The following is a 55,590-nucleotide window of genomic DNA, read 5'->3' on the forward strand; positions in this document are numbered from 1 at the left end:
GCCAGCTCCCGAATGGATCGGAGCGGATGGTTCGCCGGGACGAAGTCGGCAAGCTTGGCGACCGTGAACAACGACTCCTGAGTGACGTCTGCACCGCGCATCCCACGCCCTCCACTATGGCTGAGGTCGATATCGCAAACAGAGGGCTTGAAAGCAAGCTCTGGCGCGGGAGAATTTCAACAAGCTGCTAGGTCGGCCCGGTTCCAATTGGCCTGTTGATTTGCCAGGACCTGTGGGGTCTGGAGCCGATGGCCGAGACCACCGCGGCGGGTGCGCGCCTGGTGCTCGTGCCGAACGCCTCGCCTTTCGAACGCCACAAGCATGCCGAGCGCGATGCGCTCCTTGCCGAGCGTGCGCGGGACAACGGGACTGCCATCGCCTACGTCAATGTCGTGGGCGGGCAGGACTCTACGGTTTTTTGTCGGGGGCGGTCGTATTCTGCATGCCGTGCGCGACGGCGCAAAGGCATACCGGCCGCCCGCCGCGCGTCAGCCGCTGCGCAGCGAACGCCCGCGCCCGATGCCGTAATAGGCCAGCCCGGCCGCCTCGACCTGCGCGGGGTCGTAGATGTTGCGGCCGTCGAAGATCACAGGCTCACGCAGGCGCTCGCGCAGCGCGACGAAGTCCGGACTCCAGAACGCCTTCCACTCGGTCACCACCGCCAGCGCATCGGCGCCATCGACGGCAGCCTGCGCGCTGTCGCACAGTGCCAGATCGGCACGCGCGCCGAAGATCCGGCGCGCCTCGTCCATCGCCTCGGGATCGTAGACGCGCACCTTCGCGCCGGCCTCCCACAGCCGCTGCAGCAGCGCGCGACTGGGAGCCTCGCGCATGTCGTCGGTGTTGGGCTTGAAAGCCAACCCCCACACCGCAATGGTGCGGCCGGACAGCCGGCCGCCGAAATGGTGGGCGATCAGCTCGAACAGCTTGTCCTTCTGGCGCCGGTTGACCGCCTCGACCGCATCGAGGATGCGCGGCTCGTAACCGTGCTCGCGTGCCGTACGCCCGAGTGCCTGCACGTCCTTGGGGAAACACGAGCCACCATAGCCGACGCCGGGATAGATGAAGTGATGGCCGATCCGCGGATCCGAGCCAATGCCCCGGCGCACCATCTCGATGTCGGCGCCGACCCGCTCGGCGATGTTCGCCATTTCGTTCATGAAGGAGATCTTGGTGGCGAGCATCGCATTGGCAGCGTACTTGGTCAGTTCGGCCGAACGCGGGTCCATCGTCACGATGCGCTCGTGGTTTCGATTGAACGGCGCGTACAACCGCTTGAGCAGCTCGACCGCGCCGGCGCTGTCGGCGCCGATCACGATGCGATCCGGCCGCATGCAGTCCTTGACCGCATCGCCTTCCTTCAGGAACTCGGGGTTGGAAACCACATCGAAATCGATCGTGACATCGCGCGCGGCCAGTTCGGCCGCGATGGTCTCGCGCACCAGGGCCGTCGTGCCCACCGGCACGGTCGACTTGTTGACCACCAGTGCCGGATCCGTCAGATGACGGCCAATGGTGCGCGCCACGGCCAGCACGTGGCTCAGATCGGCGCTGCCGTCCTCGTCGGGGGGCGTGCCGACCGCGATCATCAGTATCTCGCCGTGCGCGACGCCGACCCGTCCGTCGGTGGTGAAGTTCAACCGGCCCGCGGCACGGTTGGCGCGGACCATGTCCTCCAGGCCCGGCTCGTGGATCGGGATTTCGCCGCGGTTCAGGCGCGCGATCTTGGCGGCATCGATATCGACACAGCACACCTGATTGCCCACTTCCGCCAGACAGGCGCCGGTGACCAGGCCCACATAGCCCGTGCCGAACAGGGTGACGCGCATGACCGCTCCAGATCGGGAAAGTGCGAATGATGCCGCGTGGATTGTTACAGAAAGGTCGGAAACGTCGGGGCTCGGCCTGCCATCGGGGCAGGAGGCGAAGGCAGGTCGCCGCTCCCTTCCCATACGCGCCGGCATGCGGGTCCGCGCCGGGCGGTTCGAGGGATCGAGATCACCACGGCCGGGGCCGTAGCGCTCGAAGCCGGCGGCCGGCAGCACCGCCGCTGCGTCGCGTGGGGTTGTTGCGCCAGCACCGGCGCGGCTTCGCGCCACGCTGCCACGCCACGGCCGGTCGCCCTGCCGCAGTTGCACCCGGTTTCGCTCGCCTGACCGGCTCACGGGAGAGCCCGCGCCTGCAGGCGTGCACCGTCCGCGCCGGCCGCCCCAAACGCGAACGGCCGCCCGAGGGCGGCCGTCCGAGAGCGCTGCCTTGTCGGCTTATTCGGCCGAGGCGCTGTAGTTGAGGTCTTCCTTGATGCGTGCCTTCTTGCCTTCCAGGCCGCGCAGGTAGTACAGCTTGCCGGCACGGACCTTGCCCCGGCGCTTGACCTGCACCGAATCGATCATCGGGCTGAACGCCTGGAACACGCGCTCCACGCCAAAGCCGTGGGAGATCTTGCGGACGGTGAAAGCCGAGTTCAGGCCGGCGTTCTTCTTGGCGATGACCACGCCCTCGTAGGCCTGGACGCGCTCGCGGTTGCCTTCCTTCACCTTGACGTTGACGACGACGGTGTCGCCTGGGCCGAACTCCGGCAGCTTGCGCTGCATCTGCTCGGCTTCGAACTGCTGGATCAGATTCATGATTGCACCGACCGTGAATGTTGTTCTGGGTTACGCGTGCGCGTCGGAAAGTCGCGCATTATAGCGGGAAAACTTCTACCGATGCTAGGGCTTGGACGGTTTTTCGCCCAGCTTGGCCAGCCAGTCCCGCCTGAAGGCCTCCAGCAGGGCCTGGTCGGCCTTGGACAGGCTGATTCGGGCGAGCAGGTCCGGGCGTCGCAGCCAGGTCCGGCCCAGCGCCTGCTGGCGCCGCCAGCGGGCGATCGCGGCGTGGTCGCCCGAACGCAGCACTTCGGGCACCGTGCCCAATTCATGCTCGACCGGGCGGGTGTAATGGGGGCAGTCCAGCAGGCCGTCCTCGAAACTGTCCTGGGTCGCCGACTCGGCATGATGGAGTGCCCCCTCCTGCAGCCGGCCGACCGCATCGATGACGATGGCCGCCCCCAGCTCGCCCCCGGACAGCACGTAGTCGCCCACCGACAGCTCCTCATCCACCTCGGACGCGACCAGGCGTTCGTCGATGCCCTCGTAGCGGCCGCACAACAGGATCAGCCGCGGCAGGGCGGCCAGTTGCCGCACCTTGCGCTGGGTCAGCCGCTCGCCCTGCGGGCTGAGGTAGATCACCGGCGCCGGCTCGGGCGCCGCTTGGCGTGCTGCGGCCAGACAGGCGCGCAGCGGGTCGATCAGCATCAGCATGCCCGGCCCGCCACCGAACGGCCGGTCGTCGACCCGGCGGTAATTGTCGGTGGCGTAGTCGCGGGGGTTCCAGCACGCGACCTGCATCAACCCGCGCTCGCCGGCGCGGCCGACCACGCCCAGCTCGGCGGACTGGCGGATGAAGTCGGGAAACAGGGTGACGACGTCGATGCGCATCAGCCGGACTCGCAGGGAGAGCTTCGCCCCATGGCTTCGGAAACAAACAGGCGACGCAGCTCGCGTGCTCGATCGGACAGCCGCCCTCCGAGCGAGATCACAGGCCGCACTCGCCGCGGCCGTCGCGGCGGGCCAGCATGCAGCCGCCCAATCCCGAACGCCCGGGATCGGTCACGCAAGCGCTTTGCCCGAAGCACTCCGACGCTTCTCCGGTTTCCGAATTTCCCGTGCCCGGACGGCCAACCCGAACCCGCCCGTTCAGAACTCCGGATCCCAGTCGACCACGATCCGGCCGGCCTCGAGATCCACCGACTTCACATAGTCGCCGATCACGAAGGGAACCATACGCTCGCGCTCGCCCCGCACCACCATCACGTCGTTGGCGCCGGTGGCGAACAGGTGCGAGACGGTACCGAGCTCGACGCCCTCGACCGTGGACACGGCCAAGCCCTCGAGATCGACCCAGTAATACTCGCCCGGCCCGGGTGGTGGCAATGCCGAGCGCGACACCCAGATCTCGGCCCCGATCAGGGCCTGGGCCCGGTCGCGGTCTGCTATGCCGGGGAAGCGGGCGATGACGTTGCGGCCATTGTCGCGTCCGGTGACGCCGGCCGCCGGATGCTCGCCAGCCCCGGACCGCAGGGTCCAGGGCTGGTAGCGGAAGATGGCGTCGCGCGGGTCGGTGTACGACTCGAGCTTGAGCTCGCCGCGCACGCCGAACAAGCCCACGACCCTGCCCAGCAGGATGCGGCGCTCAGTGGCGTCCATCGACATCAGGCTTGCGCGGGGCGCAGGCCCGGGAAGGCTCAGGCCGCGGCCTGGCGCGAGGCTTCCCTGTAGAGCTCGCGGACCTTGTCGGTCAGCTGCGCGCCCTGGCCTACCCAGTGCTTGACGCGCTCGGTGTCCAGCTCGACGCGCTTCTCGTTGCCCGACGCGATCGGGTTGTAGTACCCCAGGCGCTCGATCGAGCGACCGTCGCGCTTGTTGCGCTGGTCGGTGACCACGATGTGGTAGAAGGGGCGCTTCTTGGCGCCGCCGCGGGTCAGACGGATCTTGACCATGTCGGTTTGCTCTGTAGTTCTCGGTAAGGCCAACCGCCCCAAGGGCGGGGCGCAGTGAATGGGGAATTCTAACCCCTTGTCCTGGAAATTGAAATCCCCGTGCGGCAGGCGCCGCTCCGCGGAGAGACCGGTCAGCGGAAGGGGAAGCGGCCCGGCCCGCGCCCGCCCATCATGCCCTTCATGCCCCGCATCAGACCCTTGAGACCGCCGCCGGACAGCTTGGACATCATCTTTTCCATCTGCTGGAACTGCTTGAGCAGGCGGTTGACGTCGGCCGGGGTGGTGCCGGAGCCGCGGGCAATGCGGGCGCGGCGGGAGCCGTTGAGCACCGCCGGATGGCGGCGCTCCTTCTTCGTCATCGAGTTGATGATGGCGATCATCCGCGGCACTTCCTTGCCGGTGATCTGGTTCTTGAGGTGCTCGGGCACCTGGCCGATACCCGGCAGCTTGTCCATCAGGCCGGCGAGGCCGCCCAGATTCTGCATCTGCTCGAGTTGGTCGCGCATGTCGTTGAGGTCGAACTTCCTGCCCTTGGCGACCTTCTCGGCCAGCTTGGCGGCCTTCTCCTTGTCGACGTCGCGCTCGACCTGCTCGACCAGCGAGAGCACGTCGCCCATGTCGAGGATGCGGCTGGCGATGCGGTCGGGATGGAACACGTCCAGCCCGTCCGGCTTCTCGCCCACGCCGATGAACTTGATCGGCCGGCCAGTGATGTAGCGCACCGAGAGCGCTGCGCCGCCACGGGCGTCGCCATCGGTCTTGGTCAGCACCACGCCGGTCAACGGCAGCGCCTCGGCGAAGGCCTTGGCGGTGTTGGCCGCGTCCTGGCCGGTCATGGCGTCGACCACGAACAGCGTCTCGACCGGGTCGATGGCGGCGTGCAGCGCTTGGATCTCGGCCATCATCGCTTCGTCGATGGCAAGGCGGCCGGCGGTATCGACCAGCAGCACGTCGACGAACTGCTTGCGCGCGGCCTCGATGGCGGCGCGGGCGATGGCTTCCGGCCGCTGGCCCGGCTCGGACGGGTGGAACAGCACGCCGACCTGCTCGGCCAGTGTCTGCAACTGGGCGATGGCGGCCGGGCGGTACACATCGCAGCTGACCACCATCACCTTCTTCTTGCGGCGCTCCTTGAGGTGCTTGGCCAGCTTGCCGACCGTGGTGGTCTTGCCCGCGCCCTGCAAGCCGGCCATCAGCACGACGGCGGGGGCGGGCACATTCAGGTTCAGATCGGACGCTTGCGCGCCCATCACCGCGGTCAGCTCGTCGCGGACGACCTTGATCAGTGCCTGGCCCGGGGTGAGGCTCTTGAGCACCTCCTGGCCGACCGCGCGCACCTTGATGCGCTCGATCAGCGCCTGCACCACCGGCAGGGCCACATCCGCCTCGAGCAGGGCGATGCGCACCTCGCGCAGGGATTCGCGGATGTTCTCCTCGGTCAGGCGGCCGCGGCCGCGCAGGCGCTGGATGGTGCCGGACAGGCGCTGGGTGAGCGATTCGAACATGGGGAAAAGCACGGCAGGAAAGCAGGATCGCGCAGTATATCGCGCCCGACTCTTCCCACCTTTCTGGTGGCGGTTCCGAGCTCGTCGCCGGCCGGGCCCGATTGGCCGTTAAACGCGGTCATGCCAAACTCGGCGCGATGATGACCGCCTTCGCCGCCATCGCGGCCTACCTGATCGCCACCCTGCGCCTGATCCGGCATGTCTACCGGCCCGGCGAGACCGGGCACGCCGGCCTGTTCGTGGGCGGCATCGGCACCCTGCTCCATTTCGCCGTCCATGGCGACGCCTGGCGCGTGGCCGGCGCTCCGGACCTGCACTTTTTTGCCGCGCTGTCGCTGGTCGGCCTGGGCATGGCGGCGCTGACCCTGCTGGCACCGTTCTCGCGCCGGCTGGATGCGCTGGGCGTGGTGGTCTTCCCGATCGCCGCGACCACATTGCTGCTTTACGCCCTGTTCGGCCGCTCCGGCGTCGTGGCGATGGATTGGCGGATCCAGCTGCACGCGTTCCTGGCCCTGCTGGCCTATGCCGCGCTCGCCCTCGCCGCCCTGCTGGCGATCCTGCTCTGGCTGCAGGAGCACGCCCTGCGCCAGCGCCGCTTCACCGGCCTGTTGCGCGCCCTGCCGCCCCTGACCCAACTGGAGACGCTGCTGTTCCGGACCATCGGCGCCGGTTTCGGCCTGCTCACGCTGGCACTGGTCAGCGGCGTGCTGTTCGTCGAGGACCTGCTCGCGCAGCACCTGGCGCACAAGACCGTGTTGTCGGCCCTGGCCTGGCTGGTGTTCGGCGGCCTGCTGCTCGGCCGCTGGCGTTATGGCTGGCGCGGGCGTCGTGCAGTGCGGCTGACCCTGCTGGCGATGTGCCTGCTCGGGCTGGCCTTCTTCGGTTCCAAATTCGTGCTGGAGATCCTGCTGCGCCGCGGCTGAGTCCGGCGCCTTCCCATGGACGACATCCCGCTCAGTCTGCTGTTCGGCGCCCTCGGCGTCCTGCTGCTCTTCTCGGCGTTCTTCTCCGGCTCGGAGACGGCGCTGATGTCGGTCAACCGCTACCGCCTGCTGCACCTCGCCGACGAGGGGCACCGCGGCGCCCGCCTCGCCAAGGCGCTGCTGGAGCAGCCCGACCGGCTCATCGGCCTGATCCTGCTCGGGAACAACTTCGTCAACATCCTGGCCTCGGCGGTCACCACCATCGCCTTCATCCGCATCGCCGGCGAGGCCGGCGTGCTGATCGGCACGGTGTTTCTGACCGTCGTGGTGCTGATCTTCGCCGAGGTGGCGCCCAAGACGCTGGCCGCGTTCCGCCCCGAGCGCATCGCGCTCACCGCGCCCTACGTGCTCTGGCCGCTGCTGAAGGGGAGCTACCCGATCGTCCGCGTCATCAACCTGATGGCCAACGGCGTGCTGCGCCTGTTCGGCCACCGCGGCGGCGAGCGCAGCGACGCGCACCTGTCGCAGGACGAGCTGCGTGTGCTGCTCGAACACGGCGGCAGCCTGATCCCCGAGGGCCACCGCCGGATGTTCCTCAACATCCTGGCGCTGGAAGATGTGCGGGTGGAGGACATCATGGTGCCGCGCAACGAACTGCGCGGGATCGACCTGGACAGCGACCCCGAGGCGCTGCGCGAGGAACTGGCGCGCTTCCCCTACAGCCGCGCCATCGTCTACCGCGGCGCCATCGACCAGGTGGTCGGCATCCTCAACCTGCGCTCCATGCTCGACCTGCGCGGCGACACGCCGCTCACCCCGGCGCTGATCGAGTCGCGCCTGCGCAAACCCTACTTCATCCCGGAGAGCACGCGCCTGCCGCAGCAACTGGTCGAGTTCCAGCGCCAGCGCCGGCGACTGGCGCTAGTGGTCGACGAGTACGGCGACCTGGTCGGCCTGATCACCCTGGCCGACATCCTGGAAGAGATCGTCGGCGAGTTCACCACCGAGCCCAAGGCCAACACCCGCCGCATCGAGCACCAGCCCGACGGCAGCGTGCTGGTCGACGGCCGTATCGCCGTGCACAGCCTCAACCGGCGGCTGGGCTGGGAGCTGCCGACCGAGGACGCCAACACCCTGAGCGGCCTGATCGTCAGCCGGCTGGAAGCCCTGCCCCAGCCCGGCGACGAGCTTGAGATCGAGGGCCTGCACATGCGGCTGGAGCTGGTGCGCGACAACGTGATCCGGCTGGTGCGCATCCGGCCGCAGCACGGCAGCACGACGGAAAACCAGTGATCGCGCTGGTTCACTCGGCCGCCTCCAGCGCCTGCGCCAAACGCTCGACCGCGATCACCTCCATGCCCTTGAACGCGCCCTGCTTCGGCGCGTTGGCGCGCGGCACGATGGCGCGCCTGAAACCGTGCGTGGCGGCTTCCTTCAGCCGTTCCTCGCCATTGGGCACCGGGCGGATCTCACCGGACAGACCGACCTCGCCGAAGGCGACGGTCTTCTCCGCCAGCGGTCGGTCGCGCAGCGAGGACAGCACCGCCAGCAGCACCGGCAGGTCGGCGGCGGTCTCCTGCAGGCGGATGCCGCCGACCACGTTGACGAACACGTCCTGATCGAACACACCGACACCGCCGTGCCGATGCAGCACCGCCAGCAGCATCGCCAGCCGGTTCTGCTCCAGGCCGAGCGCGACGCGACGCGGATTGGCCAGCGGGCTCTGGTCGACCAGCGCCTGCACCTCCACCAGCAGCGGCCGGGTGCCTTCGCGGGTCACCATCACCGCGCTGCCGGGCTGCGCCGTGCGGCTGCCGGAGAGGAAGATCGCCGACGGATTGGGCACCTCGCGCAGTCCCTTGTCGCCCATCGCGAACACGCCCAGCTCGTTGACCGCACCGAAGCGGTTCTTGAACGCACGCAGCACGCGGAAGCGGCTGCCCGACTCGCCCTCGAAGTACAGCACCGCATCGACCATGTGCTCGAGCACGCGCGGGCCGGCGATGCCGCCCTCCTTGGTGACATGGCCGACCAGGAACACACTGGTGCCGGTCTCCTTGGCGAAGCGCACCAGCCGCGCCGCGCTTTCGCGCACCTGGCTCACCGAACCGGGCGCGGCGGTGAGCAGTTCGCTCCACAGTGTCTGGATCGAATCGGCCACCAGCAGGCGCGGCGCCGGGGTCGCCCTGGCCGCGTTGGCGAGGATCTTCTCCACGCAGGTTTCGGCCAGCGCATGCAGCTTGTCCAGCGGCAGGCCGAGCCGCTGCGCGCGGCCGGCGACCTGCGCCAGGCTTTCCTCGCCGGTGACGTACAGCGCCGGCACCCGTGCCGCCATCAACGCCAGCGCCTGCAGCAGCAAGGTCGACTTGCCGATGCCCGGATCGCCGCCAACCAGCACCACCGAGCCCTCGACCAGACCGCCGCCGAGCACCCGGTCCAGCTCGCCGATGCCGGTCGACAGGCGCTGCTCGACCGCCTGACCGACGTCCCACAGCGGGGTGATCGCCTCGCCGTCGACGCGTCCCGCCCAGGAACCGTGGCGCACGGCCGGCCTGCCGGCGGCCGCAGCGGGCTCGACCACGAATTCCGACAGCGTGTTCCAGGCCCCGCACTCGCCGCACTGGCCCTGCCACTTGTTGAAGGAGGCTCCGCACTCGGAGCAGACATAGGCGGTCTTGGCCTTGGCCATCGCACGCGACTCGTCCGTGAAGGGAAGGACGGCTAGGTTAACCGCGCGCCGTCGCAGCCGGCGAGACGCGGATGGACGCGAAAAAGCAAGGTAATTCCTAGCCTTTCCGGACCAAAGTTGGCTTGAGTTGCTGGATCGAAGTACCCCTCACAAGCCTTGAAAGCAGGGGTTTGAGGTCTTCGTCCCGATGGTTGTAACGGTAGCAAACTTCCCCCAGGTACAGATGGAAGTACTGCCAGGGCACGCCGCGGTACGGATACAGCCAATTCTTGGCGTAGCTCCAGAAACCTTCGATGCCGTTGATGTGGTCGCGCCCGACCGGTCGGCCCTTCTCCTTGCGGATCATCACGTGCTCGCCGCGCAGCTTCAGGGTGGCGTAGGCCTGCCATTCGTCGGTGTAGTACAACGCGCCCTCGCGGGTGTGGACGTCGATCTTCTCCATGATCGATCGGCGGTCGTGCGCCGGGATCGGCATGGCCTTGACCCGGCCATTGCGCTTGATGATCCCGAACACGATCACCTTGCCGGCCGCGCCCCAGCCGCGCTTGCCTTTTCGCGCACCCCGTGGCGGCTGAGGCGCACGAAAGCCACAAGCTGGAAAAGCTGTGCCGCAACATCACGCGCCCGGCGATCAGTGAGCAGCGACTATCAATCTCGCTGCAGGGCCGGGTGCGTTAGGCGCTCAAGACGCCGTGGCGCAACGGCACCACACACGTGGCGTTCGAGCCGGTGGAGTTCATCAGCAAACTGGCGGCGCTGATCCCACCGCCGCGCGCGCACCTGACCCGCTTCCACGGCATCTTTGCCCCGAACGCGAACTTGCGCGCGCAACTCACGCCCGCGCATCGCGGCAAAGGCTGCAATGCGGCGAGTGAAGCCACCAACCCGGATGACCGAACGCCCGACGAGAAACGCCGCGCGATGACCTGGGCGCAACGGCTCAAGCGCGTCTTCGGTATCGACATGGAAACCTGCGTCCACTGCGGCAGCCAGGTGAAGATCGTCGCCAGCGTCGAAGAGCCGCAGGCCATCCGCGCCATCCTCGACCATTTCGAGAAGCACGGCGCGCTGGAGCAGGCGCACTGCCGCCCCCGACCGCGCGGGCCGCCGGCGGCGGCCGTGTAATCGCCAACTCGTCCCAACTCGTTTGATGCGGCGACCAGCACCAGCCGCATGGCTGCGCTCGGCCGGCTGTCGGGAATTGGCGCGAAACGGCCGTGGCTTGCGAAGCAGCGGGTCCGCGTCGCGCCGGAATCCCCCCTTGCGAGCGTCCGGTCCGCGCCCGAACCGGCGCTTGCGCGCCCCCGCCTACCCGACAGACTGCCCGAAAAGAGCGTTTGAACTACCTGTACTCATACTTCGCGCCCGTAGCTCACCCGGATGGAGTAGTGGCTTCCGAAGCCATTGATCGGGGGTTCGAATCCCTCCGGGCGCGCCAATCCCAGGGTGTCAAACGCAGAACGGGTGCCCTCGCGAGCGCCCGTTCTTCATGCCCGGATCATGGCCGGGCTTACCACTGGGCGCGCAGGAAGCCATGGGGCAGCAGGTTTGGGCAGGCTTGCGTTTCGCCGATGAGGCGTTTTTGCTTCCGGTTAGACTGGGCCAGCCGGCCCTCCGGCAGACCGTGAGGACATGTGGATGAGGCGAGTGCAAGGGAGAGGGATGGGAGGCGCGGGTCGTCTTCTTGTCGCGTTCCTGCTCTTGCTGCTCGCCGCCATGCCGCTGGCTTTCGCTGGCCTGCCATCCACGCCGGCCCTTTCCGCTTCCGCTGGCTTCGAGCGGGTGGGCGACCCGGTCAGCGTGCCGGATGGTGTGGTCACCTCGCTGGCCGAGGATCACAACGGCCTGCTCTGGATCGGCACCATGGATGGCCTGGTGCGCTTCGATGGGGTGGATTTCCAGCGCTTCCGCCGCGGTGAACCGGGTGTCGAAGGCCTGAGCGGCAATCTGGTGCGTGCCCTCCTGGTGGATTCCCGCAACCGACTCTGGGTAGGGACCGAGGCCGATGGTGTCTCCGTGCTCGACCCCGACACCGGCCGCTTCACCGCGATGCATACCGGTTTGCAGCCTGGCACGGCCTCAGCCGTGCGGGCCTTGGCTGAGGATGCGGAGGGCCGGATCTGGCTGGGAACGACCGGCGAGGGCCTGCTGTCGGTGCGTCCCGATGGGGTGGTTCAGCGGCTGATGGCCGATGACGATGCCGGCGATGGGCTGCGCGACGATCGCATCGCGGCACTGGCAGCCGCGCCGGATGGCAGCCTGTGGATCGGCACCTGGCAGGGGCTGGCGCGTTTGCGCCCTGGTCAGGAGCGGCCCGAGTCAGTGCCGCTGGTGGATGCCGCCGGACGCGCGGTGAAAGCCGACCGCATCCGTGGCCTGTCCGTGGCTCCGGACGGCAGCGTCTGGGTGGGTGCACAACGCACCGGCACGGTGCGCCTGGCTCCGGATGGCCGTGGTGGCTGGCAGGCCGAGCGTCTCACGGAAGCGGTGCTGCTCTCGGCGCTGGCGCCCAGCGATGGCACGTTTTGGCTGGCCCATGTCGGCGGCATCGAAGTGTTCGATCTCGCCACCCGGAAACTGCTGGCCAGCCACCGCCACCGTCCGGAAGACCCGCGCAGCCTGGCCAATGCGGAGATCCGGGCCCTGCAGCAGGATCGAGCGGGCTGGGTGTGGGTGGGGACTTTCGGCGGCGGGCTGCAGCGCAGCAACCCGCTGAACCGCGCCCTGCTGTCCCGGCGCATCGATCTTGCCGCAGATGCGCCGCTACGCAGCCTGAGTGTGGTGGCCCTGGCTGCTGCCAGGGATGGCGGCTTCTGGGCCGGAGTGGCGAATGAAGACGTGGTGCGCTTCGATACCGGCTTGCGCATCGTGGAGCGCCTGGGCCCGGCGCTGGAGCAGGCGAGCCGGCTGCCCTCGGCCCTGCTCGAGGATTCCATGGGCGGCCTGTGGCTGGCCACCGACCGCGGGCTGTTCCATCGCCGGCCCGGGGCCACGCACCTGCGTCCGGTACTGGCCGAGCGTTTTCCCGAAGCCACCACCACCCGGCGCCTGGTGGCCGATGACGCAGGCGGGCTGTGGATTGCCACCGGCGACGGCCTGTTCCACCTCGATGCCGAAGACCGTCTCCGGCGGATGCAACGGGCAGACAGCAGGACTGCCGGGGCTACGGTGAACGCCATCGAGCGGGCCGATGGTCCGGGCGAGTGGTGGGTGGGCACCAGTGTCGGGCTGTTTCGCCTCGAGGCTGGCTCTGGCCTGCTCTGGCCGCTGGAACTGCGCCTGGCGGATGGCCGGGTGCCGCCCTCGCGCAATGTGCTCGGTCTGGGACGCGATGGCCGTGGCGGTTGGTGGATCGATGCCGACGGCCTGCTGCGGGTGGACGTGGTCGAGGGGAACGTCGTGACCGTGGACCCGGTCAGCCAGCGCCTGGGCTTCGGCGAGTCGGCTTTCGGGGCCAACCTGCTTGCCGACGCCCGCGGCCGGATCTGGACCCAGCGTTTCGTCTACGACCCGGCGCGGGATGCGATGCACCGACTGTATCCGTCCGATGGCGTCGACATCGGTACCGGCTGGTTTCGTTCCTATGCCCGGCTGAGCGATGGCCGTTTCGTTTTTGGTGGCAACGAGGGCCTGCTGCTGGCAGACCCCGGCTTGTTCACGCCGGACGCGCGGCCTCCACCGCTCGTCTGGACCCGGCTCTGGGTGGACGGTGAGCCGCGGCCGATCGGTGCCACCCAGGCGCGGCTCGATTTGCCGGCCGGCTTCGACAGCCTGGGAATTGCCTTTGCCGGTACCGACCTGGTGGCCGGGCGGCTGGTCCGCTACCGCTACCGGCTCGGTCCGGAGGGGCCCTGGCGCGAACTGGCGCCGGGCCAGCGCTTCATCGGCTTTGGCCATCGGGCCCCCGGCGGCTGGCGGCTGGAAGTGGAGGTGAGTGACCGCTCCGGAGCCTGGCAAGGGGAGACGCGGGTGCTCTACCTGACGGTCCCGCCCTTGTGGTGGCAGCGTCCTGTGGTCTGGGGCGGTGGCGTGCTGCTGCTTGCCGGGCTCCTGTGGGGGCTGGTGCGCTGGCGTACTGCACGCCTGCTGGCAGCCCGCGAGTGGCTGGAGCAACGGGTGAGTGAGCGAACGGCAGCGCTTTCAGAGGCATTGGCGGCCCTCGCCGAAAAGACCCAGGCCTTGCAGGAGGCCAGCCTCACCGATCCGCTCACCGGCCTGCGCAACCGCCGCTTCCTTGCCGCCGAGATGCCGGCGGAGCTGGCCCGCAATGTCCGCCTGCGCGAGCGGGTGCCGGCCACGGAGGCGCTCGATCTGGTGCTGCTGCTGATCGACATCGACCGCTTCAAGGAGGTCAACGACCAGCATGGCCATGCCGCCGGCGATGCCGTGCTGGTGGAGTTCGCCCGCCGCCTGCGCGAGCTGTTCCGCGCTTCCGACCTGCTGGTGCGCTGGGGCGGCGAGGAGTTCCTGGTGGTGGTGCGCGATGCCCGCCGTGACGAGGCGCCGGAGATCGCCGAGCGTCTGCGTCGCGCGGTGGCGGACACGCCCTTCCTCCTCCCGGATGGGCAGCACCTGCAGCGGACCTGCTGCATCGGTTTTCTCCCCTTGCCCTGGGCTGGGGAGGGCAACCTGACCTGGGACGAGGCGGTGGCCCTGGCTGACCTGGGGCTGTATGTGGCCAAGCAGTGCGGACGGGATGCCTGGGTGGGCTGGGAGGGAGTGCCGGGGGCTTTACCCCCCAGACCGGAAGCCGGCAGCAGTTGGGCCGATGCCGTTTCTGCGGCCATGGCGCAGGGCGAACTCCGGAGTGTGTGCCGCCTGCCACCCGCGGTGGTGCTGGCAGCGCTGGACAGGCTTTCCGAGCTGGCGCGGAGTTGAAGAAGGCCCTGGCTGGCTTCAGGCGCCAGCACCTGCCGCGGGCCCGCCCAGGGCTGCCGTGAGCCGCTCGAACAGGCCGCCGCTGCGCCGTACCGGCCTTTCGATGCCGGCGCGCAGCACCGCTTCGCTGGCGTGCAGGGTGAGTGCGTGGCGGGCCCGCGAGGCGGCGGTGTAGAGCAGCTCGCGCGAGTGCAGCGGGTGCTGGGGGTCGTCCGGCAGCAGTACGGCCACCGTCCCGTATTCCGAGCCCTGGCTCTTGTGCACGGTCAGCGCGCAGGCCGGGGCATGCGCCGGCAGGGCGCCCAGGGGGAAGGCGCGCGGGCCGTCTGCGGTGTCGAACCAGGCCCGCAGGCCGGCCATCGGCATCGAGGAGGCAGAGGCCAACATCACCTACGCGTTCAAGACGCCGTGGCGCAACGGCACCACGCACGTGGAGTTCGAGCCGGTGGACTTGATGGCGCACATCCCTGTGCGCCACCCTGCGGGCGACCTGCGGTCGTCCAAATCGGCAATCCTGCCGATTTGTCATCGCCAAGCTGGCGGCACTGGTTCCGCCGCCGCGCGGGCCACCGGTCGTGGCCGTGTAATCGCCAACTCGTCCCAACTCGTTTGATGCGGCGACCAGCACCAGCCGCATGGCTGCGCTCGGCCGGCTGTCGGGAATTGGCGCGAAACGGCCGTGGATGGCGAGGGAGCGGGTCCGCGTTACGCCGAAATCCCCTTTGCGAGCGTCCGGTTCGCGCCCGAGCCGGCGCTTGCGTGACCCCCCGCCTACCCGACAGACTGTCGAGAAAGGGCGTTTGAATTTCCCATACCCCCAATGAACATGACCATCAAGATCGACCCCCGCCTCGCCGAATGCCTGAAGCGGGGCAACCCTGGACTGTCGCTGGTGGAGGTGATCCACCGGGCCATCGGCCGCGAGGCAGTGCGCTGCGGCGTCCTGGAGATGGAGCCTCTCCCCGAGGTCGTCATCCCGGACGACGCCGTGCCAATGACCCCACAAGGGGTCGCTGCGCTCAAGGCAGCGGCGGGCTTGTAGCAGATGCGAAAAACCCGGCCACAAGGCCGGGTTTTCTTTGGTGCGCCCGGCACGGGCGCACCAAAAGCAAAGGCCCGCCAGACGGCGGGCCTTTGCTTGCGGCTGGTGCCGGAAACAGGAGTCGAACCTGCGACCTACGCATTACGAATGCGCCGCTCTACCAACTGAGCTATTCCGGCGAAGGGCGGAATTCTAGGCCCGCCCCCGAAGCGGGTCAATTCACCAGGCTGATGCGCAGCTCCTTGGGCAGGGCGAAGACCATGTCCTCGGGCTTGCCGTCGAGGTCGCGCACGGCACCGGCGCCGAGCTGCTGCAGGCGGGAAATCACGCCCTGCACCAGCACCTCGGGGGCGGAGGCGCCGGCGGTCACGCCGATCGCGCGTTTGCCCTCCAGCCAGCGCGGGTCGATGTGCTCGGCACCGTCGATCAGGTGCGCCTGCACCCCCTCGCGCTCGGCCAGCTCACGCAGGCGGTTGGAGTTGGAGCTGTTCTTCGAGCCGACCACCAGCACCAGGTCGCACTGCCCGGCCAGCACGCGCACCGCGTCCTGGCGGTTCTGGGTGGCGTAGCAGATGTCGTCGTTCTTCGGCCCCTGGATCGCCGGGAACCTGGCCTTGAGCGCCTCGATGATGCCGCGGGTATCGTCCACCGACAGCGTGGTCTGGGTGGTGTAGGCGAGATTGTCCGGCTGCGCCACCTCCAGGGCGGCGACGTCGTCGAGATCCTCGACCAGATAGATGCGGCCCCCGCCCGACTGCGCATCCCACTGCCCCATCGTGCCCTCGACCTCGGGGTGGCCGGCATGGCCGATCAGCACCATGTCGCGGCCGGCGCGGCACTGGCGGGCGACCTCCAGGTGCACCTTAGTCACCAGCGGGCAGGTGGCGTCGAACACCTTCAGGCCACGGCGCGCGGCTTCCCGGCGCACCGCCTGCGACACGCCGTGGGCGGAGAAGATGACCGTGGCGCCATCGGGCACTTCGTCCAGTTCCTCGACGAAGATCGCGCCGCGCTGCCTGAGGTCGTCGACCACGAAGCGGTTGTGGACGACCTCGTGACGCACGTAGATCGGCGCGCCGAGCGTCTCGATGGCGCGCTTGACGATCTCGATGGCGCGGTCGACGCCGGCGCAGAAGCCGCGGGGGTTGGCGAGCAGGATGTCCATGCCGCTCATTGTCCTCCTTTGCGCGGTATCAGGCCGAACAGGGCGATGCCGATGGCGCCGGCGACGATGGCGGCATCGGCCAGGTTGAAGGCCGGCCAGTGCCAGCCGGCGTAATGCCAGTCGACGAAATCGACCACATGGCCCCAGCGCAGACGGTCGTGCAGATTGCCGAGCGCGCCGCCGATCACCAGCGCGAACGGCAGCGCCGTGCGCCAGTCGCCGCGCGGGGTGCGCGCCAGCCAGAACACGAGCAGGCTGCTGATGCCGACCGCCAGCACGGTGAACAGCCACCGCTGCCAGCCACCGGCACCGGCCAGGAAGCTGAACGCCGCGCCGGTGTTGAAAGTCAGCGTCCAGTTCCAGAGGCCGTCGATGAACGGCACCGGGCGGTGGTACTCCAGATGCGCCAGCGCCAGGTGCTTGGTCCACAGGTCCAGCGCGATCACCAGCGCGGACAGCGACAGCCAGGGCAATGCGTTGGGTTTTGCCATCTTCATCAGAACCAGCGGCGGACTTCGCCGGCGCCCTCGACGTTCTCCACGCAGCGGCCGCAGATTTCCGGGTGCTCCGGGTTGGACCCGACATCGGCGCGATAGTGCCAGCAGCGGATGCATTTGCCGTGGTCGCTGGCGCGGGCGCGGACCCACACCTCTCCACCCTCGCCGCGCACGGCTTCGGCAGGCCTGGCCGAGATTGGGTGCAGGTCGAGCCTGGAGGTGATGAACAGGAAGCGCAGCTCCCCGGCGACCGTGCCGAACCGCGCCAGCGTGGCATCGTCGACATACAGGTCGACCTCGGCTTCCAGCGAGGCGCCGATCGCGCCGCCGGCACGCATCGGTTCGAGCACCTTGGAAACCACGTCACGCAGGGCCAGCAGCGTATCGAAGTCGGCCGCCGACAGCACGGCATCCGCCGGCAGCGGCGCCAGCCCCTCGTACCAGGTGGTGAACAGCACGTTCTCCTCGCGCCCGCCAGGCAGGTAACCCCACATCTCGTCGGCGGTGAAGCTCAAAATCGGCGCGATCCAGCGCACGAAGGCCTCGGCGATATGGAACATCGCGGTCTGCGCCGAGCGCCGGCCCGGACTGTTCTCGGGCATGGTGTAGAGCCGGTCCTTGGTGATGTCCAGGTACAGCGCGCCCAGATCGACGCTGCAGAAGTTCACCACCCCCTGCACGATCTCGGCAAAGTCGTAGCGCTCGTAGGCGGCGACGATCTTCTGCTGCAGCTCGTGGGCGCGATGCACGGCCCAGCGGTCGAGCAGCACCATGTCCTCGTGCTTCACCCGATGCCTGGCCGGGTCGAAGCCGGCCAGGTTGCCGAGCAGGAAGCGCGCGGTGTTGCGGATGCGGCGGTAGACGTCGGCGGTGCGCTTGAGGATCTCGTCGCTCACCGACATCTCGTTGCGGTAGTCGGTGGCGGCCACCCACAGGCGCAACACGTCGGCGCCCATCGCGTCCATCACCTGCTGTGGCGCCACCACGTTGCCGACCGACTTGGACATCTTGCGGCCGTGCTGGTCGACGGTGAAGCCGTGCGTCAGGCACTGTCGGTACGGCGCGGCGCGATCGATGGCCACGCCGGTCAGCAGCGAGCTCTGGAACCAGCCGCGATGCTGGTCGGAGCCTTCGAGGTAGAGGTCGGCCGGCTTGCCCAGGCCGCGCGCGGCCAGCACGCCCTCGTGGGTCACGCCGGAGTCGAACCAGACATCGAGGATGTCGGTGACCTTCTCGTAGTCGCCGGCCTCGGCGCCGAGCAGTTCGGCGGCGTCGAGCGCGTACCAGGCATCGATGCCGGACCGCTCGATGCGGTCGGCCACCTGGCGCATCAGTTCGACCGAACGCGGATGCGGCTCGCCGGTCGTGCGGTGGATGAACAGCGCGATCGGCACACCCCAGGTGCGCTGGCGCGAGATGCACCAGTCGGGGCGGCCCTCGATCATCTTGGTGATGCGCTCCTGCCCCCAGGCCGGGTACCAGCCGCCTTCGCTGCCGATGCGGGCGATTTCCCTTAGCGCGTCCGCGCGCAGCCCGGCCTTGTCCATCGAGATGAACCACTGCGGCGTGGCGCGGAACGCGACCGGCGACTTGTGCCGCCAGCAGTGCGGGTAGCTGTGGCGGATCTCGGCATGGGCGAGCAGCCGGCCGCGCTCGCGCAGCAGTTCGACGATGGCGGCGTTGGCCTTCCAGATGTGCTGGCCTTCGAACAGCGGCGTGCCCGGCAGATAGATGCCGTTGCCGTCGACCGGATTGACGGTCGCCGCGGGCAGCGAGGCGATCAGGTCGTACCTGAGGCCGACCGCGAAATCCTCCTGGCCGTGGCCGGGCGCGGTGTGCACGGCGCCGGTGCCCTCCTCGGCCGAGACGTGCTCGCCGAGGATCACCGGCACCACCCGCTCGTAGAACGGGTGGTGCAACTGGAACAGCTCCAGCGCCGCGCCCTTGGCGCGGCCGAGCACGGTCACGGTCTCGACGCCATAGCGCCTGAGCGCGGCCTCGGCGAGGTCGGCCGCCAGCACCAGCAGCACGCGCCTGCCGGCGCGAGGCGGGCCCTCGACCAGCACGTAGTCGAGCTCGGCGCCGAGCGTCACCGCCAGACTGGCCGGCAGCGTCCACGGCGTGGTGGTCCAGATCGGCACGGCGACGACGGCATCGTGCGCCTCGACGCCGAACTTCGCCGCCAGCGCCTCCGGCGCCAGCGCGTCGTAGGCGACATCCACGGCCGGCGAGGTCTTGTCGGCGTACTCGATCTCCGCCTCGGCCAGCGCCGAGCCGCAGTCGAAGCACCAGTGCACCGGCTTGACGCCGCGCGTGAGGTGGCCGTTCTCGACGATCTTCGCCAACGCGCGGACGATGTCGGCCTCGTAGCGGAAGTCCATCGTGCGGTAGGGATTGTCCCAGTCGCCCAGCACGCCCAGCCGCTTGAAGTCCTTGCGCTGGCCGTCGATCTGCTCGGCGGCGTACTCGCGGCACTTGGCCCGGAAGGCGGCGGCGTCGAGTTTGTCGCCGACCTTGCCGTACTTCTTTTCCACCGCGTGCTCGATCGGCAGGCCGTGGCAGTCCCAACCGGGCACGTAGGGCGCATCGAAGCCGGCCAGCAGGCGAGACTTCACCACCACGTCCTTGAGGATCTTGTTGACCGCGTGACCGATATGGATCGCACCGTTGGCGTAGGGCGGGCCGTCGTGCAGCACGAAGCGCGGCCGGCCCTTGGCCTTCTCGCGGATGCGCCGGTACAGGCCGGTGTCTTCCCAGGCGGCGAGCATCACCGGCTCGCGTTTGGGCAGGTCGCCACGCATCGGGAACCCGGTGGCCGGCAGGTGGATGGTGTGCTTGTAGTCCTTGCTCACGCGCTCTTTCGCTCGCTGTCGTTGGCCGTGCGGAGGATCTGCCGCGCACGCTCGGCATCGCGATCCATCTGCGCCACCAGGGTGGGCAGGTCGGGGAACTTCTGCTCGTCGCGCAGTTTGGCGACGAATTCCACCTCGATGCGGCGGCCATACAGGTCGCCGTCGAAGTCGAACAGGTGCACTTCCAGCCATGGCTCGACGCCGGCAACGGTCGGCCGGGTGCCGAGGCTGGCCACGGCTGGCCGCGCAGCCTCGCCGATGCCATGCACGCGCACCGCGAACACGCCGCTCAAGGGCGGGCGCTTGCCGGCCAGCCGCAGGTTGGCGGTGGGAAAACGCAGCGAGCGGCCAAGCTGGCGGCCACGCACCACCCGCCCCTCGATGCTGTAGGGCCGCCCCAGCAGGCGGGCCGCGCCGGCCAGATCGCCCCGCGCCAGCAACTCGCGGATGCGGGTCGCCGAGACACGCTCGCCATCGACCTGCACCGGCGCGATCGATGCGACGGTGAAGCCGGACTCGCACCCCAACGCCTCCAGCGCCGCCACGTCGCCCTCGCGTCCGCGGCCGAAGCGGAAATCCGGGCCGACCCAGACCTCGCGCGCCGCCAGCCGGCGCACCAGCACGCGATCGACGAACTCGCGCGCCGTCATCGCCGCGAAGGCGGCATTGAAGCGCAGCAGCCCGACCAGGTCGGCCCCCAGCGCCACCAGCCCGGCATGGCGCATGCGCGGCAGACTCAGGCGCGGCGGTGCGCTGTCGCCGGCGAAGAATTCTCGCGGCAACGGCTCGAAGCTGACCACCGCGGCATCCAGCCCGGCCGCGCGCGCGCGCGCGATCACGTGGCCCACCAGCGCCCGGTGCCCGAGATGCAGGCCGTCGAATGCGCCGATGCAGACCACGCTGCCGCGCGGGCTCAGCGACCCGCCATCGACGTCACGGAACAGCCTGCTCATATCCGGCCGAGTATAGCTGCACTGCAACATCAGCCGAGATGCCGGCGCCGGAAGCCGCTGCCGTACAGCACCGCGAAGAACAGCGCCGCCGCACCGCCGACCAGCACCGCCAGCCGCGCGATGCGCTCCCAGACCGTCCAGCCGCCCCACTCCGGCCAGGCCGCGAGCAGCGCCAGGACCGCCACCGTCATCACCGCACCGGACAGTGCCAGCCGGAAGCCGAACGCACGCCAGCCCGGCTGGGCGCGGAACACACCCTCGCGGCGCAGCCGCAGCCAGAGCTGCCCGGCATTGACCCAGCCCGCCAGCGCGCTGGCCAGTCCGAGCGCGGCGTGCGCGCCCGGCATCCGCGCCAGCGCCTCGACCAGCCCGCCCCCCTCTGCCCGCGCCTGCGCGCCCAGCGGCGTCAGCCACAGCAGGCCGGCAAGGAAGATCACGGTCAGCGCGGCGTTGACCAGCAGCGACACCACCGCCGCCTTCACCGGGGTGCGGGTGTCCTGGCGGGCGTAGAACGCCGGCGCCAGCACCTTCACCAGCAGGAAGGCCGGCAGGCCGACCGCCAGCGCGGTCAGGCTCAACGCCGCCATCCGCGCGTCCTCGGCGGTGAAGGCGCCGTACTGGAACAGCGCGGCGAACAGCGGCTGCGCCGCCAGCCCGAGCCCGAGACTGGCCGGCACGCCGATCAGCAGGCAGCTGCGCAGCCCCCAGTCCAGGCCGCGCGAGAAGCCCTCCGGATCGGTGACCGCGTGCTGGCGCGACAGGTGCGGCAGGATCACCGTGCCGATCGCCACGCCGAACATGCCGAGCGGGAATTCCAGCAGGCGGTCGCTGTAATACAGCCAGGTGACGCTGCCGGAAATCAGCAGCGAGGCGACCAGGGTGTCGAACAGCAGGTTGATCTGCGCCACCGAGGAGCCGAACAGGGTCGGCAGCATCAACGTGATGATCTTGCGCACGCCCGGGTGCGTGCCGCCCCAGCGCGGGCGCGGCAGCAGTCCCAGGCGCTTGAGCGCCGGCACCTGCACCGCGAACTGCAGCACGCCGGCCAGCAGCACCCCCCAGGCCAGCGCCTCGACCGGCTCGTCCATCCGCGGCGCCAGCCCCAGCGCCGCGAGGATCATCGACAGGTTGAGCAGCACCGGTGTCACCGCCGGCAGCGCGAAGCGGTTGAAACTGTTGAGGATGCCGCCGGCCAGCGCGGTCAGGGAGATGAAGAACAGATAGGGAAAGGTGATCCGCAGCAGCTCGCTGGCCAGCCGGTGCTGGTACTCGCCCCAGGCGAAGCCGGGCGCGAACACCGCGATCACCCATGGCGCCGCCAGCATCCCGAGCCCGGTGATGACCAGCAGCACGCCGGCCAGGCTGCCGGTGACACGGTCGATCAGCTCCTTGAGCGCCAGCGCGTCGTGCTTCTCGCGGTACTCGGCCAGCACCGGCACGAAGGCCAGCGAGAAGCTGCCCTCGGCGAACAGCCGGCGCAGGAAGTTGGGGATGCGGAAGGCGACCAGGAAGGCGTCCATCGCCGGACTGGCGCCGAACGCGCGGGCGAACACCACGTCGCGGACGAAGCCGGTGAGCCGCGACAGGAAAGTCATCGAGCTGACGATGGCGGTGGAGCGCAGCAGCCTCATCCCTGGCCTCGGGGAGATGGTCGTGGCGGGGGCGCAATTATTGACTCAAACCCCTGAATACCCCATACTTTCGCATCTTTATCCCAGCAATCCCAATTTTTCAGGAGCAACCACTGTGGCCAACATCAAGTCCGCCAAGAAGCGCGCCAAGCAGGCGGAAGTGCGCCGGGCCCGCAACGCCAGCGCGCGCTCGATGCTGCGTACCGCGGTGAAGAAGGTCATCAAGGCGCTGGACACCAACGACGTGGCCGCCGCCGAGGCCGCCTTCGCCAACGCCCAGCCGATCCTCGACCGCTACTCCGCCCGTGGCCTGATCCACAAGAACAAGGCCGCCCGCCACAAGAGCCGCCTCAACGCCCGCATCCTGGCGCTGAAGAACGCTCCGGCCGCCTGAGAGCTTCGCCTCAGGGGGTAGCAAAAAGCCGGCGAAAGCCGGCTTTTTCGTGGCCCCGGGGAAACCCGGGACCCTGCCAAAGCCGCTCCCGCGGCACCCGGATCAGGAATGGCTCCGCTGCCAGTCGGCCTCGGCCTGCGCCTCCGCCGCCTCGGCCTTGAGGCGATCGAAGAACTCCATCACCTTGAGCATGATCGGCCAGGTGCCCTCGCGCGACAGCGCCGAGACCACGAACCATGGCCGGGTCCAACCGAGCGCCTCGACCACGCCAGCGGCCCTGGCCTGCGCCTCCTCGGGAGTGAGCAGGTCGGCCTTGTTGAAGATCAGCCAGCGCGGCTTTTCGAGCATCCCCGGGTCGTACTTCTCCAGCTCGCGCTCGATCGCCCGCACCTGCGCAGCCGGGTCGCTGCCGTCCATCGGCGCCAGGTCGACCAGGTGCAGCAGCAGCCGGGTGCGCTGGACGTGACGCAGGAACAGCGCGCCCAGCCCGGCCCCGTCGGCAGCGCCCTCGATCAGGCCGGGGATGTCGGCGATCACGAAGCTGCGATCGGTCTCGATGCGGACCACGCCCAGGTTCGGGTACAGCGTGGTGAACGGATAATCGGCCACCCGCGGCGTCGCCGCCGACACCGCACGGATGAAGGTGGACTTGCCGGCATTGGGAAAGCCCAGCAGGCCGACATCGGCGAGCAGCTTCAACTCCAGCCGGATGTCGCGCTGCTCGCCCGGGGTGCCCGGCGTGGCCTTGCGCGGCGCACGGTTGATCGAGCTCTTGAAGTGCACGTTGCCCTTGCCGCCCTGCCCGCCGCGGGCGACCAGCAGGCGCTGGCCGTGCTCGGTCAGGTCGCCGATCAGCTCGTCGGTCTCGACCGCGATCACGGTGGTACCGACCGGCACCCGGATCTCGATGTCCTCGCCGGCCTTGCCGAACATCTGCCGCCCCATCCCGTTCTGCCCGCGCTGGGCACGGAAATGACGCTGGTGACGGAAATCGACCAAGGTATTGAGATTCTCATCGGCGACCAGCCAGACGCTGCCACCGTTGCCGCCGTCGCCACCGTCCGGCCCGCCGAGCGGGATGAACTTCTCGCGGCGGAAGCTGATGCAGCCGTTGCCGCCATCGCCGGCGGTGACACGGATTTCGGCTTCGTCGACGAATTTCATGGGAAGGGCCGAGTGCTGAGGTGAGGAACCGGGAAAAGCATCACAGCTTCGGCATCCCGGCGAAAGCCGGCATCCATTTTCCCGCGGCTGCCCCGGACGACAAGAAGAACGGATCGCGACAACGCCGGGCTGGCTGAACCATCGCCCCGGCGCCGCTCGCCGCTCCCGGAAAATGCAGAGCCCCGCCGAAGCGGGGCCCTGCGGGACGCGGTGCCGGCTGCTTCAGGCGGCCGGGACGACGCTGACGGTGCGGCGCTTCTTCGGGCCCTTCACGGAGAACTGGACCACGCCGTCCTCGAGCGCGAACAGCGTGTAGTCGCGACCGCAACCCACGCCCGGCCCCGGATGGAACTGGGTGCCGCGCTGGCGAATGATGATGTTGCCGGCTTGCACCGCCTGGCCGCCGTAGATCTTGACGCCGAGGTACTTCGGGTTGGAATCGCGGCCGTTACGGGTGGAGCCTACGCCCTTCTTCTGTGCCATGACTATTTACTCCTGCGCTCAGCCGCTGATGCCGGTGATCTCGACTTCGGTGTAGTGCTGCCGGTGGCCCATCTGCTTGCGATGGTGCTTGCGGCGGCGGAACTTCACGATGCGGACCTTGTCGGCGCGGCCGTGCGTCCTGACGGTGGCGGTGACCTTCGCACCCTCGACCTTCGGGGTGCCGACGGTGACCTTCTCGCCGTCGCCCAGCAGCAGCACATTGTCGAATTCGACCGTGCTGCCCGGCTCGGCATCGAGAAGCTCGACGCGGAGCACCTCGCCCTTCATCACGCGGTACTGCTTACCGCCGGTGACTACCACTGCGTACATGACCGGATGTCCTCTGTAGTTCTTTTACGGCCCTCGGGCCAGCCACTCGCCGCCCCTGCGGGCGGCAAAGAAGCGGCATTATGCGGGGAAATCCCTTCGCAGGCAAGCACTTCGGGGACCGGGGACCGGGGACCGGGGACCGGGGACCGGGGAAGAGCATCGCAGTCTCGTCATTCCCGCGAAAGCCGGACCGAGCGTAGCGAGGGCGTAGCCGCGAAGCGGCCGAGTCCGGGGACTTTCCAGCCCGGCAGCGTGGCGGGCGGCTGCCGGACTCCCCCTCTGCGGGATCGAAGGCGCCGGCGCTTTCCCGCCCCCGACTCCCGCCTCCCCGCCCTGCTAGACTGCCCTGTTCCGATCCACACGGAGACCCGGACGGACGCATGGACACCATCCGTATCCGCGGCGCGCGCACCCACAACCTCAAGAACATCGACCTCGACCTGCCGCGCAACCGGCTGATCGTGATCACCGGGCTGTCCGGCTCGGGCAAGTCCTCGCTGGCCTTCGACACCATCTACGCCGAGGGCCAGCGCCGCTACGTCGAGTCGCTGTCGGCCTACGCCCGGCAGTTCCTGTCGGTGATGGAAAAGCCCGACGTCGACCATATCGAGGGGCTGTCGCCGGCGATCTCGATCGAGCAGAAGTCGACCTCGCACAACCCCCGCTCCACCGTCGGCACCATCACCGAGATCTACGACTACCTGCGCCTGCTCTATGCGCGCGTCGGCACGCCGCGCTGCCCGGACCACGACTTCCCGCTGGCCGCGCAGACGGTCAGCCAGATGGTCGACCAGGTGTTGGCGCTGGATCCGGAGAAACGCTGGATGATGCTGGCCCCGGTAGTGCGCGAGCGCAAGGGCGAGCATGCCCAGGTGTTCGACCAGCTGCGCGCCCAGGGCTTCGTGCGGGTGCGGGTGGACGGCAGCGTGCACGAGATCGACCAGGTGCCGCCGCTGGCGCTGCGGGTCAAGCACACCATCGAGGCGGTGATCGACCGCTTCCGCGTCCGTGACGACATCAGGCAGCGCCTGGCCGAGAGCTTCGAGACCGCACTCAAGCTCGGCGACGGACTGGCGGTGGTGGTCGACATGGACGACCCCAAGGCCGCCGGCTTGCTGTTCTCGTCGAAGTTCAGCTGCCCGGTCTGCGACTACTCGTTGCCGGAACTGGAGCCGCGGCTGTTCTCGTTCAACTCGCCGGTCGGCGCCTGCCCGAGCTGCGACGGCCTCGGGGTGGCGCAGTTCTTCGACCCGGCGCGGGTGGTCGTGCACCCGGACCTGAGCCTGGCCGCCGGCGCGGTGCGCGGCTGGGACCGCCGCAACGCCTATTACTTCCAGATGATCGCCTCGCTGGCCAGACACTACGGCTTCGATGTCGACACGCCCTGGCAGGCACTGCCGGAGAACGTGCGCGAAGCGGTGCTGAACGGCAGCGGCGAGGAGGTCATCACTTTCACCTACCTCACCGAATCCGGCGGCCGCACCCAGCGCAAGCACCGTTTCGAAGGCATCATCCCCAACCTCGAACGCCGCTACCGCGAGACCGAGTCGCCGGCGGTGCGCGAGGAGCTGAGCAAGTTCATCAGCGAGCGGCCCTGCCCGGAATGCGCCGGAACCCGCCTCAACCGGGCCGCGCGCAACGTCTACGTCGCCGAGCGCACCCTGCCGGAGATCGTCCGCCTGCCGGTGGACGAGGCGCTGGCCTTCTTCGCCGACCTGACACTGGCCGGCTGGCGCGGCGAGATCGCACAGAAGATCGTCAAGGAAATCCACGAGCGCCTGCGCTTCCTGGTCGATGTCGGCCTCGACTACCTGACGCTGGAGCGCCAGGCCGACACCCTCTCCGGCGGCGAGGCGCAGCGCATCCGCCTGGCCTCGCAGATCGGCGCCGGCCTGGTCGGCGTGATGTACGTGCTCGACGAACCCTCGATCGGCCTGCACCAGCGCGACAACGAGCGCCTGCTCGGCACCCTGACCCGGCTGCGCGACCTCGGCAACACGGTGATCGTGGTCGAACACGACGAGGACGCGATCCGGCTGGCCGACCACATCGTCGATATCGGCCCCGGCGCCGGCGTGCACGGCGGCGAGATCGTCGCCCAGGGCTCGCTCGACGACGTGATGGCCGCGCCGCGCTCGCTCACCGGCCAGTACATGAGCGGCGCCAAGCGCATCGAGATCCCACGCCAGCGCAAGGCGGCCAATCCGACGATGACGCTGCGCCTGCTCGGTGCCAGCGGCAACAACCTGCAGGACGTCGACCTGGAGATCCCGGCCGGGCTGTTCGTCTGCATCACCGGCGTGTCCGGCTCGGGCAAATCCACGCTGATCAACGACACCCTGTTCCGCATCGCCGCCAACGAACTCAATGGCGCCAGCCACAAGCCGGCGCCGTTCCGCGAGGTGCACGGCATCGACCTGTTCGACAAGGTGGTCGACATCGACCAGTCGCCGATCGGCCGCACCCCGCGCTCCAACCCGGCCACCTACACCGGCCTGTTCACGCCGCTGCGCGAACTGTTCGCGCAGGTGCCGGAGGCGCGCGCCCGCGGCTACTCGCCGGGGCGCTTCAGCTTCAACGTGCGCGGCGGCCGCTGCGAGGCCTGCCAGGGCGACGGGCTGATCAAGGTCGAGATGCACTTCCTGCCCGACGTATACGTGCCCTGCGACGTCTGCCACGGCAAGCGCTACAACCGCGAAACCCTGGAAATCCTCTACAAGGGCCACTCGATCCACGACGTGCTGGAGATGACCGTCGAGGACGCGCTGGCGCTGTTCGAGCCGGTGCCGGCGATCGCCCGCAAGCTGGAGACACTGATGGACGTCGGCCTGAGCTACATCAAGCTCGGCCAGGCCGCGACCACCCTCTCCGGCGGCGAGGCGCAGCGCGTGAAGCTGTCCAGGGAGCTCTCGCGCCGCGATACCGGCCGCACGCTCTACATCCTCGACGAGCCGACCACCGGCCTGCACTTCCACGACATCGAGCACCTGCTGGCGATCCTGCACCGCCTGCGCGACGACGGGAACACCGTGGTCGTGATCGAGCACAACCTCGACGTCATCAAGACCGCCGACTGGATCGTCGACCTCGGGCCCGAGGGCGGCCACCGCGGCGGCCGGATCATCGCCACCGGCACGCCCGAGGACCTCGCCCGGCACCCGCAGTCGTACACCGGCCAGTTCCTGGCGCGGATGCTGCCCACCACCGGCAACAGGAAGAAGACCGCCGCATGACCCGCCGCCGCAAGAAGACCGAAGACGCCGCCGGCACGCCGGCCGCGAAGCCGCGCCGCCGCAAGCCGGCCAACACCCAGCCCCCGACGCCGGCGTCGGCGGCGCAGCCCGTGGCGGACGGCGCACCGCCGCTGCTGATGCGGGCGCCGATACCGGTGCGCTGGCGCGACTTGGACGCCTTCAACCACGTCAACAACGCCAACTACCTGACCTTCCTCGAAGAGGCGCGGCTGCAGTGGCTGCAGTCGCTGCCCGGCCCGTGGGTGAGCGAGGACGTGGCGCCGGTGCTGGCGGCGGTGCAGATCAACTACCGGCGTCCGATCGAGTGGCCCGCGCAACTGATCGTCGAGTTGTACGGCGAGCGTGTCGGCAACACCAGCATCACCATCGGCCACCGCATCGTCGCGGAAAACGACCGTGGCATCGTCTATTGCGACGGCAACGCCGTGCTGGTGTGGATCGACCGCCACAGCGGCAAGGCCGCCGAACTGCCCGACGCGGTGCGCCGCGGCTGCGGCGGCTGACCGGCGGCCAAGCCGGCCGCCACCCGGTCAATGATGGTGGTGGCCGTGGCCCGCGTGCGGATCCTCGCCGGCGTTGCGCTGCACCGGAAAGGCGGCGTCCACGGTGCGGCCATCGGTCAAGCGCAGCCGCAGGATCACCGTGTCGCCCTCGGCCAGCGGCTGGCGCGGCTGGATCAGCATCAGGTGCAGACCGCCGGGCTCCAGCACCGCCTCGCCTCCGGGCGGAATCTCGATCGCCGCCACCGGACGCATGCGGCTCACGCCATCGACTTCCTCGGTGCGGTGCATCTCGACCGACTCGAAGGCATTGCTGTCGATGCCGATCACACTGACGGCCTCGCTGCCGCTGTTACGCAGGGTGGCGTAGCCCGCCAGCATGGTCGCTCCGGGCGGCGCGGCGCGCACCCAGGCCGAATCGACGACGACATCCGCACTCGCGGCTGAACAGGCCGCGAAGAGCACGACCCCGAGGGAAATGAGCAGACGTTTCATCCGCCTATGATAGCCACTCCTGCGTCGCCGGAGGACCCGGGAGACCGCATCGGGACACCGTCATCCCGGTGCACGTCGGGACCGGACCCTCTTCGTGCCATGCCGCGCGGCGGTGGCAATCGTTCATCCAGGACCCACGGAGTGGAACCATGCAACGCGCCCTCGTCACCGCCCTGCTCGCCGCCCTCGCCACCCCCGCCCTCGCCACGCGCGAAGGCGGTGCCAGCCTGACCATTTACAGCGGCGATTACGACGCCGTCGTGCAATCCGCCGGCGGCTTTGCGCCTGGCCACGCGCTGGTGCGCGAACGGCACCGCTTCGAACTCGCCGCCGGCGCCAACCAAGTGCGCGTGGGTGGCCTGCCGCAGGCGATCGATGCCGCCGGTGTCGTGTTCCGTGCGCTCGGCGACGCGCAGGTCGGCAGCCAGCGCTTCGATTTCGCCCTGGCCGGGCAGGACGAACTGCTGCGCCGCGCCATCGGCCGCACGATCCGCGTCGAACAGGCGGTCGGCGGCGAACGGCTGCGCCATGCCGGCGTACTGCTGGCAGCCGGTGCCGGCCTCACCCTGGCGCTGCCCGACGGCCGGGTGAAAGTGCTGTCCGACTACGCCAGCTTCGAACTGGACGAACTGCCCGCCGGCCTCAGCGCCAAGCCGACCCTGCGCTGGGACGTGCAGGCACCGCGCGCCGGCAGCCAGCGCTTCGACCTCGACTATCCGACCGGCGGCCTGGCCTGGCGCGCCGAATACCTCGTCACGCTGGCGTCCGGCCGCGACTGCCGCCTCCACCTCGCCGCTGCCGCGCAGATCGCCAACCGTTCCGGCGCCAGCTTCTCCGGTGCGCAGATCACGCTGGTCGCCGGCCAGCCCAACCGCGTCGCCGCGCCGCCGGCGCCCAAGGCCATGCGCGGCGAGGCGATGATGATGGTGGCCGATGCACTGCCGACGCCGGAAGCCTCCGGCGAGTACCACGCCTGGCGACTGCCCGGCACGACCGATCTGCCCGACGCCAGCCTCCAGCGCGTGCCGCTGATGGCCGACGCGCGCGGCGTCGCCTGTGAACGCCGCTACGAGACGCGCGCCGGCTTCGGCGGCTGGCAGCCGCCCACGCCCATCGTCGAGCCCGGCTTCGGCGTGTCCGGCCGCCAGCCGGTGCTGGCCACGCTCGCCTTCGACAACCGCAAGGCGGCCGGCCTCGGCCAGCCGCTGCCGGCCGGCCGGGTGCGCGTGTTCGAACACGACGGCGCCCTGCTCGGCGAGGCGCTGCTCGCGCATACCCCGGCGAACGCGAAGGTCGAACTCGAACTCGGCACCGTCTTCGATCTCGACGCCGAGCGCCGGCGCGAGGATTTCCGCCTCGACCGCGCCGCCCGCAGCATGACCGAACGGATCAGCCTGACCCTGCGCAACGCCAAGCCGCAGGCCGCGACCGTGCGCGTGGTCGAGTCGTTGCCGCGCTGGAGCGAGTGGGAAATCGTCGAGGCCAGCGGCAAATGGGACAAGCGCGATGCCCAGAGCATCGCCTTCGAGGTCGCCGTGCCGGCCGGCGGCGAGACGACCGTGAGCTACACCGTGCGCTATCGTTGGGCTCCCGACGTCCGCATCCCATGAGGCCGACCATGCTCGAAATCAGCAGCCACGGCGCCATCCGCGAAATCCGCCTCGCCCGCCCGCCGGTCAACGCGCTGTATCCGCCGCTGCTGGCGCCGCTGCGCGACGCGGTGCGCGCCGCGCCGGAGGACGGCATGCAGGGCCTGGTGATCGCCGGCGGCCCGAACGCCTTCTCGGCAGGGCTGGACGTGCCCTACCTGCTCACTCTCGACCGTGCGGCGCTGCTGGACGCCTGGCGGGTGTTCTTCGAGACCGCACAGGCCATCGCCGAGTCACCGATCCCGGTCGTGGCCGCGCTCGCTGGCCACAGCCCGGCCGGCGGCTGCGTGCTGGCGCTGTGCTGCGACTACCGGGTGATGGCGCGCGGCCCGTTCCGCATCGGTCTGAACGAGGTGCAGGTCGGCCTGGCGGTCCCCGAGGGCATCCAGCACCTGCTGCGCCGCGTGGTCGGCGCCTACCGCGCCGAGCGGCTGATGGTCGCCGGCGCGATGCTCGAGTCGGAGGAGGCGCTGGCGGTCGGCCTGGTCGACGAGCTCACCGACGTCGACCACGTCGCCACCCGCGCCCGCGCCTGGCTGGAGGATCTGCTCGCCAGGCCGCTGCGGCCGATGCTGGAAACCCGCCGCCTCGCCCGCGCCGATCTGGTCGGCGCGCTGACCGACCCGCAGCGGCTCGACCTCGACCGCTTCGTCGACAACTGGTACCGCGACGACACCCAGGCGGTGCTGCACGCGCTCGTCGCGCGGCTGAAGAAATAGCCGCAGGCGCTGTGGGAGCGCCGCGCCCGCAGCACCGTGCACGCAGTCAGGCGCCGGTGGCGATCGGTCGCGCCGGATCGTCGATCCAGCCGCTCCAGGAGCCGGCATAGATGCGCGCGCCGCGCAGGCCGGCACGCTCCATCGCCAGCAAGGCCTGGCAGGAGGTGACGCCGGAACCGCACATCAGCACCACCTCGGACGGGTCGCGGCCGTCGATCAGTGCGCGATACCCGGCGGCCAGCTCCACCGGCGGACGGAAGCAGCCGTCGGCCTGCACATTGCGGACATAGGGCCAGTTCACCGCACCGGGAACGTGCCCGGCGCGCCGGTCGATCGGCTCGGATTCGCCGGAGAAGCGCTCCGGCGCGCGCACGTCGATCAGCCAGCCGGGCGGCTCGCCCAACCGGGCCTGCACGCTCGCGGCGGTGGCGATGCGGTCGCGGTCGAAGCGGCCCTGGTAACGAGCCTCGACGCACTTCCGCATCCTGGTTTCGGTCGGCAGGCCCAGTGCCAGCCAGCGTGCGTAGCCGCCGTCGAGCACCGCCACCTTCTGGTGGCCGAGCAGGCGCAGCAGCCACCACAGCCGGGCCGCGGCCATGGCGCCGTCGCTGTGGTCGTAGGCCACCACCTGGGTCTGCGGCGTGATGCCCCAGCGACCCAGCGTGGCGCAGAAGGCGCTTTCGTCCGGCAGCGGGTGGCGGCCTTCGCCCGGCCGCTTGGCACCGGAAAGGTCGCGGTCGAGATGGGCGTAACGGGCACCCGGAATCCGGGCCTCCAGCCAGGCGTGCTCGCCCGCATCCGGCGCCGCCAGCGAATAGCGGCAATCGACGATCACCACGTCCGGCCGTGCAAGGCCGATGGCGAGGGTCTCGGCAGCCACCAGCGTGGTCCAGCCCTTCATGGCGTCACCTCGCGTCGTGGGATCCGTGGGGTCCTGGGGCCATGGCGCAGCGTGCATCAGTGCCCTGTCAATTTCTCACGCAGATTGACCAGCATGGCGGCCGTCGCCCCCCAGATCCGGTAGTGGCGATAGCGGAATTCGTAGTAGTGCCGCGGCCGTCCGGCGTAATCGACCTCGACCCGGCGGCAGTTGTCCGGGTCGAGCAGGAAACCCAGTGGCACCTCGAAGGCCTCGGCCACTTCGCCGGGATCGATCACCGGCCGGTAACCGGCCGCCACCCATGCCACCAGCGGCCAGACGTGGTAGGCGGTGATGGTTTCGAACGGGTCGAGGAAGCCGATCGGGCGGGCGAACTCCGCCCCCAGGCCGACCTCCTCACGGGCCTCGCGCAGCGCGGCGCGCAGCGGGTCGCCATCGGCGGCCTCGATGCGACCGCCCGGAAAGCTCACCTGGCCGGCGTGGTGCCGCAGGGACTCGGTACGCCGGGTCAACAGCACCTTGAGGCCACCCTCGCGCAGCACCAGCGGCACCAACACCGCAGCCGGTATGCGCGGCTGGGCCGGCGGCACCAGATCGCGCAGATCGGCGGCGTTCCAGGCCGGGCCCATCGGCGGCGCATCCGGCGCATGCAGGACGCCGGCGAGGCGGTCGAGCACCCGGCCCGGATCGTTCACCTCCGCCTCACCTCGCGCGCCGGCAACACCTCGTCCATCAGCCGCAGGCGCTCGTCGTCGCCCATCAGGCTCCAGCGGGCGATCTCGTCGACATGGCGCAGGCAGCCCTGGCAATAGCCCTCGTCGTCGAGCGCGCAGACGCCGACGCAGGGGCTGAGGATGGCTTTGTAGACGGGAATCATCGGATACGAAAACGGCCGGGGAGCGCCCCGGCCGTCGATCGTCGCATCACCGGACGGAGAGCGCCCGGCGCTTACTTGACCTCGATCAGGCGCACGTCGAACACGACCGCCTGGTTCGGGCCGATCGGCGAGCGCGGCGAGTTGCCGTAGGCGTGTTCGGCCGGCAGATAGATCTCCCAGCGCGAGCCCTGGCGCATCATCGGCAGCACTTCCTGCAGCCCCGGCAGCGGCGCCTCGTTGACCTTGATGGTCACCGGCTGGTTGCCGGAATAGGTGCTGGCGAATTCCTGCCCGGTGTGCAGCGAGCCGCGGAAGTGGATCTGCACCTCGCTGGTCGCGCTCGGCTGGCGACCGTTGCCGTTCTCGATCACCCGGTACTGGATGCCGCTCGGCAGCACGGTCACGCCCTGCTTGGTGCGATTCTCGGCCAGGAACTTGTCGCTGGCGGCCTTGTTCTGGCTGGAGACGCGCTCGAACTCGGCACGGGCCTCGGCGACCAGCTTTTCCTGCATCGCGCGCAGGGCCTCGGCCATCTGCGGCTCGGGCACCGCCGGGTTGCGCTTGGCGTGACCGTCCTGGATGGCACGGATCACGGTGTTCATGTCCACGTCGAGCTTGCGCTCGTTGAGGTCGCGGCCGATCTCGTAACCGATCGCGTAGCTCAGCCTGCCCTTCTCGGACGTGGTGTCCTGCGCCGTCACGGCGCCGGTAGTCAGGGCCGCCAGCAGCGCGGCCGTCAGGCGCAACTTCATCAAAACCTCCGGTGAAAGTGTCGGAGCGGTCGCTACCACTCCGAGGGCGCAGTAGCATAACCGCGGCACGGCTGAACCGCCACTTAGCCTGACCGTGGCGCGGCCGCAGAGTTTCCCGACCCGTTTTTCCCTTTGTTTCCGGAGCGTTAAATGGCCTTCCAGAACCTGCTGACCGAGGATCGCGGCGCGGTGCGCGTGATCACCGTCAACCGCCCCGACAAGCTCAACGCCCTCAACCGCGCCACGCTCACGGAACTGCACCTGGCCTTCGACCAGGCGGCGGCCGACGACGCCATCCGTGCCGTCGTGCTGCGCGGCGCCGGCGAGAAGGCCTTCGTCGCCGGCGCCGACATCGCCGAACTGGCGGGCCTGAGCGCGGTGCAGGCGCGCGACCTGTCGCGGCACGGCCAGCGGCTGATGAGCAAGGTCGAGCGCCTGGGCAAACCGGTGATCGCGATGATCGGCGGCTGGGCGCTCGGCGGCGGGCTGGAACTGGCGATGTGCTGCCACCTGCGCGTGGCCTCGGAGAAGGCGAAGCTCGGCCTGCCCGAGATCACCCTGGGCGTGCTGCCCGGCTTCGGCGGCACCCAGCGGCTGCTGCGGCTGGCCGGGCGCGGCGCGGCGCTGGAACTGACCCTGACCGGCGCGCCGATCGACGCCGCCCGCGCCCATGCGCTGGGCCTGGTCACCCGCGTGGTCGCACCCGACCAGCTCGAAGCCGAGACGATGAAGCTCGCCGAACAGCTCGCCACGCTGGCGCCGCAGGCCGTGCGCGCCATCCTCGACACCGTGCTGGTCGGCGGCGAGAGCGCCATCGACGTCGGCCTGGAGTTCGAGACCCAGGCCTTCGGCGTGTGCTTCTCGACCGAGGACATGCGCGAGGGCACCACGGCGTTCCTGGAGAAGCGCAAGCCCGCCTTCTCCGGCCGCTGACTTCCCTCCTTGCCCGGGAGCGGCGGCTTCAGCCGCGACCTGGAAGCCAGAAGCGAGTGAAGAGGAGTGAGGAATGAGTGAAGACAGGGCTCGACGAGCCGACGCTTGCCCTCGTTGCTCGCGCTTCTTCACTCGTTTCTGCCTCCCGGGTCGCGGCTGAAGCCGCTCCACAGGAACACCATACGTCCATGCGCCTGCACCGCTTCCACGGCGGCCTGAAGCTGCCCGAGCACAAGGCCGAATCGACGGCCGCGCCGATTCGCGCCTGCCCGCTGCCGGCGCGGCTGGCGGTGCCGCTGGTGCAGCATGCCGGCGACGCGGCCGAAGCCTGCGTCATGCCGGGCCGGCGCGTGCGGCGCGGCGAGCGCATCGGCAGCGTCGGCGGCGTTCGCGGCTGCGACGTGCACGCGCCGGCCGCCGGAACGGTGATCGCGGTCGAGCCGCGCCCGCTGGCGCATCCGCCCGGCATCGACGCCCTGCACGTGCTGATCGAGCCCGACGGCAGTGACGAGGCCGTCGTCCTGCCGCCGTTGGACTGGCAGACGGCCGCGCGCGGCGAACTGCTCGCGCGCGTGCGCGACGCCGGCATCGCCGGCCTCGGCGGTGCCGGCTTCCCCACCGCCGAGAAACTCGCGGTGCCGCGCGAGACGCTGATTCTCAACGGTGCCGAGTGCGAACCCTACATCGCCTGCGACGACCGTCTGCTGCGTGAGCGGGCCGATCAAGTGCTGCGCGGGGGCCAGGCCCTGCGCCGGATCGTGGGCGCCGAGCGCGTGCTGCTGGCCATCGAGGAGAGCATGGCCGAGGCGCTGAAGGCCGCACATGCCGCGGTCCGGGCGCTGGGCGACGACGGCATCGAGGTGGTCGCGGTGCCGACCATTTATCCCGAAGGCGGCGAGCGGCAACTGATCCGCGTGCTCACCGGCCGCGAAGTGCCACGCGGCGGCCTGCCGCGCGACATCGGCGTGATCGTGCAGAACGTCGCCACCGCCGCCGCCGTCTGGCGCGCGGTGGCGCTCGGCGAGCCGCTGACCCGGCGCATCGTCACCGTCACCGGACGCGGCGTGGCCCGGCCGGGCAACTACGAAGTCGCCTTCGGCACGCCGGTGTCGCACCTGATCGCGCAGGCCGGCGGCTACACGCCGGAAGCGGCGCGCCTGCTGCTGGGCGGGCCGATGATGGGCGTGGCGCTGCCGCACGACGACTTCCCCATCGGCAAGACCAGCAACTGCGTGCTGGTGCTGGCACAGGACGACGTGCGTGACGCCGCACCGGAAATGCCCTGCATCCGCTGCGGTGAATGCGCGCGCGTCTGCCCGGCCCGGCTGCTGCCGCAGCAACTGCTGTGGCATGTGCGCGCCGAAAACTGGGAGCGCGCCCGCGCTGACGGCATCTTCGACTGCATCGAGTGCGGCTGCTGCGACCTGGTCTGCCCCAGCCACATTCCGCTGGTGCAGCACTTCCGCTACGCCAAGACCGAGCTGCGTCACCGCGACCGCGAGGCCGCCGAGGCCGCCGCCGCCAAGGCCCGCTTCCAGGCGCGCAAGGCGCGGCTGGAGCGCGAGGAAGCCGAGCGCGCCGCGCGGATGGCGGCGCGCAAGGCGCAGGCGGCGACGCCGGACGCAGTGGCGGCGGCGATCGAGCGCGCCAGGGCGCGCCGCCAGTCCAGTCCGCAGGAGTCGCAGGAATGAGGCAATTCCCCACCGCCACCGCACCGCACCTGCCCGCCGGCCGCAGCGTGCGCCAGGTGATGGCGCTGGTGCTGCTGGCGCTGTTGCCCGGCGCCGCCGCGCACGTGTGGTTCTTCGGACCGGGGCTGGTCATCCAGATGACGCTGGCGGTCGCCTTCGCGCTGGCCTTCGAGGCGGCCATGCTGCGCCTGCGCGACCGGCCGCTGCGGCCCTTCCTCGGCGACCTCAGCGCGCCGCTCACCGCGGTGCTGTTCGCGCTGTGCCTGCCGCCGCTGGCGCCGTGGTGGATCGCGGCGATCGGCATGTTCGCCGCCATCGTGTTCGCCAAGCATCTGTACGGCGGGCTCGGCTACAACCTGTTCAACCCGGCGATGGTCGGCTATGCCGTGGTGCTGGTCTGCTTCCCGCGCGAGATGACGCAGTGGCCGCCCCCGGCCGGGCTGGACGTGGCCGTGCCCGGTTTCGCCGACAGCCTGGCGGCGATCCTCACCGGCACCCTGCCGGCACCTTGGCAGTGGGACGCGATCTCCCGCGCCACCCCGCTGGACACGCTGCGCAGCCTCGCCGCGCAGGGCGAGATGATCCCCGACATCCGCGACAACCCGGTGTTCGGCACGCTCGGCGGCCGCGGCTGGGAGTGGATCGCCACCTGCTACCTGCTCGGCGGCCTGTTCCTGCTGTGGACGCGGGTGATCGACTGGCGGGTGCCGGTGGCGACCCTGGGCGGCGTGATCGCGCTGACCCTGCCGTTCTGGCTGGCCGACCCGGACGTGCACCCGTTCCCGCTGCAGCATGTGTTTTCCGGCGCACTGATGCTGGCGGCGTTCTTCATCGCCACCGACCCGGTGTCCGGCTGCACCACGCCGCGCGGGCGGCTGATCTTCGGCCTCGCCGTGGGCGTGCTCACGCTGGTGATCCGCCGCTGGGGCGGCTATCCCGACGGCGTCGCCTTCGCCGTGCTGCTGATGAACTGTGCCGCGCCCTGGATCGACCTGCACACGCGGCCGCGCATCTACGGCGAGTCACGCGGACGGAGCGGCGCGGCATGAACTTCACCCTGCGCCAGATCCTGTCCGCCGGCGCCCTGCTCGCGCTGACCGCGCTGCTGGCTGCCGGACTGCTCACCGGCGTCAAGGAGCTCACCGCCGGGCGCATCGCCGAAGCCGAACGGCAGGCGCAGCTGCGCGCGCTGGCCGCGGTACTGCCGCGCGACCGCTACGACAACGACCCGCTGGCCGACGCCATCACCGTGCGCGCGCCGGCCTGGCTGGGCAGCGACACACCGCTGCCGGTATGGCGGGCGCGCCGCGACGGGACCGAGACGCAGCTGGTGTTGCGCGCGCTCGCGCCGGACGGCTACAGCGGCTCGATCGCGCTGCTGATCGGCATCGGCCGCGACGGGCGGCTCGCCGGGGTGCGCGTGATCGACCACCGCGAAACGCCCGGCCTGGGCGATGCCATCGAAGCGGAAAAGAGCGACTGGATCGACCGCTTCATCGGCCGCGGCCTCGGCGACCCGCCGCCGGAGCGCTGGGCGGTGCGCAAGGACGGCGGCGACTTCGACGCCTTCGCCGGCGCGACCATCACGCCGCGCGCCGTGATCGCCGCGGTCCACCGCGCGCTGGCCTTCGTCGAGAAGCACGGCGACACCCTGTATGCTGCCGCGGCCGGCGCGGAGCTGCGCTTCGACGATGCCCCGGACACGCCCCGGCGACCCCGATGAACGACGCCCCCGCCCCCCGCACGATCCTCGAATACGGCCTCTCCAGCGGCAATGCCGGGCTGGTGCAGCTGCTCGGGCTGTGCCCGCTGCTGGCGGTCAGCAACAACGCGGTCAACGCGCTGGGACTGGGGCTGGCGACGCTGCTCGCGCTGATCGCCACCAATACCGTGGTGGCCTCGATCCGCCGCCTCACCCGCCGCGACGTGCGCATCCCCGCCTTTGTCATGGTGATCGCCGCGGTGGTGACCACCATCGAGCTGTCGATGCGCGCCTTCCTGCCCGACCTGCACGCCGTGCTCGGCCTGTTCGTGCCGCTGATCGTGACCAACTGCGCGATCATGGGCCGCGCCGAGGCTTTCGCCTCGCGCCACGACCCGGCACGCGCCGCGCTGGACGGCTTCGCGACCGGGCTGGGCTTCCTCGCCGTGCTGCTGGCGATCGGCCTCATCCGCGAGCTGTTCGGCGCCGGCACCCTGTTCGCCGGCGCCGGCCGCATGCTGCACCTGCCTTGGCTGGAACTCACCGCCATCGAGCACTACCGCGGCTTCCTGCTGGCGATCCTGCCGCCGGGCGCGTTCATCGTGCTGGCGCTGCTGATCGCGTTGCGCAACCGCTGGCAGGCGCGCCGCGCCGCCGCGTCCACGCACCCCATGGAGGCGGCATGAACAAGCCCGCGCCGCGCCGGACGCGCGGCCTGAGCCTGGCCGAGCGCCGCGAGCTGTTCTCGCGCCTGGCCGAGCTCAACCCGAAACCGACCACCGAGCTGGAGTACACCACGCCGTTCGAGCTGCTGATCGCGGTGATCCTGTCCGCGCAGGCCACCGACGTCGGCGTCAACAAGGCCACCCGCAAGCTGTTCCCGGTCGCCAACACCCCGGAGCAGATCCTCGCCCTCGGCGAGGACGGCCTGAAGCGCTACATCGCCAGCATCGGCCTGTTCAACAGCAAGGCGAAGAACATCATCGAGACCTGCCGCCTGCTGATCGAGCGCCACGGCGGCGAGGTGCCGCGAACCCGCGAGGCGCTGGAGCGGCTCCCCGGCGTCGGCCGCAAGACTGCCAACGTGGTGCTCAACACCGCCTTCGGCGAGCCGACCATCGCCGTCGACACCCACATCTTCCGGGTCGCCAACCGGACCGGACTGGCGCCCGGCAGGACCGTGCGCGAAGTCGAGGACAAGCTGCTCCGGGCGGTGCCGCCCGAATACCGCAAGGACGCCCACCACTGGCTGATCCTGCACGGTCGCTACGTCTGCAAGGCCCGCAAACCGGACTGCCCGCAGTGCGTGATCCGCGATCTGTGCCGGTTTCGTGACAAAACCGTTGCAGATGTCACAAAGCTGTAATGTTTCCGTCACAGGATGCGCACGCCCTGTCATCCTGTGGTCATACCGATGTCACATCCGCGTCTTCTCGCCACGGCCTGCCTGCTCGGGTTGGGCCTGCTCATTCCCGCCCAGGCCGAGGCCGGCGACGCGCTGCGGCTGGGCGTGTTCGCCCAGTACGACCTGCTGCGCTTCGACGAGGCGCCGGCACCGCTGGACGACGCCTCGTTCTGGCGGCGCGGCCGGGTCTCGCTGGGCGGCAAGTTCGCCAACGGGATGGACTGGAAGGTCGAGTACGACTTCGTGCCGGACGCCTGGACCGATGTCTACCTGCGCCTGCCGCTCGCCGGCGGCCGGCTCTGGCTCGGCCAGTTCAAACAGCCGCTCGGACAGGAGGCGCTGCTCTCGGACAAGGCCGCGCTGTTCACCGAATCCAGCGTGAGCGGCGCCTTCGCCCCCGGCCGGCGGCTCGGCGTGCAGTACGTGCGCAGCCAGCCCTGGGGCACGCTGGCGGTGAGCGCCTACGGCCGCGACATCCATGACGCCGGCCCGGATGCCGGCCTTGGTGCGCGCTGGTACCGCGGCTTCGGTGACGGCGCCTCCGGCCTGCTGCATATCGGGGCCGCCGCGGCGGTCGAGCAGCCGTCATCGGCCAGCCTGCGCCTGCGCGTGCGGCCCGAGACCGGCCCCAAGGGCGGCAGCTGGCTCAGCACCGGCAACCTGCCGCTCGACCGCCAGACCCGCTACGGCCTGGAGGCCGGCTGGCAGCACGATCGTCTGCTGTTGCAGGGCGAATGGCTGGGTTCGCGCTTCGATGCCCCCGGCGGCAACCATAGCAGCGGCGACGGCGGCTACCTGGCCGCCGCGTGGACCCTGCGCGGCGCACCGCGCGTCTACAAGGACGGCCTGTTCGGCACCCCCGAGCCCGGCCAGTCGCTGCTCGGCGCGGTCGAACTGGTCGCGCGCTACAGCCGCCTCGACCTGCCGCTGGCCGGTGGCGGCCGCACCGGGCAGGACGCCTGGACGCTCGGCCTCAACGCCCAGATCGGCAAGTATTGGCGGGCGATGCTCGACTACACGGCCGCCGAGGACCGCAGCGGTCGCGACGCCACCGGCTGGACCCTGCGCGCCCAGTTCGCCTTCTGAGCCCCGTCCGCGGGCAGCTAAACACCAGCTGAACGGATTCGCCGGGTCGCGAATCCGCGCGCCTCGTCCCTGCCTCTCATGGTCGCAACGCAGCCTCGCCTTCACGCGACGCTGCGTTGCCGGCGTTAACCTTGAGGGAAAACGAGGCCATCATGCTGCTCGCCATGACCGGCACGCACTGCGATATCGAAGCCGCCCGCGCCGGCGACCGGCAGGCGCTCGAACGCCTGCTGACGCACTCGCGGCTGGATCTGCGCCGTTACGCCGAGTACCACTGCATCGTCAATGACATCGACGACGCGGTGCAGGAGGCCCTGCTGCGGATCGCTCGCGGCATCCGCCAGTTGCGCGCGATCGAGGCCTTCACTTCCTGGCTGTTCCGCATCGTCAAGCGCGAGTGCAACCGCATGAAGCGCGGCCTGCGCCACCTGCGTGGCGAGCCGGTCCCGGTCGAGATCCTGCCGGCGCGCGACGTGCCGTATGCCGAACTCACCCACGACATCGCCGCCGCGCTCGAGTCCCTGCCGACGCATTATCGCGAGATCATCCTCCTGCGCGACATGGAGGGATTGACCATCGCCGAGATCATGCAGCGCCTGGGCCTGACCCGCGAAGCCGCCAAGGCCCGGCTGCACCGGGCGCGGGTACTGGCACGGGAGTATCTCGACCGCTGACAAGGCCGTGAAAGAACAGCCTCTCGGGCGAGCCGGGACGGCCCGCGACTCGGCCCAATGCCCAGGGCCGTGTTTTTCACGGGCGCCGAGTGCCCGGCGCCCCTGCAGCATCGGCCACCGCACCGCGGTCGGCCGCAACACCCGCGGATACGCTCCGCATCCACCCCACCAGGAGAGAGAACCCATGTCCAACAAGATCAAACCCGTTTCGATGGCGATCGGCGCCGCCTTCATCGGCAGCTTCGCGATCGCCACCTCGGCCTTCGCGATGAACGACCTGCCGCAGGGCTACATGCTGTCCGCCGACAGCCAGGCCGAGAAGGGCAAGGAAGGCAAGTGCGGCGAAGGCAAGTGCGGCGCCGACAAGAAGGCCGAAAAGGAGGGCAAGTGCGGCGAGGGCAAGTGCGGCGCCGACAAGAAGGCCGAAAGGGAAGGCAAGTGCGGCGAAGGCAAGTGCGGCGCCGACAAGAAGGCCGAAAAGGAAGGCAAGTGCGGCGAAGGCAAGTGCGGCGCCGACAAGAAGGCCGAAAAGGAAGGCAAGTGCGGCGAGGGCAAGTGCGGCAGCGCCCACTGATCGCCTGACGCCATGCGGAGCGGCGACGGGCGCTCCGCCCGTCGACCGCCCGCCGCATTCTCCCGCCACGAGGACACGACCGATGATCCAGCATCGTCTCCTGCCCGAGGCCTGCGCCGGCCTGGGCCTGCGCCGCGCCCTGCTCGGTCCGCTGTGCGAGGCCGCAGCGGGCGATTTCGATTTCCTCGAATGCGCACCGGAAAACTGGATCGGCATCGGCGGCCGGCTCGGCGAGCGGCTGCATGAACTCACGGCGCGCTACCCGCTGGTCTGCCACGGCCTGTCGCTGTCGCTGGGCGGGACCGAACCACTCGACGAAACCTTCCTGACCCGCGTGCGGCGCTTCCTCGACGAACACCGCGTGCCCGTCTACAGCGAGCACCTGAGCTACTGCGCCGACGACGGCCAACTCTACGACCTGATGCCGATCCCGTTCACCGAGGAGGCGGTACGCCACGTCGCCGCGCGCATCCGCCAGGCCCAGGACATCGTCGGCCGCCGCATCGCGGTGGAGAACGTCTCCTACTACGCCGCGCCGTTCCAGGGGATGGACGAGATCGACTTCCTGAATGCCGTGCTGGCCGAGGCCGACTGCGAACTGCTGCTCGACGTCAACAACGTCTTCGTCAACGCGGTCAACCACCGCTACGACGCTGTCGACTTCCTGCGCCGCCTGCCCGGCGAGCGCATCGCCTATGTCCACATCGCCGGCCATTACGACGAAGCCGACGACCTCAAGGTCGACACCCATGGCGCGAGCGTCAAGCCCGACGTCTGGGCGCTGCTGGCCGAAGCCTATCGGCTGTATGGCGTGCGCCCGACCCTGCTAGAGCGCGACTTCAACTTCCCGCCCTTCGACGAACTGCTCGCCGAGGTGGCCACCATCCGCCGCCTCCAGCGCGACGCGACAACCCCGGAGGTTCGCCATGCACGCGGCTGAAGCCCCGGCCGCGCTGCGCGCGCAGGAGTTCGCACTGGCCCGGCATATCCGCGACCCGGACGCCAACCCGCCGCCGCCCGGCATCGAGGATCGCCGGCTGCGGATCTATCGCGAGCTGTTCTACAACAACGTCGAGGATCTGCTGAGCGGCAACTTCCCCGTGATCCGCAAGATGCTCGACGACGGCGACTGGCACGCGCTGGTGCGCGGCTTCTTCCGCGAGCACCGCTGCCGCACGCCGCTGTTCCCCGAGCTGCCGCGCGAGTTCCTGCAGTACCTGGAGCACCGGCAGGCGCGCGGCGCAGGCGACCCGGCCTGGCTGCTGGAGCTGGCCCATTACGAGTGGGTCGAGCTGGCGCTGGACATCGACGATGCCGACCCGGCCACGGTGCCGCACGATCCGCAGGGCGACCTGCTGGCCGGCGCGCCGCTGCCCTCGCCGCTGGCCTGGCCACTGGCCTACCGCTGGCCGGTGCACCGGCTCGGGCCGGACTTCCTGCCCGATACGCCGCCGCAGACGCCGACCTTCCTGCTGGTGCGCCGCGATCGCGCGCACAGAGTGCGCTTCTCCGAGATCAACGGCCTGACCTTCCGCCTGCTGCAACGGCTCGGCGAATTTCCCGAGCTCAGCGGCCGCGACCAGCTCGCCGCGCTGGCGGCCGAAGCGCATGCCCCCGACGTCGAGGCCTTCATCGCCCAGGGTGCCGCCATGCTCGTGCAGCTGCGCGACAGCGGCGCCCTGCTCGGCACCCGCCCCGCCCCGCCCTGGTCAGACGCGGCGTGAGCCGCGACCGGGCGGGTCGCGGATTCACCGGTCGCGGCCCACGCCGCTGCCGCCCCCAGAGAATCCTCGCCGAGAGATACGCATGAACCGACTCACCGACTCCGCCCTCGACCTCCGCGACCGCCTCGATGGCGTCGGCCACTGGCTCGCCCCGCTCGGCCTGCGGCTGATCCTGGCCTGGGAGTTCTGGGAAGCCGGCATCGAGAAACTGCGCGGCGAAAACTGGTTCGGCGGCATCCAGTCGCAGTTTCCCTTCCCCCTCAACATCGTCCCTGCCGACCTGAGCTGGACGATGGCGACCTGGGCCGAGCTGCTCGGCGCATTGGCGCTGCTGTTCGGCCTGGGCACGCGCTTTTTCGCCTTCAGCCTGTTCGTGCTCACCGTGGTCGCCACCGCCGCGGTGCACTGGCCGGCGGAGTGGAACTCGCTCGGCGAGCTCTGGCAGGGCTACGCGATCCGCGACACGGGCCACGGCAACTTCAAACTGCCGCTGCTGTTCGCGCTGATGCTGCTGCCGTTGATCCTGCACGGCCCGGGCAGGCTCAGCCTGGACGCGCTGATCGTCCGGATGCTCGGCCACCGCTCCGAGCAGCCCGGCGGCGGTGCGCTCGGCTGGGGCCTGGTCCTGCTCGTGTCCGGTCTGCCGCTGTTGATGCTGCTGCCGGCGGTCGGACTGGCCGCCGTCGTGCTCGGACTGGCACTGCTGATCGCGCATCGCTTCGCGCGCGCCTGAGGCTCGGGACTCGGGAGCGGGCACGGAACTCTCGCCATCCCGACGCTCGCCGGGATCCATTGCCCTGGCATCGCCGAAGCGGGCACATCAAGCGTCCGATCCGCACGGAACCCGGCCCGCTCCGGGCGCTTCGTCGAGCCTCCGATCCGGCGCCTGCTATCCTTGCGGCATGAGCGATTCCCCCGACATGCCGCGGCTGGCCGAGCGCTTCCGCGGGTTCCTGCCCGTGGTCGTGGACGTCGAGACCGGCGGCTTCGACTGCGAGCGGCACGCCCTGCTCGAGATCGCCGCGGTGCCGATCGAGGTCGACGACGGCGGCTTCCTCCACCCCGGTCAGGCCGTGTCCACACACGTCGAACCGTTTCCCGGCGCGGAGATCGATCCGCGCTCGCTGGAAGTGACCGGCATCGTGCTCGACCACCCGTTCCGCGACGCGGTGCCCGAACGCGCCGCGCTCGACCGCATCTTCGTGCCGGTACGCGCCGCAATCCGGCGCCACGGCTGCCAACGCGCGATCCTGGTCGGCCACAACGCCCACTTCGACCTCGGCTTCGTCAACGCCGCGGTCAAGCGCGTCGGCCACAAGCGCAACCCGTTCCACCCGTTCAGCACCTTCGACACGGTGACGCTGGCCGGCATGGCCTACGGACAGACGGTGCTGAGCAAGGCCGTGCAGGCCGCCGGCCTGCCCTGGGACGGCAACGAGGCGCACTCGGCCGTCTACGACGCCCTGCGCACCGCCGAGCTGTTCTGCACCATCCTCAACCGCTGGCGGCAGTGGGAAATCGCCTCGGGCCAGATCCCGCTGCCGCAGCGCGCCACGGGCACATCGGGCGCTTGAGCGGGCGCGTCACTCCCGTCGCGCGCGACGCAGGCGGATGCCGCGGGCGATGCCGTACAGGCTGATGGCGATCCAGGCGATCTGGATCACGAAGGCCGACAGGTTGAAAGAGTAGAACAGCGATATCAGTACCAGCGTCGCGCCGAGCAGGTTCATCAGCTGATAGACGATGCCATCGCCGCGCAGCCGCCCGGCCTGCAGGCCGAAGAAGGCCAGCAGCACCAGCCCGACGCCGAGCAGGCCGGCGTAGTCGTGCCATTGCAGCTCCAGTGCCATGTCAGCATGCCCCCGTGCGCTGCCGCACCGCCTCGAACAGGGCCACGCCCGCGGCCACCGAGACGTTGAGGCTTTCCATGTCGCCTGGCATCGGGATCCGCGCCAGGCCGTCGCAATGCTCGCGGGTGAGCCGGCGCAGACCCTCGCCCTCGCCGCCGAGCACCAGCGCCACGTTGCCGGTCAGGTCCAGCGAGTACAGCGAGCCCTGCGCCTCGCCGGCCAGCCCGTAGGCCCACACGCCGAGATCGCGGATCGCGCGCAGCGTGCGGGCGAGGTTGGTGACGCGCACCACCGGGAGGCGGTCGGCGGCGCCGGCCGAGGTCTTGCGCACGGTGGCATTCACCGGGGCCGACCTGTCCTTCGGGATCACCACCGCGGTGACGCCGGCCGCCGCCGCGCTGCGCAGGCAGGCGCCGAGGTTGTGCGGGTCCTGCACGCCGTCGAGCACCAGCAGCAACGCGCGACCCGCGGCCGCTTCGATCAGCTCCAGCAGCTCGCCCTCGTCCCAGGTACGGGCGGCCTCGTAACGCGCCACCACGCCCTGGTGGCGCACGCCGCCGGCTGCGCCTTCCAGTACCTGCACGTTGACCTTGCGCACGGCGATGCCGGCGTCGCGCGCGGCGCGCTCGATCTCGGCCAGGCGCGGATTCTTCGCGCCGGCCTCGACCAGCACCTCGCGCACATGCGCGGCGTCATGCGCCAGCGCCGCGGCCACCGCGTTGATGCCGGCCACCCAATGGCCCGTTCCCTTGCTCATGTTGCGTGCGTTTCCCGTTCCAGTGGCGGAGCCAGGCGGCGCAAGCGAGGCACAGGTGCGCCGTCACTGCGCCGATGCTTACTTCTTCTTGTTCCTCGTCTCCGGCAGCACCAGCCGGAAGTCGATCTTGCGCTCCTCCAGACTGGCCCGCAGCACGATGATCCGTACCGCGTCACCGAGCCGGAAGCTCAGCCCCTTGCGCTCGCCGGAGAGCGTCCTGCGCAGCGGGTCGAAGTGGTAGTAGTCGTTCGGCAACTGGGTGACGTGCACCAGCCCGGTGACCTTCGACTCGGTGAGCTCGACGAACAGTCCGAAGCTGGTCACGCCGCTGATCACGCCGTCGAACTCGCCGCCGACGTGCTGCTCCATCCACGCGGCGCGGTAACGCTCGTCGACCTCGCGCGTGGCCTCGTCGGCGCGCCGCGACTTCTCCGAGCACTGCAACGCCAGCGCCGCCATGTCGCTGGGTGAATAAAGGAAATCCTCCGCGCTGCCGCCGGTGAGGGCGTGCTTGATGGCACGATGCACCAGCAGGTCCGGATAACGCCGGATCGGCGAGGTGAAGTGGGCATAGCTCTCCAGCGCCAGGCCAAAGTGGCCGACATTGTCGATCGAATACACCGCCAGGCTCTGCGCGCGCAGCAGCACCGATTCCAGCAGCGCCGCTTCGGGCCGGTCGCGCACCTTCTTCAGCAGCGCGGTGAAGTCGCGCGGCCGCACCTTGCCCCAGGGCGGCAGGCTGAGGTTGAACTCGGCGAGGAACTCCAGCAGCTCGGCGTACTTGTTCTCCGGCGGCCGCTCGTGGACGCGGAACGGCGCCGGCAGGCCGCGCGCGATCAGGAAGCGCGCCGCCTCGACATTGGCCGCGATCATGCATTCCTCGATCAGCTTGTGGGCGTCGTTGCGCGGCAGCATGCCCGCCTGCACCACCTCGCCGGCCGGGCCGATCACGAAGCGCGTCTCGCTGGTCTCGAACTCGATCGCGCCGCGCTTCGCCCGCGCCTTGGCCAGCACCTTGTAGAGCTGGTGCAGGCGCTCGACGTGCGGCAGCAGCTCGCCCAGCTCGCCGATGGCATCGGGGTCGCGCTCGCCGATCGCCTTCCACACCTTGGTGTAGGTCAGGCGGGCGTGCGAGCGCATCACCGCCTCGTAGAACTTCGCCTTCGTGGTGTTGCCGTCACGGTCGATGCGCATGTCGCAGACGAAGCACAGCCGGTCGACCTTCGGGTTCAGCGAGCAGATGCCGTTGGAGAGCGTCTCCGGAAGCATCGGGATCACGAAGCCCGGGAAGTACACCGAGGTGGCGCGCGTCTGCGCTTCCTCGTCGAGCGGCGTGCCCGGGCGCACGTAGTGCGAGACGTCGGCAATGGCCACGATCAGGCGGAAGCCGTCGCGGGTCGGCTCGCACCACACCGCGTCGTCGAAGTCCTTGGCGTCCTCGCCGTCGATGGTGACCAGCGGCAGCTTGCGCAGGTCCACGCGCGCGGCGGCGACCTCGGCCGGCACCTCCAGCGGCACCGCGGTGGCCTCGTCCAGGACTGCCTGCGGGAACTCGTGCGGCAGCCCATGGCCATGGATCGCCGCCTCCACGACCAGCGAAGGCGTCAGCCGGTCGCCCAGCACCGACAGCACGCGGCCGAACGGCGGCCGTTTGTGCTCGGGCGGCGCGGTGATCTCGCAGACCACCAGTTGCCCCTCGCGCGCGCCGCCGCGCGAATCGGGCGGAATCAGGATGTCCTGCAGGATGCGGCGATCATCGGGCACCACGTAGGCGATGCCGGCGCGCTCCTCGTAGCGGCCCATCAGCCGGGTCAGTCGCCGCTCCAGCACCTCGACGATCGCGCCCTCGCGGCGGCCGCGCCGGTCCAGCCCGGTGACGCTGGCCAGCACACGGTCGCCGTGCATCGCCTTGCGCAATTCGTAGGGCGGCAGGAACAGATCGTCGCCGCCGACATCCGGGCGCAGGAAACCGAAACCCTCCGGGTTGGCGATCACCGTGCCGGCGACCAGGTCGAGCTTGCGCGCCACGGCGTACTGCCCGCGCCGGTTCACCAGCAGCTGGCCGTCGCGCAGCATCGCCGCCAGCCGCTTGCCCAGTGCCTCGAAGCGGTCGGGCGCGGTCAGACCGAGGATGCCGGCCAGCTGTTCGGCGGTCAGCGGCCCTTCCGCCTCCTCCGCCAGCACCGCCAGGATCGCCTCGCGGCTCGGGATCGGGAATTCGTAGCGCCGCGCCTCGCGCTTGGCGTAAGGGTCGTGGAAGCCGCCCGGCCGGGCGGTCGGCGCCTCGCGTTTCGGTCTGTCCGACTGTCCAGGCCTGGCCGGCGCGGTCTTGCCGCGGCCACCAGGCTTGCCGCCGTCGGCCTGCTGCTTCGTCGCACCGCGCTTGCCGGCCTTGCCGCCCTTCGTCGGCATCGTCGGCGACTCGGGCATCCACGGCGGCATGGTGCCGCCGCCCTTCTTTTTCTTCGCGGGGGGCTTGTTCATGCCGGCATGGTACACCAGCGCCCTCAGTCCCCCGCAGCCGGGCATTGACAACAATCGGGGCCCTGCGTAACTTATGCGGCTCCCTCGCGCCCCCGGGCGTGCGGGCCACCTGCCCAGGTGGCGGAATTGGTAGACGCACTAGTTTCAGGTACTAGCGGGTAAAACCGTGGAGGTTCGAGTCCTCTCCTGGGCACCATATCGCTGAAAAAGGCCCGCCACTGGCGGGCCTTTTTCGTTGCGGCGCGCATCGCCCCCGTCTCGGCCGCTGAGACCGCACCCGACTACAAAGACCGCCGGTTAACGGCGGGCGGCGTAGACTTGGTTGCCCGCGTCGGGAATGTCCGCCATGACGCTGCGCAGCCTGTTCGTCGACTTCAACTCCTACTTCGCCTCGGTCGAGCAGCAGGACGACCCGGCGCTGCGCGGCCGGCCGGTCGGCGTGGTGCCGGTGATGGCCGAATCGACCTGCTGCATCGCCGCCAGCATCGAGGCCAAGCGCCATGGGGTGAAGACCGGCACCCTGGTGCGCGAGGCGCGCCGGCTGTGTCCGGACATCGCCATCGTGCCGGCGCGGCCGGCGCGCTACGTGCACTACCACCACGCGCTGCTGGCGGCGATCGAGCGCTGCATTCCGATCCACAAGGTCGGCTCGATCGACGAGGTCGCCTGCACGCTGCTGGGCAGCCAGCGCCGGCGCGAGCGCGCGGTGGCGCTGGCGCGCGAGATCAAGGCCTCGGTGGCGGAAGTCGGCGAGTGGCTGCGCTGCTCGATCGGCATCGCCCCCAATGCCTTCCTCGCCAAGACCGCCTCGGACATGCAAAAGCCGGATGGGCTGGTGGTGCTGGAAGCGGTCGACCTGCCGCAGGCGCTGTACCGGCTGGCACTGAACGACCTGTGCGGCATCGGCCCGGCGATGGAGGCACGGCTGCGCGCGGCCGGCATCACCACCGTCGAGCGCTTGTGCGCGGCACCACGCCATGAACTGCGGCGGATCTGGGGCGGCATCGAGGGCGAGCGCTTCCACGCCAGGCTGCACGGCGAGGAGGTCGAGGATGCACCGACCCGGCGCGGCTCGATCGGTCACTCGCACGTACTGCCGCCGGAGCTGCGCGGCACGGCCGGCGCCAACGCCGTGCTCAAGAAACTGCTGCAGAAGGCGGCGATGCGCCTGCGCGGCGAGAACCTGCTGGCCGGTGCGCTGCAGGTGAAGGTGAAGTATGTCGGCGCCGACCCGTGGGAGGCGGCGGTGGAGTTCGACCACTGCGACGACACCCGCGCCCTGCTGCACCGGCTGGGCGAACTGATTGCGCGCCGCCGCGACCGCCGGCCGGTGCTCGCCGTGGGCGTGACCCTGCTGCGGCTGATCGAGCGCAGCCAGAGCAGCGGCTCGCTGTTCGGCCAGCAGGACGAGGCCGAGGCGCGCGCGCTCAATGCGGTGATCGACCGCATCAACGAGAAATACGGCCTCAACAAGATCTACTTCGGCGGCGCCCAGGACGCGCTGACCGCGGCGCCGATGCGCATCCCGTTCAACCGCATTCCCGACGCCACGCACGAGCAGGAGGCGGAGAAGAACGAGCTGTGGCTCGAGCGCATCCGCCAGGCGCGGGTGCTGGCGGAGGCCGAGCACCGGCGCGTGGAGGGGCTCAGGCGGAAGCCGACGCGGGCCCCTTGAGTTCGAGCAGGTTGCCCTCGGGGTCGTACAGGTACAGCGACGGCCCGCGGCCTTCGGCACCGTAGCGCTGGCCGTACTCGCCGAGGCGCGCACCGTGGGCGACGAGGTGGGCACGGAGGGCGTCGAGATCCCAGGGCTCGATGCGCAGGCACAGATGATCGAGGTTGCGCCCTTCCTCGCCGGGCGGTGCGCCGCCGGCGCGGCCGATCGCGCCGGCGACATCGACGATGTCGATCAGGGCACGGCCGGCACACAGCTGGATCAGGCCGAGGTCCGGCTGCTCGCGCTCGACCGGGCAACCCAGCGCCTCGACGTAGAAACGCACCAGCGCCCGCGGGTCGCGGGCGCGCAGCACGACATGGTCGATGCCGAGGACGCGGAACATGCGCGTATCTTCGCGCCCCCCTGCTCGGCCGTCATCCCGTGCCGACGCACGGGATGACGGCGGCAGGGATCAGGCGTAAGGGTCCTGCAGGATGATGTTGGCCTCGCGTTCGGGGCCGGTGGCCACGATCGCGAGCGGACAGCCGACCAGCTCCTCCAGCGCGCGCAGATAGGCGCGCGCCGCCGGCGGCAGCCTGTCCCATTCGGTGATGCCGTGGGTGGACTCGCTCCAGCCCGGGAACTCCAGGTACACCGGCTCGATCTCGTCCCAGCCGGCGGCGTCCAGCGGCGGGTACTCGGTCTCCTTGCCGTGGTAGCGGTAGGCGATGCACATCTTCAGGCTGGGCAGACCGTCGAGCACGTCGAGCTTGGTCACGCACAGGCCGGTGATGCCGTTGATGGCGACCGCGCGCTTGAGCGCGACGATGTCGATCCAGCCACAGCGGCGCGGGCGGCCGGTGGTGGCGCCAAACTCCTGGCCGCGCTTGCGGATCTCCTCGCCCATGGCGTCGTGCAGCTCGGTCGGGAACGGCCCGCCGCCGACGCGGGTGGCGTAGGCCTTGGCGATGCCGAGCACGTAGTCGATCGCGTCGGCGCCGACGCCGGTGCCGGCCAGCGCACCGCCGACGGTGGTGTTGGACGAAGTGACGTAAGGATAGGTGCCGTGATCGATGTCCAGCAGCGAACCCTGCGCGCCCTCGAACAGCACCCGCCTGCCCTCGCGGCGCAGCTGGTGCAGCAGGCCGGCGACATCGTGCTTCATCGGCTCGACGTACTCGCCGAAGGCCAGCGCCTCGTCCAGCACCGCCTGGTAGTCCACACCCTCGGCGCCGAGGTATCGGGTCAGCACGAAGTTGTGATAGTCGATGACGCTGCGCAGCTTCTCGGCCAGCTCGTCGGGGTACTTGAGGTCGGCCACGCGCACACCGCGACGGGCCACCTTGTCCTCGTAGGCCGGGCCGATGCCGCGGCCGGTGGTGCCGATGGCCTTGCCGCCGGCGGCCTTTTCGCGGGCCTGATCGAGCGCGATGTGGTAGGGCATGATCAGCGGCGTGGCCGGGCTGATCTTCAGCCGCGAGCGCACGTCCACGCCCTCGGCCTCGAGCTCGGCGATCTCTTTCTTCAGCGCCGCCGGGCTCAGCACCACGCCGTTGCCGATCAGGCACAGCACGCCCTCGCGCAGGATGCCGGAGGGAATCAGGTGCAGGACGGTCTTCTTGCCGCCGATCACCAGCGTGTGGCCGGCGTTGTGGCCGCCCTGATAGCGCACGACCGCCCCCACCTGCTCGGTCAGCAGATCGACGATCTTGCCCTTGCCTTCGTCGCCCCACTGGGCGCCCAACACCACCACCGACTGACCCATCTTGTTTACTCCTGATGACTTGAATGCTTGCTGCAGCGACGTCGGCGACTAGGCTCGGCCTCCTGCCTCGCCAAGTCGCCCCGCCTCCGGCTCCTGCCTCCGGCGCTCACGCCCGCGCGTGAGTCCACCGGACTCACGCCAGCGCGGGCGCTCGCCCCCACTGGGCGCCCAAAACCACCACCGACTGACCCATCGCACCAGACTCCAGAATGAATTGGCGACCTGTCCTGCGAACGCCGACAGGCACGACGGGCGCGCGATCTGCGCACCCCAGACACGGAAAAAGCCGGGGGACCGCCCCGGCTTTTGCGAATTATCCCGGAAAACGCCTGGGATTGCAGGCGGGCATCCCGGGGCACGAAGCCGGCGGCTTGCGCCGCCCCGGCCAGCCCCGTCAGCGCACGAACTGCAGGGCCAGCAGCCCCAGCACGATCATGACCGCACCGCCGGTGCGCAGGGTGCGGTCATGGGTCCGGATCAGCTGTGCGGCCGCCTGCTTCCAGGTCTGAGGGGCGACGAACAGGAACAGCCCCTCGATCACCAGCACCAGGCACAGCGCGGCCAGCAGGTCGGCGAGCATGCCCCGCTCAGCGTGCCGGCACGCGCGCGCCCTGCTCGAAGTAGCGCAGGAACTCGGCGTTGCGGTCGAGCACCATCACGCCCTCGCCGTCGGCGAAGGCGCGACGGTAGGCCTCCAGACTGCGGTAGAACGCATAGAACTCGGCATCGCGGCCGTAGGCACCGGCGTAGATCTCGGCGGCACGGGCATCGCCCTCACCGCGCAGCCGCTGGGCGTCGCGCTCGGCCTCGGCCACGATCACCACGCGCTGGCGTTCGGCGTCGGAACGGATCCGCTCGGCCGCCTCCTGGCCTTCCGCGCGCAACTGGTTGGCGACGCGCAGGCGCTCGGCGCGCATGCGGTCGAACACCGAGCCGATGACCGTGCTGTCCTCGGGCAGGTCGATGCGCTTGATGCGCACGTCCACCACCTCGATGCCGAGGCTCTCGCTGGCCTGGTTGGCCACCTGGATGAAGCGCTGGGCGAGGTAGGCGCGTTCGCCCGAGACCACGTCCTGCAGGGTGCGCTGGTTGATCTCGTTGCGGATCGCCTCGGTGACGATCGGCCGCAGGCGCTGCAGGGCCGCCAGCTCGTTGCCGGCGGTGCCCTGGTAGTAGCGGCGCACGTCGCGGATGCGCCACTTCACGAAGAAGTCGACGTTGACGTCCTTCTTCTCGCTGGTGAGGTAGCGCTCGGGCTGGGCGTCGAGGGTGAGGATGCGGCGGTCGAAGACCAGCACGCTCTGCACCAGCGGCAGCTTGAAGTGGATGCCGGGCTGGATGTCGCTCTCGACCACGCGGCCGAACTGGAAGCGGATGCCGACCTGGTTCTCGCGCACCTGGTAGACCGAGCCCATGCCCAGCAGGACGGCCAGGACGGCGACAATGACGATGATCGGCCTCATCGGCGGCTCTCCTCACGGCCGGTGCGGCCGGTGCGACTGGTGCGTGGCGAGGTGTCGGTGGACGGTGCCAGCGCTGGCAACGCGGCACTGGCGGCCGGCAGGCGGCTCATCGGGGCATCGCCCGCGCTCTGGCCGCCCAGCGGCAGGTACAGCACGTTGCCGCTGTCGCCGGAGTAGACCTTGCGGTTGTTGGCAAGCACTTCCTGCATCGTCTCCAGATAGAGGCGGCGACGGGTGACCTCGGGCGCCTTGCGGTACTCGTCGACCAGCAGGCGGAAGCGCTCGGCATCGCCTTCGGCGCGGGCGATCATGGCCTGCTTGTAGCCCTCGGCCTCGGTGCGGATACGGGCAGCGGTACCACGCGCCTCCGGGACCACCTTGCTGGCGTAGGCCTGGGCCTCGCTCTCGATGCGCTCGCGGTCCTCGCGGGCGCTGATCGCATCGTCGAAGGCCTCGCGCACTTCCGCCGGCGGGCGGGCGTTCTGCAGGTTGAGCACGCTCACCTGCAGGCCGGTGCCGTAGCTGTCCAGCGTGGCCTGCAGACGGGTGCGCGCCTCGGCGGCCAGCGCGGCGCGCTCGCCGGTGAGGATGGTGTCCATCTCGTTGCTGCCGATCACGTCGCGTACGGCGCTCTCGGCGGCCTGGCGCAGGGTGTCGTCGGGTTCGCGGGTGCCGAACAGGTAGCCGCGCGGATCGGACACCAGGTACTGCACGTTGAACTCGATCTGGACGATGTTCTCGTCGCGGGTCAGCAGACGCACCTGGTCGGACAGGCTGCGCACCTGGGTGACGTCGACCTTCTCGACCGTCTCGATCGGGCGCGGCCACTTGAAGTTGGGGCCGGGCGACATCAGCCGGTCGAACTTGCCGAAACGCAGCACCACGCCGCGCTGGCGCTCGTCGATCATCTGCCAGCTGTCGAACACGATCCAGATCGCCAGCAGCAGCACGGCCCAGCCGAGCAGGCCGCCGGCGCCGGGCGCGCCGCCCTTGCCGTTGCGCGGCGGCGAGCCGCCGCCGAAGACGCGGCCGAGATTGGCCTTGAGGCGGTTGAGGAAGGCCTCGACGTCGTCGCCGGGATCGCGTCCCTTCCAGGGCTCCTTGCCGCCGCCTTTACCCGGTTCGTTCCAAGCCATCCGTATCTCTCCTGTCCGGCGCCCGATCCACCCGTCGCCGGGCCGCAGCGGGCCGGGATATCGCGGGTCGAGGGAATGGCGCGCCGATGCGCAGTGGGCCGTTCAACCGCCCCGATTGTAGGAACCCCCACCGTGAGCGGCAAGCAAAAGTGCTTTGAGCGGTGCCGCTTCGGGCAACACGGCGAGCTGTTCGGCGGTGCTGCGTGGCATGTCCAGGTCGAGCCGCCAGCCGTCGTCCTCGACCCGTTCGCCCCGCACTGCGCCCAGCTCGTAGAGACGGGCGCGCAATCGTCCAGCCGAACCGGGCAGATGCAACCCGGCCCGCAATCGCACCACGGCGAAACGCTCGGCCAGCGCCTGCCGCAGCAGCTCCAGCCCCTGCCCGCTCATCGCCGACAGCCAGACCCGCTCGTGGCCCTGGCCGGGATGGTCGCGGCGCGGGGCGGCGCCCTCGATGCGGTCGATCTTGTTGTAGACCAGCAGTTGCGGCAGTTCGCCGGCGCCGATTTCCTCCAGC

At 70.0% G+C, this 55,590-nt stretch carries 50 protein-coding genes, 3 tRNA genes and 5 pseudogenes (1 of these 58 only partly in view); 27 read left to right on the forward strand and 31 right to left on the reverse strand.

Annotation, left to right across the window (positions count from 1 at the left end; genetic code table 11):
- Positions 1-200: 200 nt before the first annotated feature.
- A pseudogene (locus tag HNQ58_RS13395) lies at positions 201-419 on the forward strand (NAD+ synthase); the annotation flags it as partial.
- A gap of 69 nt (positions 420-488) precedes the next feature.
- On the opposite strand, the gene HNQ58_RS07375 reads toward HNQ58_RS13395, so the two are convergent.
- From HNQ58_RS07375 to ffh, 6 genes are all read right to left on the reverse strand, one after another.
- Positions 489-1,829, reverse strand: coding sequence for a UDP-glucose dehydrogenase family protein (locus tag HNQ58_RS07375; RefSeq protein ID WP_183948269.1), 1,341 nt, complete (start codon positions 1,827-1,829; stop codon positions 489-491).
- 435 nt (positions 1,830-2,264) lie between these two features.
- A complete protein-coding gene (rplS, locus tag HNQ58_RS07380; RefSeq protein WP_183948270.1) occupies positions 2,265-2,627 on the reverse strand; it encodes a 50S ribosomal protein L19 in 363 nt (120 codons plus the stop codon).
- An 84-nt stretch (positions 2,628-2,711) separates the two neighbouring features.
- On the reverse strand, positions 2,712-3,479 hold the full coding sequence (trmD, locus tag HNQ58_RS07385; RefSeq protein WP_183948271.1) for a tRNA (guanosine(37)-N1)-methyltransferase TrmD: 768 nt from the start codon (positions 3,477-3,479) through the stop codon (positions 2,712-2,714).
- 258 nt (positions 3,480-3,737) lie between these two features.
- Entirely contained in the window at positions 3,738-4,247 is a 510-nt protein-coding gene (gene rimM, locus HNQ58_RS07390) for a ribosome maturation factor RimM (protein ID WP_183948272.1), read from the reverse strand.
- 38 nt (positions 4,248-4,285) lie between these two features.
- Positions 4,286-4,540 carry a 30S ribosomal protein S16 gene (gene rpsP, locus HNQ58_RS07395; RefSeq protein ID WP_183948273.1) on the reverse strand — a complete coding sequence of 85 codons (255 nt, stop codon included), beginning with the start codon at positions 4,538-4,540 and terminating at the stop codon, positions 4,286-4,288.
- Between the two features lie 131 nt (positions 4,541-4,671).
- Positions 4,672-6,045: a signal recognition particle protein gene (gene ffh, locus HNQ58_RS07400; RefSeq protein ID WP_183948274.1), complete on the reverse strand. Its 1,374-nt coding sequence runs from the start codon at positions 6,043-6,045 to the stop codon at positions 4,672-4,674.
- A gap of 137 nt (positions 6,046-6,182) precedes the next feature.
- On the opposite strand from ffh, the gene HNQ58_RS07405 reads away from it, so the two are divergent.
- Positions 6,183-6,968: a cytochrome C assembly family protein gene (locus tag HNQ58_RS07405; protein ID WP_183948275.1), complete on the forward strand. Its 786-nt coding sequence runs from the start codon at positions 6,183-6,185 to the stop codon at positions 6,966-6,968.
- 15 nt (positions 6,969-6,983) lie between these two features.
- Positions 6,984-8,261, forward strand: coding sequence for an HlyC/CorC family transporter (locus HNQ58_RS07410; protein ID WP_183948276.1), 1,278 nt, complete (start codon positions 6,984-6,986; stop codon positions 8,259-8,261).
- Positions 8,262-8,271: 10 nt separating this feature from the next.
- On the opposite strand, the gene radA is transcribed toward HNQ58_RS07410, so the two are convergent.
- Together radA and HNQ58_RS07420 are read right to left on the reverse strand one after the other, a co-directional pair.
- Positions 8,272-9,657, reverse strand: a complete 1,386-nt coding sequence (gene radA, locus HNQ58_RS07415; RefSeq protein WP_183948277.1) for a DNA repair protein RadA — start codon at positions 9,655-9,657, stop codon at positions 8,272-8,274.
- Positions 9,658-9,754: 97 nt separating this feature from the next.
- A pseudogene (locus HNQ58_RS07420) lies at positions 9,755-10,207 on the reverse strand (IS1595 family transposase); the annotation flags it as partial.
- Between the two features lie 14 nt (positions 10,208-10,221).
- Here HNQ58_RS07420 and HNQ58_RS07425 point away from each other — a divergent pair.
- From HNQ58_RS07425 to HNQ58_RS07435, 3 genes and pseudogenes are all read left to right on the forward strand, one after another.
- Positions 10,222-10,782, forward strand: a pseudogene (locus HNQ58_RS07425) (transposase); the annotation flags it as partial.
- A 236-nt stretch (positions 10,783-11,018) separates the two neighbouring features.
- Positions 11,019-11,095: transfer RNA gene (locus HNQ58_RS07430), tRNA-Arg, on the forward strand.
- 278 nt (positions 11,096-11,373) lie between these two features.
- The gene (locus HNQ58_RS07435) at positions 11,374-14,535 is read left to right on the forward strand and encodes a diguanylate cyclase (protein ID WP_183948279.1); all 3,162 of its coding nucleotides are present in this window, start codon (positions 11,374-11,376) and stop codon (positions 14,533-14,535) included.
- 18 nt (positions 14,536-14,553) lie between these two features.
- Here the strand turns inward: HNQ58_RS07435 and HNQ58_RS07440 are convergent, their stop codons facing one another.
- Positions 14,554-14,922 (reverse strand): ATP-binding domain-containing protein, encoded by a 369-nt coding sequence (locus HNQ58_RS07440; protein ID WP_183948280.1) that lies wholly within the window; start codon positions 14,920-14,922, stop codon positions 14,554-14,556.
- A 439-nt stretch (positions 14,923-15,361) separates the two neighbouring features.
- Here HNQ58_RS07440 and HNQ58_RS07445 point away from each other — a divergent pair, with 439 nt between their 5' ends.
- On the forward strand, positions 15,362-15,577 hold the full coding sequence (locus tag HNQ58_RS07445) for a hypothetical protein (RefSeq protein ID WP_183948281.1): 216 nt from the start codon (positions 15,362-15,364) through the stop codon (positions 15,575-15,577).
- 103 nt (positions 15,578-15,680) lie between these two features.
- On the opposite strand, the gene HNQ58_RS07450 is transcribed toward HNQ58_RS07445, so the two are convergent.
- From HNQ58_RS07450 to murJ, 6 genes are all read right to left on the reverse strand, one after another.
- Positions 15,681-15,756 (reverse strand) — tRNA-Thr (locus HNQ58_RS07450).
- 35 nt (positions 15,757-15,791) lie between these two features.
- Positions 15,792-16,742 (reverse strand): 4-hydroxy-3-methylbut-2-enyl diphosphate reductase, encoded by a 951-nt coding sequence (ispH, locus tag HNQ58_RS07455; protein ID WP_183948282.1) that lies wholly within the window; start codon positions 16,740-16,742, stop codon positions 15,792-15,794.
- Between the two features lie 5 nt (positions 16,743-16,747).
- Positions 16,748-17,239: a signal peptidase II gene (lspA, locus tag HNQ58_RS07460; protein ID WP_183948283.1), complete on the reverse strand. Its 492-nt coding sequence runs from the start codon at positions 17,237-17,239 to the stop codon at positions 16,748-16,750.
- Complete coding sequence (gene ileS, locus HNQ58_RS07465; RefSeq protein ID WP_183948284.1) at positions 17,239-20,091, reverse strand: isoleucine--tRNA ligase; 2,853 nt, start codon at positions 20,089-20,091, stop codon at positions 17,239-17,241. Before ileS ends, lspA begins: the two co-directional genes overlap by 1 nt.
- Positions 20,088-21,044 carry a bifunctional riboflavin kinase/FAD synthetase gene (locus tag HNQ58_RS07470; RefSeq protein WP_183948285.1) on the reverse strand — a complete coding sequence of 319 codons (957 nt, stop codon included), beginning with the start codon at positions 21,042-21,044 and terminating at the stop codon, positions 20,088-20,090. The genes ileS and HNQ58_RS07470 overlap by 4 nt, the downstream gene beginning before the upstream one ends.
- A 29-nt stretch (positions 21,045-21,073) precedes the next feature.
- Complete coding sequence (gene murJ / locus HNQ58_RS07475; RefSeq protein WP_183948286.1) at positions 21,074-22,675, reverse strand: murein biosynthesis integral membrane protein MurJ; 1,602 nt, start codon at positions 22,673-22,675, stop codon at positions 21,074-21,076.
- A gap of 115 nt (positions 22,676-22,790) precedes the next feature.
- Here murJ and rpsT point away from each other — a divergent pair, with 115 nt between their 5' ends.
- Entirely contained in the window at positions 22,791-23,069 is a 279-nt protein-coding gene (gene rpsT, locus HNQ58_RS07480) for a 30S ribosomal protein S20 (RefSeq protein ID WP_183948287.1), read from the forward strand.
- A 102-nt stretch (positions 23,070-23,171) separates the two neighbouring features.
- On the opposite strand, the gene cgtA is transcribed toward rpsT, so the two are convergent.
- From cgtA to rplU, 3 genes are all read right to left on the reverse strand, one after another.
- Entirely contained in the window at positions 23,172-24,233 is a 1,062-nt protein-coding gene (cgtA, locus tag HNQ58_RS07485; RefSeq protein WP_183948288.1) for an Obg family GTPase CgtA, read from the reverse strand.
- A 222-nt stretch (positions 24,234-24,455) separates the two neighbouring features.
- Positions 24,456-24,716 (reverse strand): 50S ribosomal protein L27, encoded by a 261-nt coding sequence (gene rpmA, locus HNQ58_RS07490; protein WP_183948289.1) that lies wholly within the window; start codon positions 24,714-24,716, stop codon positions 24,456-24,458.
- Between the two features lie 18 nt (positions 24,717-24,734).
- Positions 24,735-25,046: a 50S ribosomal protein L21 gene (gene rplU / locus HNQ58_RS07495; protein WP_183948290.1), complete on the reverse strand. Its 312-nt coding sequence runs from the start codon at positions 25,044-25,046 to the stop codon at positions 24,735-24,737.
- 380 nt (positions 25,047-25,426) lie between these two features.
- On the opposite strand from rplU, the pseudogene uvrA reads away from it, so the two are divergent.
- A pseudogene (gene uvrA, locus HNQ58_RS07500) lies at positions 25,427-28,276 on the forward strand (excinuclease ABC subunit UvrA); the annotation flags it as partial.
- Complete coding sequence (locus HNQ58_RS07505; RefSeq protein WP_183948292.1) at positions 28,276-28,803, forward strand: thioesterase family protein; 528 nt, start codon at positions 28,276-28,278, stop codon at positions 28,801-28,803. The pseudogene uvrA and the gene HNQ58_RS07505, both read left to right, overlap by 1 nt.
- Positions 28,804-28,830: 27 nt before the next feature.
- On the opposite strand, the gene HNQ58_RS07510 is transcribed toward HNQ58_RS07505, so the two are convergent.
- On the reverse strand, positions 28,831-29,295 hold the full coding sequence (locus HNQ58_RS07510) for a copper chaperone PCu(A)C (protein ID WP_183948293.1): 465 nt from the start codon (positions 29,293-29,295) through the stop codon (positions 28,831-28,833).
- Between the two features lie 149 nt (positions 29,296-29,444).
- Between HNQ58_RS07510 and HNQ58_RS07515 the strand changes: the two genes are divergently transcribed.
- Both HNQ58_RS07515 and HNQ58_RS07520 read left to right on the forward strand, forming a co-directional pair.
- Entirely contained in the window at positions 29,445-30,905 is a 1,461-nt protein-coding gene (locus tag HNQ58_RS07515; RefSeq protein ID WP_183948294.1) for a DUF4139 domain-containing protein, read from the forward strand.
- A gap of 8 nt (positions 30,906-30,913) precedes the next feature.
- Positions 30,914-31,663, forward strand: coding sequence for an enoyl-CoA hydratase/isomerase family protein (locus HNQ58_RS07520; protein WP_183948295.1), 750 nt, complete (start codon positions 30,914-30,916; stop codon positions 31,661-31,663).
- Positions 31,664-31,709: 46 nt separating this feature from the next.
- On the opposite strand, the gene HNQ58_RS07525 is transcribed toward HNQ58_RS07520, so the two are convergent.
- The 3 genes and pseudogenes from HNQ58_RS07525 to HNQ58_RS07535 form a co-directional block, all read right to left on the reverse strand.
- Positions 31,710-32,564: a sulfurtransferase gene (locus HNQ58_RS07525; RefSeq protein ID WP_183948296.1), complete on the reverse strand. Its 855-nt coding sequence runs from the start codon at positions 32,562-32,564 to the stop codon at positions 31,710-31,712.
- Between the two features lie 56 nt (positions 32,565-32,620).
- Positions 32,621-33,420: pseudogene (locus tag HNQ58_RS07530) on the reverse strand (NUDIX hydrolase).
- 71 nt (positions 33,421-33,491) lie between these two features.
- Positions 33,492-34,172 (reverse strand): FKBP-type peptidyl-prolyl cis-trans isomerase N-terminal domain-containing protein, encoded by a 681-nt coding sequence (locus tag HNQ58_RS07535; protein WP_183948297.1) that lies wholly within the window; start codon positions 34,170-34,172, stop codon positions 33,492-33,494.
- A gap of 150 nt (positions 34,173-34,322) precedes the next feature.
- Here HNQ58_RS07535 and HNQ58_RS07540 point away from each other — a divergent pair, with 150 nt between their 5' ends.
- From HNQ58_RS07540 to rnt, 13 genes are all read left to right on the forward strand, one after another.
- On the forward strand, positions 34,323-35,105 hold the full coding sequence (locus HNQ58_RS07540) for an enoyl-CoA hydratase-related protein (RefSeq protein WP_183948298.1): 783 nt from the start codon (positions 34,323-34,325) through the stop codon (positions 35,103-35,105).
- A gap of 188 nt (positions 35,106-35,293) precedes the next feature.
- The gene (gene rsxC, locus HNQ58_RS07545) at positions 35,294-36,796 is read left to right on the forward strand and encodes an electron transport complex subunit RsxC (protein WP_183948299.1); all 1,503 of its coding nucleotides are present in this window, start codon (positions 35,294-35,296) and stop codon (positions 36,794-36,796) included.
- Positions 36,793-37,845 carry an RnfABCDGE type electron transport complex subunit D gene (locus HNQ58_RS07550; protein WP_183948300.1) on the forward strand — a complete coding sequence of 351 codons (1,053 nt, stop codon included), beginning with the start codon at positions 36,793-36,795 and terminating at the stop codon, positions 37,843-37,845. Before rsxC ends, HNQ58_RS07550 begins: the two co-directional genes overlap by 4 nt.
- Complete coding sequence (gene rsxG / locus HNQ58_RS07555; RefSeq protein ID WP_183948301.1) at positions 37,842-38,519, forward strand: electron transport complex subunit RsxG; 678 nt, start codon at positions 37,842-37,844, stop codon at positions 38,517-38,519. Before HNQ58_RS07550 ends, rsxG begins: the two co-directional genes overlap by 4 nt.
- Positions 38,516-39,184 carry an electron transport complex subunit E gene (locus HNQ58_RS07560; RefSeq protein ID WP_183948302.1) on the forward strand — a complete coding sequence of 223 codons (669 nt, stop codon included), beginning with the start codon at positions 38,516-38,518 and terminating at the stop codon, positions 39,182-39,184. The genes rsxG and HNQ58_RS07560 overlap by 4 nt, the downstream gene beginning before the upstream one ends.
- Positions 39,181-39,864 carry an endonuclease III gene (gene nth, locus HNQ58_RS07565; protein WP_183948303.1) on the forward strand — a complete coding sequence of 228 codons (684 nt, stop codon included), beginning with the start codon at positions 39,181-39,183 and terminating at the stop codon, positions 39,862-39,864. The genes HNQ58_RS07560 and nth overlap by 4 nt, the downstream gene beginning before the upstream one ends.
- A gap of 48 nt (positions 39,865-39,912) precedes the next feature.
- Positions 39,913-40,989, forward strand: a complete 1,077-nt coding sequence (locus HNQ58_RS07570; RefSeq protein ID WP_183948304.1) for an OprO/OprP family phosphate-selective porin — start codon at positions 39,913-39,915, stop codon at positions 40,987-40,989.
- Between the two features lie 152 nt (positions 40,990-41,141).
- Positions 41,142-41,663: an RNA polymerase sigma factor gene (locus tag HNQ58_RS07575; RefSeq protein ID WP_183948305.1), complete on the forward strand. Its 522-nt coding sequence runs from the start codon at positions 41,142-41,144 to the stop codon at positions 41,661-41,663.
- A gap of 184 nt (positions 41,664-41,847) precedes the next feature.
- Positions 41,848-42,237 carry an HvfA family oxazolone/thioamide-modified RiPP metallophore gene (locus HNQ58_RS13405; RefSeq protein ID WP_183948306.1) on the forward strand — a complete coding sequence of 130 codons (390 nt, stop codon included), beginning with the start codon at positions 41,848-41,850 and terminating at the stop codon, positions 42,235-42,237.
- An 82-nt stretch (positions 42,238-42,319) separates the two neighbouring features.
- On the forward strand, positions 42,320-43,177 hold the full coding sequence (locus tag HNQ58_RS07585; protein ID WP_183948307.1) for an HvfB family MNIO-type RiPP peptide maturase: 858 nt from the start codon (positions 42,320-42,322) through the stop codon (positions 43,175-43,177).
- On the forward strand, positions 43,164-43,961 hold the full coding sequence (locus tag HNQ58_RS07590) for an HvfC family RiPP maturation protein (protein ID WP_183948308.1): 798 nt from the start codon (positions 43,164-43,166) through the stop codon (positions 43,959-43,961). Before HNQ58_RS07585 ends, HNQ58_RS07590 begins: the two co-directional genes overlap by 14 nt.
- An 82-nt stretch (positions 43,962-44,043) precedes the next feature.
- Positions 44,044-44,694: an HvfX family Cu-binding RiPP maturation protein gene (locus tag HNQ58_RS07595; protein WP_183948309.1), complete on the forward strand. Its 651-nt coding sequence runs from the start codon at positions 44,044-44,046 to the stop codon at positions 44,692-44,694.
- A gap of 169 nt (positions 44,695-44,863) precedes the next feature.
- Entirely contained in the window at positions 44,864-45,535 is a 672-nt protein-coding gene (gene rnt / locus HNQ58_RS07600) for a ribonuclease T (protein ID WP_183948310.1), read from the forward strand.
- Positions 45,536-45,544: 9 nt separating this feature from the next.
- Here the strand turns inward: rnt and HNQ58_RS07605 are convergent, their stop codons facing one another.
- The 3 genes from HNQ58_RS07605 to rnr form a co-directional block, all read right to left on the reverse strand.
- On the reverse strand, positions 45,545-45,811 hold the full coding sequence (locus HNQ58_RS07605; protein WP_343057234.1) for a CBU_0592 family membrane protein: 267 nt from the start codon (positions 45,809-45,811) through the stop codon (positions 45,545-45,547).
- A gap of 1 nt (position 45,812) precedes the next feature.
- Positions 45,813-46,568 (reverse strand): 23S rRNA (guanosine(2251)-2'-O)-methyltransferase RlmB, encoded by a 756-nt coding sequence (gene rlmB / locus HNQ58_RS07610; protein WP_183948311.1) that lies wholly within the window; start codon positions 46,566-46,568, stop codon positions 45,813-45,815.
- A 78-nt stretch (positions 46,569-46,646) separates the two neighbouring features.
- Positions 46,647-49,052, reverse strand: coding sequence for a ribonuclease R (gene rnr / locus HNQ58_RS07615; protein WP_183948312.1), 2,406 nt, complete (start codon positions 49,050-49,052; stop codon positions 46,647-46,649).
- Positions 49,053-49,163: 111 nt separating this feature from the next.
- Here rnr and HNQ58_RS07620 point away from each other — a divergent pair.
- Positions 49,164-49,248, forward strand: a tRNA-Leu gene (locus HNQ58_RS07620).
- A gap of 150 nt (positions 49,249-49,398) precedes the next feature.
- Entirely contained in the window at positions 49,399-50,727 is a 1,329-nt protein-coding gene (locus HNQ58_RS07625; RefSeq protein WP_183948313.1) for a DNA polymerase Y family protein, read from the forward strand.
- Here HNQ58_RS07625 and HNQ58_RS07630 read toward each other — a convergent pair.
- The 6 genes from HNQ58_RS07630 to hflX all read right to left on the reverse strand — a co-directional run.
- Complete coding sequence (locus HNQ58_RS07630; RefSeq protein ID WP_183948314.1) at positions 50,699-51,112, reverse strand: VOC family protein; 414 nt, start codon at positions 51,110-51,112, stop codon at positions 50,699-50,701. The genes HNQ58_RS07625 and HNQ58_RS07630 overlap by 29 nt on opposite strands.
- A gap of 69 nt (positions 51,113-51,181) precedes the next feature.
- Positions 51,182-52,474 carry an adenylosuccinate synthase gene (locus tag HNQ58_RS07635; RefSeq protein ID WP_183948315.1) on the reverse strand — a complete coding sequence of 431 codons (1,293 nt, stop codon included), beginning with the start codon at positions 52,472-52,474 and terminating at the stop codon, positions 51,182-51,184.
- Positions 52,475-52,868: 394 nt separating this feature from the next.
- Entirely contained in the window at positions 52,869-53,054 is a 186-nt protein-coding gene (locus tag HNQ58_RS07640) for a DUF2065 domain-containing protein (protein WP_183948316.1), read from the reverse strand.
- A 7-nt stretch (positions 53,055-53,061) separates the two neighbouring features.
- Positions 53,062-53,937: a protease modulator HflC gene (gene hflC, locus HNQ58_RS07645; protein ID WP_183948317.1), complete on the reverse strand. Its 876-nt coding sequence runs from the start codon at positions 53,935-53,937 to the stop codon at positions 53,062-53,064.
- A complete protein-coding gene (gene hflK, locus HNQ58_RS07650; RefSeq protein WP_183948318.1) occupies positions 53,934-55,073 on the reverse strand; it encodes an FtsH protease activity modulator HflK in 1,140 nt (379 codons plus the stop codon). Before hflK ends, hflC begins: the two co-directional genes overlap by 4 nt.
- 102 nt (positions 55,074-55,175) lie before the next feature.
- Positions 55,176-55,590 carry the 3' portion of a ribosome rescue GTPase HflX gene (gene hflX / locus HNQ58_RS07655; RefSeq protein ID WP_183948319.1) on the reverse strand. 917 nt of this gene lie beyond the right edge of the window, so only the last 415 of its 1,332 coding nucleotides appear in the window; the start codon falls outside the window, past its right edge; the stop codon is at positions 55,176-55,178.

The sequence above is a fragment of the Rehaibacterium terrae genome (genome assembly GCF_014202935.1).
Taxonomy (GTDB): Bacteria; Pseudomonadota; Gammaproteobacteria; order Xanthomonadales; family Xanthomonadaceae; genus Rehaibacterium; species Rehaibacterium terrae.

Coding starts and splice junctions, on each gene's coding strand:
- HNQ58_RS07575 (WP_183948305.1), top strand. CDS start 41,142: ATGCTGCTCGCCATGACCGGCACGCACTGCGATATCGAAGCCGCCCGC.
- HNQ58_RS07410 (WP_183948276.1), top strand. CDS start 6,984: ATGGACGACATCCCGCTCAGTCTGCTGTTCGGCGCCCTCGGCGTCCTG.
- HNQ58_RS07595 (WP_183948309.1), top strand. CDS start 44,044: ATGAACCGACTCACCGACTCCGCCCTCGACCTCCGCGACCGCCTCGAT.
- rnr (WP_183948312.1), bottom strand. CDS start 49,052: ATGAACAAGCCCCCCGCGAAGAAAAAGAAGGGCGGCGGCACCATGCCG.
- HNQ58_RS07445 (WP_183948281.1), top strand. CDS start 15,362: ATGACCATCAAGATCGACCCCCGCCTCGCCGAATGCCTGAAGCGGGGC.
- cgtA (WP_183948288.1), bottom strand. CDS start 24,233: ATGAAATTCGTCGACGAAGCCGAAATCCGTGTCACCGCCGGCGATGGC.
- HNQ58_RS07560 (WP_183948302.1), top strand. CDS start 38,516: ATGAACGACGCCCCCGCCCCCCGCACGATCCTCGAATACGGCCTCTCC.
- HNQ58_RS07435 (WP_183948279.1), top strand. CDS start 11,374: ATGCCGCTGGCTTTCGCTGGCCTGCCATCCACGCCGGCCCTTTCCGCT.
- rsxG (WP_183948301.1), top strand. CDS start 37,842: ATGAACTTCACCCTGCGCCAGATCCTGTCCGCCGGCGCCCTGCTCGCG.
- rlmB (WP_183948311.1), bottom strand. CDS start 46,568: ATGAGCAAGGGAACGGGCCATTGGGTGGCCGGCATCAACGCGGTGGCC.
- ffh (WP_183948274.1), bottom strand. CDS start 6,045: ATGTTCGAATCGCTCACCCAGCGCCTGTCCGGCACCATCCAGCGCCTG.
- HNQ58_RS07630 (WP_183948314.1), bottom strand. CDS start 51,112: ATGTTCCGCGTCCTCGGCATCGACCATGTCGTGCTGCGCGCCCGCGAC.
- HNQ58_RS07635 (WP_183948315.1), bottom strand. CDS start 52,474: ATGGGTCAGTCGGTGGTGGTGTTGGGCGCCCAGTGGGGCGACGAAGGC.
- murJ (WP_183948286.1), bottom strand. CDS start 22,675: ATGAGGCTGCTGCGCTCCACCGCCATCGTCAGCTCGATGACTTTCCTG.
- HNQ58_RS13405 (WP_183948306.1), top strand. CDS start 41,848: ATGTCCAACAAGATCAAACCCGTTTCGATGGCGATCGGCGCCGCCTTC.
- HNQ58_RS07510 (WP_183948293.1), bottom strand. CDS start 29,295: ATGAAACGTCTGCTCATTTCCCTCGGGGTCGTGCTCTTCGCGGCCTGT.
- HNQ58_RS07570 (WP_183948304.1), top strand. CDS start 39,913: ATGTCACATCCGCGTCTTCTCGCCACGGCCTGCCTGCTCGGGTTGGGC.
- HNQ58_RS07640 (WP_183948316.1), bottom strand. CDS start 53,054: ATGCTCGCCGACCTGCTGGCCGCGCTGTGCCTGGTGCTGGTGATCGAG.
- trmD (WP_183948271.1), bottom strand. CDS start 3,479: ATGCGCATCGACGTCGTCACCCTGTTTCCCGACTTCATCCGCCAGTCC.
- HNQ58_RS07550 (WP_183948300.1), top strand. CDS start 36,793: ATGAGGCAATTCCCCACCGCCACCGCACCGCACCTGCCCGCCGGCCGC.
- rpmA (WP_183948289.1), bottom strand. CDS start 24,716: ATGGCACAGAAGAAGGGCGTAGGCTCCACCCGTAACGGCCGCGATTCC.
- hflK (WP_183948318.1), bottom strand. CDS start 55,073: ATGGCTTGGAACGAACCGGGTAAAGGCGGCGGCAAGGAGCCCTGGAAG.
- rimM (WP_183948272.1), bottom strand. CDS start 4,247: ATGGACGCCACTGAGCGCCGCATCCTGCTGGGCAGGGTCGTGGGCTTG.
- rplS (WP_183948270.1), bottom strand. CDS start 2,627: ATGAATCTGATCCAGCAGTTCGAAGCCGAGCAGATGCAGCGCAAGCTG.
- HNQ58_RS07590 (WP_183948308.1), top strand. CDS start 43,164: ATGCACGCGGCTGAAGCCCCGGCCGCGCTGCGCGCGCAGGAGTTCGCA.
- lspA (WP_183948283.1), bottom strand. CDS start 17,239: ATGAAGATGGCAAAACCCAACGCATTGCCCTGGCTGTCGCTGTCCGCG.
- rpsP (WP_183948273.1), bottom strand. CDS start 4,540: ATGGTCAAGATCCGTCTGACCCGCGGCGGCGCCAAGAAGCGCCCCTTC.
- hflC (WP_183948317.1), bottom strand. CDS start 53,937: ATGAGGCCGATCATCGTCATTGTCGCCGTCCTGGCCGTCCTGCTGGGC.
- HNQ58_RS07585 (WP_183948307.1), top strand. CDS start 42,320: ATGATCCAGCATCGTCTCCTGCCCGAGGCCTGCGCCGGCCTGGGCCTG.
- HNQ58_RS07520 (WP_183948295.1), top strand. CDS start 30,914: ATGCTCGAAATCAGCAGCCACGGCGCCATCCGCGAAATCCGCCTCGCC.
- HNQ58_RS07505 (WP_183948292.1), top strand. CDS start 28,276: ATGACCCGCCGCCGCAAGAAGACCGAAGACGCCGCCGGCACGCCGGCC.
- HNQ58_RS07470 (WP_183948285.1), bottom strand. CDS start 21,044: ATGAGCAGGCTGTTCCGTGACGTCGATGGCGGGTCGCTGAGCCCGCGC.
- HNQ58_RS07540 (WP_183948298.1), top strand. CDS start 34,323: ATGGCCTTCCAGAACCTGCTGACCGAGGATCGCGGCGCGGTGCGCGTG.
- HNQ58_RS07405 (WP_183948275.1), top strand. CDS start 6,183: ATGATGACCGCCTTCGCCGCCATCGCGGCCTACCTGATCGCCACCCTG.
- HNQ58_RS07535 (WP_183948297.1), bottom strand. CDS start 34,172: ATGAAGTTGCGCCTGACGGCCGCGCTGCTGGCGGCCCTGACTACCGGC.
- HNQ58_RS07605 (WP_343057234.1), bottom strand. CDS start 45,811: ATGGCACTGGAGCTGCAATGGCACGACTACGCCGGCCTGCTCGGCGTC.
- HNQ58_RS07625 (WP_183948313.1), top strand. CDS start 49,399: ATGACGCTGCGCAGCCTGTTCGTCGACTTCAACTCCTACTTCGCCTCG.
- rsxC (WP_183948299.1), top strand. CDS start 35,294: ATGCGCCTGCACCGCTTCCACGGCGGCCTGAAGCTGCCCGAGCACAAG.
- radA (WP_183948277.1), bottom strand. CDS start 9,657: ATGGCCAAGGCCAAGACCGCCTATGTCTGCTCCGAGTGCGGAGCCTCC.
- HNQ58_RS07515 (WP_183948294.1), top strand. CDS start 29,445: ATGCAACGCGCCCTCGTCACCGCCCTGCTCGCCGCCCTCGCCACCCCC.
- ispH (WP_183948282.1), bottom strand. CDS start 16,742: ATGGACATCCTGCTCGCCAACCCCCGCGGCTTCTGCGCCGGCGTCGAC.
- HNQ58_RS07525 (WP_183948296.1), bottom strand. CDS start 32,564: ATGAAGGGCTGGACCACGCTGGTGGCTGCCGAGACCCTCGCCATCGGC.
- rnt (WP_183948310.1), top strand. CDS start 44,864: ATGAGCGATTCCCCCGACATGCCGCGGCTGGCCGAGCGCTTCCGCGGG.
- HNQ58_RS07440 (WP_183948280.1), bottom strand. CDS start 14,922: ATGTTGGCCTCTGCCTCCTCGATGCCGATGGCCGGCCTGCGGGCCTGG.
- HNQ58_RS07375 (WP_183948269.1), bottom strand. CDS start 1,829: ATGCGCGTCACCCTGTTCGGCACGGGCTATGTGGGCCTGGTCACCGGC.
- nth (WP_183948303.1), top strand. CDS start 39,181: ATGAACAAGCCCGCGCCGCGCCGGACGCGCGGCCTGAGCCTGGCCGAG.
- rplU (WP_183948290.1), bottom strand. CDS start 25,046: ATGTACGCAGTGGTAGTCACCGGCGGTAAGCAGTACCGCGTGATGAAG.